Here is a 57671-nt window from a genome sequence, read left to right as displayed (position 1 = left end):
TCTTGCGGGCGAGCAGCACCGATGCGCCCTGGTAGCGCGGCTGGTTCAGCACGAAGTCCGGGTTAAGCGGGCGCTTCGAGTTGTCCTGGCCCGGCTCGCCGTGATCGAGATAGCGCCACTCGTCGAACGCGTTCGGACCGAAGCCCGTGCGCTTGATCGACTTCAGGAACTGCTTCGGGATGATCGCGTCGGTGTCGACGTTCTCGCGATCGAGCGGCGCCACGACGCCGGTATGTACAGTGAATTTTTCCATGATCCGTCTATCCGGTTGAAGGGCCGGCTGTCAGCCGGCGCACATCGACAAATTCTCGGCGGGAAACGTCACTCCGCGGCGCGCTTCAGCGCGCTGCCGGCGGCGTTGACGTCTTCCCCGAAGCCTCGGACGGTATTGCAGCCGGCCAGGCCGAAGCCCAACCCGGCCAGCGCCAGCACGGCAACCAGCCGCGCGATGACCTTCGATGCCGTCACGTGTTACCCCAGCTGGCGAATGTCGACGAAGTGACCTTCGATCGCCGCGGCCGCCGCCATCGCGGGGCTCACGAGGTGCGTGCGACCGCCCGCGCCCTGCCGCCCTTCGAAGTTGCGGTTCGACGTCGACGCGCAGCGCTCGCCCGGCTCGAGCCGGTCGGCGTTCATCGCGAGGCACATCGAGCAGCCCGGCTCGCGCCATTCGAAGCCCGCATCGGTGAACACCTTGTCGAGCCCTTCGCGCTCGGCCTGCGCCTTCACGAGGCCCGAGCCCGGCACGACCATCGCGAGCCGCACGTTCGACGCGATGCGACGGTTCAGCTTCTTCACGACGTACGCGGCCGCGCGAATGTCCTCGATGCGTGCGTTCGTGCACGAGCCGATGAAGATCTTGTCGACCTTGATCGATTCGATCGGCGTGTTCGGCTCGAGCGCCATGTACGCCAGCGCGCGCTCCATCGCGTCGCGCTTGACCGGATCCTTCTCGCGCTCGGGATCGGGCACGCGACCGTCGATCGACGTGACCATTTCCGGCGACGTACCCCACGTGACCTGCGGAACGATCTCGGCGGCGTTCAACTCGACCACGCGGTCGAATTGCGCGCCGTCGTCCGACTTGAACTGGCGCCAGTATTCGACGGCCTGATCCCACTCCGCGCCGGTCGGCACGAACGGACGGCCCTTCAGGTAATCGATCGTCGTGTCGTCCACCGCGACCATGCCTGCGCGCGCGCCGGCCTCGATCGCCATGTTGCACACGGTCATGCGGCCTTCCATCGTCAGCGCACGAATGGTCGAGCCGCCGAATTCGATCGCGTAGCCCGTGCCGCCCGCGGTGCCGATCTTGCCGATGATCGCGAGCACGATGTCCTTCGCGGTACAGCCACGCGGCAGCGCGCCCTCGACCTTCACGAGCATGTTCTTGCTCTTCTTCTGCAGCAGGGTCTGCGTCGCGAGCACGTGCTCGACCTCCGACGTGCCGATGCCATGCGCGAGCGCGCCGAATGCGCCGTGCGTCGACGTATGCGAATCGCCGCACACGATCGTCATGCCCGGCAGCGTCGCACCCTGCTCCGGCCCGATGATGTGGACGATGCCCTGGCGCACGTCGTTCATCTTGAACTGCGTGATGCCGAACGCGTCGCAGTTCGCGTCGAGCGTGTCGACCTGCAGCTTCGAGACGGGATCGGCGATGCCGTGGCTGCGGTCCGTCGTCGGCACGTTGTGGTCCGACACGGCGAGGTTCGCGCTGATGCGCCACACCGGACGCTGCGCGATCTTCAGCCCTTCGAATGCCTGCGGGCTCGTGACTTCATGCAGCAGCTGACGGTCGATGTAGAGCAGGGTCGTGCCGTCTTCCTCGGTGTGGACCACGTGGGTGTTCCACAGTTTGTCGTAGAGAGTCTGTGCCATGGGTATGCGGGGTCGTTGTGACTACAAGCCTTGCGGATGCGGTCGATTATGCCACGCAAAAGCGGCCCACGGAGTACCACGATAACGAAAAAAGTGAATAAAAACAGTGGGTTGGGTGGTACACGCGATACCCGGATAAGCATTACCCGGCAAGCGCGGCAGCCGCACGCGGACCAATCGGGCGCTCGGGATACGCACCTGGCGCAGGTTGTCGCGCGCCATGCGCCCAACCCGGCCAAACGCGCCGGCGCGTGCGACGCACCCATGCGGCTTGCGCGGCGCGGTTTCTCGACCGTCGCGGGCCGCGCCGGGCATTGCAATCGACTTGCGGCGGCGTGTTACCGGAAGAAACTGCGCAGCTCGCGCGCCAGCGCGTGCGGTTGTTCCTCAGGAATGAAATGCCCGCTATACGCGATCGTCGCGGCCGTCACATCTTCCGCGACATGCTCGAGCGGCCCCGCCATGTCGGGTATGGATCCCTGCTCCGCACTGACAGCGAGCACGGGCATCTTCAGCTTCCCCAGCGCCTGCAGCTTGCGGTTCTGCGCCGACGACTCCGACACGGCCCGGTAAAAGGCCAGCCCCGCTCGCAACCCGCCGTCCCGGGTGAACACCCGGAGATACTCGTCGACATCCGCGTCGGAGAACGACTCGGGATTGGCCGCCTTGCGACGCAAGAACCAATCGAGATACGCGCGCTCCTTGCCGGCAATCAACGTCTCCGGCAGATCGGCGACAGCATGAAATGCGAAGTGCCACGTGCGCCATGCTTTACCGGGCTCGATCGGCAGCGCGGCGGGCAGCGTGATGCCGGGGATCCCCGCGTCGAGCAACGCCAATCGCTTCACTGAATCGGGATACATCGCGGCAAACGGATAGGCGACCCACGCCCCGACGTCGTGAGCGGCCAGGTAAAAGCGCGCGATATTTTGCTGCTCCAGCAGGCGCGCAAGCGTTGCCGCGACGGTCTGCGTGTCGTAACCGACGAGTGGACGGTCCGAATCGCCTTGCCCGGGAAGATCCGGCGCCACGATCCTGAATTCGTCCGCGAGAAGCGGCATGATTCTCCGCCACGCGTACCAGCTTTCCGGAAACCCTGCGAGCAGGACAATGGTCTCGCCGTCGGCGCGGCCTCCTTCGACAAAATGAAGGCGCACCCCGTCTACAGTATCGAACCGATGACGAAAGCCGCTGAGCCGCGGGTCTTCCCGAAAATAGGGCGCGGCCTCGAGGTGCGAAGCATCCGCGGTTGATTGATGCTGGTGCATAAGTTCGTCCTCTCTACAGAATCGACTGTCCTGGATGATGCCCCCGTGCAGTGGGAGCCATTTCATTCGGAAATATTCATTTCCAAACTCGGCGAAACCGCCTCACGCGCACGCGCGATTTCGCGCGTCACTTCACATCGAATCACCTGTCGGGTAACGCGGAAACCTTAGTCGAGCAGCCGCATTGCCTCGTCCACCAGCATCGACATGTCGCTCCGGCTCTGGCCGAGCTTCCCCACCACTCGAAGCCCCTGCACCATGGCGAACAGGCAGCTCGACGTAGCTTGCGCGTTCAGCGCGGCATCGACGGATCCATCGGCCTGCCCTTGCTTGATCAAATCGCGAAGGAGACGCTCGATCCTCTGCATCGATTTGTGGACGATGCCGGCGATCTCGCTATCCAACGTACTCAGAACAATGGCGCCGGCGACGACCAGACAGCCCTTTCGACCCTCGTCTCCATGCGAGACGTCCGCGTAAAAGCGCAGGAGCGCTCGCACCTTGTCCCGACCGTTTTTTTCATCGGCAAGGATCATGTTGAGCTCGCTTGCGCGCCGATCGATGTACCGGCTCAACGCGGCAACGAATATGGCGTTCTTGTCGGGAAAGGCCTTGTAAAGACTGCCGGCGGTGAGCCCCGTCTCCCGCGACAGATCGCCGATGGAAGTCGCATGATAGCCACGCTCGCGAAAGACGCGGATGAAGCCGTCCAGCGCTTCATCCATATCGAATTCTCGCGGCCTGCCAACGTTCGATGCCATTTTCGTAGCCATGCGGCATCATAGGAAATGATCGTTTCCAAATCAAGTCCTCCGAGCCGTGCAGGCGCCACTGGCATTTCGCACTCGATCTCATAGACTGTCTATTCGCAACGGGCGGCGCGCGGCCGCCCTCCCAATTTCACGATGCCGGCATCGACCGACGCATCGACGGACAGGAGCATTGCATGCGATACGAACTCTATTACTGGCCCGAGATCCAGGGCCGCGGCGAATACGTACGACTCGCGCTCGAGGCAGCCGAAGCCGACTATGTCGACGTCGCGCGCGAATCGGGGCGCGGGATGGGCGTGTCGGCCATGATGCGCATGATGGACAGCACGAAGGCCGAATACGTGCCGTTCGCGCCGCCGTTCCTGAAGGCGGGCGACGTGGTCGTCGGGCAGACCGCGAACATCCTGCTGTTTCTCGGCGCGCGGCTCGGGCTCGCGCCCGACGACGAAGCCGGCCGGCTGTGGGTCCATCAGATCCAGCTGACCGCCGCCGATTTCATCACCGAGATCCACGACACGCACCATCCGATCGGCAGCGGCCTGTACTACGAGGACCAGCAGGCGGAAGCGGCCGAGCGTGCGGCCGATTTCCTCGAGAACCGGCTGCCGAAATTCCTCGGCTACTTCGATCGCGTGCTCGAACAGAACCCGCACAAGAGCGGCTATATCGCGGGCAGCGCGCTCAGCTACGCGGACCTGACGATGTTCCAGTTGATCGAAGGTCTACGCTATGCGTTCCCGAAAGCGATGAAACGCGCGGAGCGCAAGGTCGCGGCGCTCGTCGCGCTGCACGATCGCGTCGCGCGGCATCCGCCCGTCGCGCGCTACCTCGAGTCGAAACGCCGCATCCCGTTCAACGACATGGGGATCTTCCGGCACTATCCGGAACTGGACAAATGACGGCCCGGCACGTACCGCGGAACGTGCGCGCACGGGCGGATTTCACGCAGGATCAGTGCGGCTGCCCGTGCTGCGCGGCGGCTGCGTCGACGGCTTCCACCGAGCGCGTGAGCCACGGCCCGATGTCCATCTCCTCGTAGCGCACGAGCCGGCTCTTGCGCGCGCGGCGATACGTCCACCAGATCGCGACGAACAGCGGAATCCATACATAGATCGACAGCACTTCCATCCAGTCGATGCGCGCCGCGAAGAACGCCTGGTAATCCTGGCCGAGCGAAATCACGATGCAGACGGCGATCGCGAACACCGGCCCGAACGGAAACCATTTCGCGCGATACGGCAGTTGATCGAGCCGATAACCCTGCTTCAGGAATCCCTTGCGGAACCGGTAATGGCAGACCGCGATGCCGAGCCACGCGATGAAGCCGGTGATGCCGACCGTATTCAGCAGCCACAGATAGATGCGCTGGTTGTTGGTCAACGACGTGAGAAAACACAGCCCGCCGACCGCCATCGTCGCGTACAGCGCGTTGCGCGGCACGCCGCCCGGCGACAGCGTCGCGAATACGGCCGGCGCGCGCCCTTCCGATGCGAGGTTGTACAGCATCCGCGTCGCCGCGTAGGTGCCGGAATTGCCGGCCGACAGCACGGCCGTCAGGATCACCAGATTCATCGCGCCGGCCGCGAGCGGGAACCCTGCGTGGCTGAACACCAGCGTGAACGGGCTCACGCCGATGTCGGTCACGTCGCTCTTCAGCAGGTTCGGATCGGTGTACGGCACGAGCAGGCCGATCACGAAGATCGCGAGCACGTAGAACAGCATGATCCGCCAGAAGATCTGCTTCACCGCGCGCGGAATCGTCTTGCGCGGGTTTTCCGATTCGCCGGCCGTGATGCCGACCAGCTCGGTGCCGAGAAACGAGAAGCCCGCGATCAGTGCGACGCTGATCATCGCGTGCACGCCGCCGACGAACGGCGCGTCGCCGGTCGTGAAGTTGCGCCAGCCGACGGGGTGCCCGGAGCCGGTATGACCGTTGCCCAGCACGCCGGCCGCGATCAGCAGCCCGGCCGCGATGAACGTGATCACGGTGACGACCTTGACCAGCGAGAACCAGTATTCCGATTCGCCGAAGCCGCGCACCGACAGCGTATTGAGCAGGAAGATCAGCACGAGGAAGCCCGCGCCCCACCACACGCCCGGCACCGACGGAAACCAGTAGCGCATCACGATCTGCGCGGCGACCAGCTCGATCGCGATCGTCACCGCCCAGCTGTACCAGTAGGTCCAGCCGAGCGCGACGCCGAAGCCTTCGTCGACGTACTTCTCGCCGTAGATCGCGAACGAGCCCGATACCGGCATCAGCGCGGCCATCTCGCCAAGCCCGGTGACGACGAAGTAGACCATGATCCCGATCGCCAGATACGCGGCGATCGCCCCGCCCGGCCCGGCCTGCGCGACCGACGCGCCCGACGCGACGAACAGCCCCGTGCCGATCGACCCGCCGATCGCGATCATCGCGATGTGGCGGCCCTGCAGACGGCGCTTCAGCGTCGTCCCGGACGGCGCGGCCGTCTGCGCTGCCGCTTGCATGGCATCCATAGTATTCACCCTGATTGTGAGCCGGCCAGCCCGTTTGATTCGGAATGCAAATCGATTGACCCGGTCATTCGCATCGCAACCGGCCCCTGCCGGGCCGGTCGCCTCACACGAGGCTGCGCTTGATCGCCTGCAGTTCGGCCGTCGTCACGATCTTCTCGATCCGGAACCGCGGGCTTTCGAGCCACGCGTTCGCGATCCGCCGGTACTCGTCGAGATCCTCGCACGCGAGCCGCACGAGAAAATCGAACGTGCCGCTCACCAGCCAGCAATCGATCACGGCCGGATTCGCGCGCATTTCCTCTTCGAACGGCGCTTGCGAGCGCCCGTGGTCGGCCAGCACGATCTGCGCGATCACGACGATCGGCTTGGTCGCGCGCGGCGCCTTGATCACCGCGCGGTACCCTTCGATCACGCCGAGCGCCTCGAGCCGCTCCACGCGCGCCTGGCACGGCCGCGGCGTAAGGTTCACGCGCTCCGACAGCTTCCGGTAGGAAATCCGCCCGTCGGTACGCAGGATGTCGAGGATCCGGAGATCGATCTTGTCGAGCTGCATCTTCTTGTCGGTCATCCGCGTTCGCTCCGGTCGGGTCGTGGCTCCGCACGGAACGTCTGCCGTTCCGCGCGCGGCCCACATTATCCGGCCGAAGCCGCCGCGCGCCAATCGGCTAGAACCGTAGCGACAGGCAAGTCAGGCCGCCGTCCATCTTGCGGAACTCGCTCGTGTCGATCACGTGCAGCGGCATGCCGATCGACGCGATCGCGTCATGCACGCGCGGATAGCCTGCCGGCGTGATCAGCGTGCCGTTCACGCGCAGCGTATTGCCCGCGTATTCGTCGGCGGCCGCAATCGCGATCCGGCGATAGTCGGCGAACGCCGGATGCGCGGCCAGCGCGTCGGTCACGAGCAGCGTGTCGTCGCCGAGCGCGTTGACGACCGATTTCAGGTGCAGGCCGGCGCCGACTGGCACCGCGACGACCGAATAGCCATGGCGCGACACCAGCGACTCGAACGCGGCGATGCCTTGCGCGTCGGTGCGGCTCGTCAGGCCGATGAAGAAACGCTTGCCGACCAGCATCACGTCGCCGCCGTCGAGGCGGCCCTGCTGCATCGGCAGCAGTTCGCGATGCACGCGCAGCGCCGCTTCGATGTGCGCGGTCTCGCCGCGCCGCGCGGGCGCGCCGGGGCGCGTGATCACCGCGAATTCCGGCGTGACGACCGCGACGTCCTCGACGAAATGCGAATCGGGAAACGCATCGAGCGGCGGCAGTTCGGTCAGCTCGACGCCGAGCATGCGCAACGCGTCGCAATACGCGTGGAACTGCGCGAGCGTCTTGTCGTAATCGGGTGCGCCGAGTTCGGCGGTGGTCAGGCCCGCACCGCAGGACGGCGCGGGACGGCGAACGATCGCTTGCGTGAATTGCATCGACTCCTCCATGATCTGCGCCGCCTCCGTGCGGTGCACGGGCCGGCGGCGTTGTGTCCGGACCATTATCGGAAGCCAATTTGCGCAATTCGCGTCGATTTCGGCAGCGCCGACAGCCGATTGCGTCGAATTGTGCACACCACGCAGCGGATTCGGCAGACGGGCCGCCCGCCGTCTCGCGAACGGCCATTTCGCCGCCTGCACTCGCGTTACGCGCCGGGCTCGAATCCCATCTGCGCACGGCCGAGCGCCGTGAGATCGCCCTCCCCGGCGCGGCCGTCGAAATCGACTTCGAAATGGTCGGCCGGGAAATCGGGCGGGCTGTCGCCACGCAGGAACGCGAGCCGCTGCCGCTGCAGGTACGCATCGTTCTTCGCGCAGCCGGGCGCGGCCGCGATGTACATCACGTTGCTGTCGCCGCTGCCGCGATGCGCATCCTCGACCGCATGCACGACGTCGCCGTGCCAGAACACCGCGTCGCCCGGTTCCATGTGAGGGATCGGCACCAGCGCGTCGAGCAGCAGCGCGTGCCATTCGGGGCGGATCGACAGCGCACGGCCGGGACGCGCGCCGCACAGGTCGTCGTCGGCGACGTCGTCCTGCAGCGCGCGCAGCACGACATAGGCCATCGCGTTCGCGACCGGGATCAGTTGCAGCGTGCCGTCGCCAGGCCCCTGCGGCGTCAGCGCGGTCCAGCCCTGGAACGTGCGGAACATCGAACACACGGCCGGCGACGGAATCTCCTCGACGTCGGGGCGGAACGCCGCATCGAACGGATCGTAATCGCGCCAGCGGCCGGCCAGCACGTGGCGATAAACCTGGCGGAAATTCGCGCCGAGCCAGCGCTCGACCGAGCCGCCGTCGACGTGCGGCGACAGCCCGAGCGACGTCGAGCCGGGCGGCCGGCGACGAATCCGGTCCGCGTAGGCCGGCACCTGGTCGGGATCGAAATGCGTGCGCGTACCGTCCGCATGCCGCCACAGACGGTTCAGGAACACCCGCGCCTGCGTGAGCGCCGGCGACTGGCGCGCGGCCACCTGCGGCTTCGACCAGTAGACGCCGTAGATCTGCGGCTTGCCCGACGCGAGATTGCCGAAATAGCGATCTTCCGCGCGCGCGTGCAGCCGGTCGGTGAAACGGTTCGCCTCCAGATACGCGCCGATCTCGTCGTTCCAGTCGCATGCCTGCCGCGCGTCGAACACGCCGCGGATCACGACCGCGCCGTGCGTACGGATCGCGGCAATCGCGAGCGGATCGACGGTCCCCGCCGCGACATCCGCGAACGGCACGACCGGAATCACGTCATCGCCGTGCGCGTGCGCGCGGCGGATCGCGTCGACCTGTCGCGCGATGTCGCCTTCCACTTCGCGGAACGTGGCCGCGTAGCCTGGCAGGTCGGCGCGCAGCGCCCGTTTCGCCGCGCGGATCGCGTCCGGCAGATCGTCAATCGTCAGATGCATCGTTTGTCTCCTCGCTGAAGCGCGTTTTGGTGAGCACTGAGCGTACGGCCGCCGCACGGTCGCCATCGACACTATCCAGCCAACAATCGATACAATCCTGACAACCGCGCGTTACTCGGGACGATGACAGACCACGCACAGCTTGTTGCCGTCCGGGTCGCGAAAATACGCGCCATAGTAGTCGCGGTGATAGTGCGGCCGCAGGCCGGGCGGCCCTTCGCAGGCGCCGCCGTGCTGAAGCGCGAGCGCATGGCAGCGATCGACATGCGCGCGGGTCGGCGCATCGAACGCGATCGTGTGGCCGTTCCCCGGTTCGGGCGCGCGTGCGTCGAGCGGCTTGCCGAAGAAGAACAGCGGCCGGTCGGCGTCGGCCGGCATCCAACCCGTCCAGCCGTCCGGTTCGTGGAATTTGACGCGCAGCCCGAGTTCCGCGAACAGCGGCGCGTAGAAATCGTAGGCGCGCGCCGTATCGCCGACGCCCACGCAAACATGTGAAAACATGGCATCGCTCCGTCGTGAAGATTCGCTCACGATCATGCCACGGCGCGCTGCCCGCCCCTTCCGGAGGCCGCGATGAAACCGCAATACGAACATGTGACGTTCGCGTCTGGCTGTTCGATCCGCGTGTATCACCGTCAGCTCGCGCGCATTCCGTTCGAGTGGCATCGCCATCCCGAGTACGAACTGACGCTGACGCTCAACAGCCGCGGCCAGCGCTTCATCGGCGATCACGTCGCGCGCTACGCGGACGACGATCTCGTGCTCGTGCCGCCGAACCTGCCGCATACGTGGTCGTCGAACGCGCGCATCGACCGCGACGCGCCCGAGGTCGCGCTCGTCGTCTGGTTCGACGGAGACTGGGTACGGCGGCTGGCCGACTGCTGCCCCGAATACGCACCGCTGCGCTCGCTGCTGCGGCGTGCGGCGTCCGGCCTGCGCTTCGACGTGGAGACGGCCCGCGCGATGCGCGCGCGGCTGCCGCGGTTGCTCGATCCATCGCCGCGCGTGCGGCTCGCGGCGACGCTCGATACGCTTGCCGACCTCGCGGAAGCCGGCGGCGAACCGCTCGCCACCGCGCAGGCGTACGACCGGCCCGACGGCGCCGCCTCGCCCGCCGACCCGGCCGCCCCCGAAGCCGAACGCCTCGACCGCGTGCTCGACGCGATCGACCGGCAGTTCCACGAACCGCTGCGCATCGACGCGCTCGCGGCCGTCGCACACCTGTCCGAACGCACGCTGCAGCGGCTCTTCGCGCGCCATCTCGGCGAAAGCGTCGGCCGCTACGTGCAACGGCTGCGGCTCGCGCACGCGTGCCGCCATCTCGTCGGCACCGAGTGGCCGATCGCGACGGTGGCCGCGCGCTGCGGCATTCCGAATGCCGCGAACTTCAACCGCCAGTTCCTCGCCGCACGCGGCATGACGCCCGGTGCGTACCGGCAGTTCTTCAAGCAGCACGGCCACGCCCCCGACGACGAAGCGCCCGCGCTCGACACACGGCCGCCGTCGCTGGAGCGCCGCGCCGGATCGCGTATCGCCTGATCGGCACCGCACGCCTGAACGGCCTCGATCCCGACGAGTGCGAGCCAAATGGCGCCCGCACCTTCGATTCGACTTCGCGCGCGATCAGCGCGCATCTGCTGCCAGAGGTTCTGCTCGCGCCGGCCCAGCTCATCGCGCATGCGGAAGAATGCCTTCACAGGCGCAATCTTTAGTTGCACTCCTCCCGGTCAATTACCGCTTCCGGATTGAAGCGTTCTCCGGTTCGCGTTTCATGCTTTTATTGCGCGTGAGTGAGGCTTCCGGGTCGGCGTACATCATTAATATCGGCGCTACACCTTGTGTTAACCGGAGAAACCACATGACGAGCAGCAACAACTTGTCTCGAGTTACGTACGGCAACAGCGCTTACACGACTGATTTTCATGAACCGTACCCAGCGCCCGGCTCGGGGGCAGGGTCGGGGACCGGGCCCGCCTCTCACACGCAGCCTCCTATCCATGGGATGCCTCCGGCATTCAACGGGCGTCCATCTTCCGCGCCAACGACGACTAATCCCGCGTTTGCCGGCACCTATGGCAGCGTAAGGCGACACGGTATCCTTTCTCAAGACCAGATGCGAGATCAGCACATTACATTTAATCAATCACACGACGGTCAAGTGGCGCGGAGCGATATCGATGTTACCCGGATACACGGTAGCCCGGATCCTCAACAGAGGGCGCGCGCCGCGCGCATGGCCGTGGAAAACCCTGCGCATGGGGCGCTGTCCGTCGCGCTCGAGCGCCATGGATACGGCCCGCTGCATACTGAAACACACGCGCCATCAACCGAAGAGGTGCTTCGCTCGTTGAGTCCCCAACAACGTCAAGATTTTGAGGCAGCGAAGGAGTACGCGAAGGAGTCCGGTATGACGCCTGAGGACCTTCTCAAGATGATGGCGACGGATCAACGAACAACAAGTTTGTCGCCGCAGGGGCAATCGCAGGCCTACCATCGGATGCAGAGTACTTTTATGGTAACAGCGCACGCCAGTGCCCCAGCGGCCTACGCATCCCCGTACGAAGACACCCGTCGCAGTATTCCGCCGTCAGAGTTTCGTGGCGTTTACGTCCCGCAATCGCATGCGCACACCGCTCGTCAGGTTGATCGGGAATTAGCCGCGCGTCAGCCGGTATATCCGCCGGCCGTGGCCGTGCCGGATCAACCCGGAATGAACCCATATTATCAGGCGTCAAATGGTAGCCAGCATCAGGTCCATGGTGTTCAAGCTCCTGACTATTACAATGCCCTTAGAACCCAGCTCAGTTCCGAGGCCGACTATGACGCGCACATCGTAAAGACCGGCATTCGGCGCGAATGGTAAGAACGCCTTTAGCGAATCGGCAACGAACGTTGGGAGCGTAAAGCATGGCGTTGACATCCTCCCTGCCCGAAGGCAGCGGAGGATGTCAATTCCATTGCACCTCTGATGGGAATCAGATTGCCCGTGTCGCACGCTCATGAACAGACGGTGTGCATCGAGCGCTTACCTCGCACCAGCGTCGGCCGCACAAATGAAAACACCCCGGCGGGATGACCCGTCGGGGTGTCGTGGCGTGGCGATTGCCGGACGCGAGCGGCCTGACGGCCGTTCGCGCCGCGCACGGTTTAACGTGCGTTGAGCGGCTTCGCTTCGCGCGGCGTGTCGCCGATGAACAGCTGACGCGGACGGCCGATCTTCTGCTCCGGATCCGCAATCATTTCGTTCCACTGCGCGATCCAGCCGACCGTACGCGCCATTGCGAAGATACACGTGAACATCGACGTCGGGATGCCCAGCGCGCGCTGAACGATGCCCGAGTAGAAGTCGACGTTCGGGTACAGCTTGCGCGACACGAAGTATTCGTCTTCCAGCGCGATCTTCTCGAGCTGCATCGCGAGCTTGAACAGCGGGTCGTCGTGCAGGCCGAGTTCGTTCAGCACTTCGTAGCACGTTTCGCGCATCAGCTTCGCACGCGGGTCGTAGTTCTTGTACACGCGGTGACCGAAGCCCATCAGCTTCACGCCCGAATTCTTGTCCTTCACCTGCTTGATGAATTCGGGGATGTTGTCCGGCGAACCGATCTGCTCGAGCATGTTCAGCGCGGCTTCGTTCGCACCGCCGTGCGCCGGGCCCCACAGACACGCGATACCGGCGGCGATACACGCGAACGGGTTCGCGCCCGACGAGCCGGCCAGGCGGACCGTCGACGTCGATGCGTTCTGCTCGTGATCGGCGTGCAGGATCAGGATACGGTCGAGCGCGCGGACGAGCACGTCGTTGACCTTGTACTCTTCGCACGGGTTCGAGAACATCATGTGCATGAAGTTCGCGCTGTACGACAGTTCGTTCTTCGGATAGACGAACGGCTGGCCGATGCTGAACTTGTATGCCATCGCGACGAGCGTCGGCAGCTTCGCGATCATGCGGATCGCCGACACTTCGCGGTGACGCGGGTCGTTGATGTCGAGCGAGTCGTGATAGAACGCCGACAGCGCGCCGACGGCCGCGACCAGCACCGCCATCGGGTGCGCGTCGCGACGGAAGCCGCGGAAGAAGAAGTGCATCTGCTCGTGCACCATCGTGTGCTTGGTGACGGTGTCGACGAACTCCTTCTTCTGCGCCGCGTTCGGCAGTTCGCCCTTCAGCAGCAGGTAGCAGCTTTCGAGGAAGTCGGCGTTTTGCGCGAGGTTGTCGATCGGGTAACCGCGGTACAGCAGCTCGCCCTTGTCGCCGTCGATGTACGTGATCGCCGAATTACAAGCTGCCGTCGACATGAAGCCCGGGTCGTACGTGAACTTGCCGGTCTGGCCGTACAGCTTGCGGATGTCGATTACGTCCGGGCCCATCGTGCCCTTGTAGATCGGCAGTTCGACGCTCGGCGAGTTGTCGCTGAACGATAGCGTGGCTTTAACATCAGACGGAGTCATGGCACATCCTCAATCGAAATAAAGAAACGGGATTCGATAACGGGCACAGCGTGTTACACCTTGGCGTTACACGTTGCGCAGCATCTCCAACAGCCGGTGAATCTCCGGGCTGTCTAGGTCGCCCTCTGGTTCCTTGCGCGCGAGGAGCAAGTCCATCAGGTCGTTGTCGCTCAGATCGAGCAGGCGCGACAACGCGCCTACGTCTGCATCGGTGAGGTCATGCTCGTATCGGCTGAAGAAACGCTCGAATACGATGTCGTTCTCCAGCAGACCCCGCCGCGCGCGCCAGCGAAGGCGCGCGCGGCGGTGCGGGTCGGATTGATGCGAATCGTCGCTCATCGAGCTTTATACCGCGCGGCGAACCATCAGTTCCTTGATCTTGCCGATCGCCTTCGTCGGGTTCAGGCCCTTCGGGCAAACGTCGACGCAGTTCATGATCGTGTGGCAACGGAACAGACGGTACGGGTCTTCCAGGTTGTCGAGACGCTCGCCGGTAGCCGTGTCGCGGCTGTCCGCGATGAAGCGGTAAGCCTGCAGCAGGCCGGCCGGGCCGACGAACTTGTCCGGGTTCCACCAGAAGCTCGGGCACGACGTCGAGCAGCTCGCGCACAGAATGCACTCGTACACGCCGTCGAGCTCGTCGCGCTCTTCCGGCGACTGGAGGCGTTCCTTCTCCGGCGGCGGCGCGTCGTTGATCAGGTACGGCTTGATCGAGTGGTACTGGTTGAAGAAGTGCGTCATGTCGACGATCAGGTCACGCACGACGGGCAGGCCCGGCAGCGGACGCAGCACGATCTTCTGCGGCAGGTCGTTCAGGTTCGTCAGGCATGCGAGACCGTTCTTGCCGTTGATGTTCATCGCGTCCGAACCGCACACGCCTTCGCGGCACGAACGGCGGAACGACAGCGTCTCGTCCAGTGCCTTCAGCTTGACCAGCGCGTCGAGCAGCATGCGCTCATGCTGGATCTCGAGCTCGTACGTCTGCATGCGCGGCGCTGCGTCCTTGTCCGGATCGTAGCGGTAGACTTCAAAAATGCGTTTTGCCATTTCGGATTCCTTTGACTCGGCTTAGAACGTGCGCGGCTTCGGCGGCACGGATTCGACCGTCAGCGGCTTCATTTGAACCGGCTTGTAGTCGAGGCGATCGCCTTCGCTGTACCACAGCGTGTGGCGCAGCCAGTTGTCGTCGTCGCGGTGTTCGTAGTCGCTGTGCGCGTGCGCGCCACGGCTTTCCTTGCGCGCTTCCGCCGACACCATCGTCGCGCGGGCCACTTCGATCAGGTTCTCCAGCTCGAGCGCTTCGACGCGCGCGGTGTTGAACACCTTCGACTTGTCCTTCAGGTGGATGTTGTCCACGCGCGCCTTCAGGCCGGCCATCTGGTCGACGCCTTCCTTCAGCAGCGCCGACGTGCGGAACACGCCTGCGTGCTTCTGCATCGTCGCGCGGATGTCGTTCGCGACGTCCTGCGTGTACTCGCCCGAGCTCGACTTGTCGAGCTTGTTCAGGCGCGCCAGCGAGAACTCGCCCGCATCGGCCGGCAGCGGCTTGTGTTCCTTCTGGTTCTTCACGTGCTGAACGATGTGGTTGCCGGCCGCACGGCCGAACACCACGAGGTCCAGCAGCGAGTTCGTGCCGAGACGGTTCGCACCGTGCACCGACACGCACGAGCATTCGCCCACTGCGTAGAAACCGTTGATCGGTTCCTTGTGATCGCGCGACGTGCCGACGACCTGACCGTGGATGTTGGTCGGGATGCCGCCCATCTGGTAGTGGATCGTCGGGACGACCGGGATCGGTTCCTTGATCGCGTCGACGTTCGCGAACTTCAGCGCGATTTCGCGGATCGACGGCAGACGCTTCATGATCGTCTCGGCACCGATGTGCGACAGGTCGAGCAGCACGTGATCCTTGTTCGGACCGACGCCGCGACCTTCCTTGATTTCCTGGTCCATCGAACGCGACACGAAATCGCGCGGCGCCAGATCCTTCAGCGTCGGCGCGTAGCGCTCCATGAAGCGCTCGCCGTTCGCGTTGCGCAGGATACCGCCTTCGCCGCGCACGCCTTCGGTGATCAGCACGCCCGCGCCGGCCACGCCGGTCGGGTGGAACTGCCAGAACTCCATGTCCTGCAGCGCGACGCCCGAGCGGGCCGCCATGCCGAGGCCGTCGCCGGTGTTGATGAACGCGTTCGTCGACGCCGCGAAGATCCGGCCAGCGCCGCCCGTCGCGAACAGCGTCGTCTTGCCTTCCATGATGTAGACGTCGCCCGTCTCCATCTCGAGGGCCGTCACGCCGAGCACGTCGCCGTCCGCGTCGCGGATCAGGTCGAGCGCCATCCATTCGACGAAGAACTGCGTCTTCGCCTCGACGTTCTGCTGGTACAGCGTGTGCAGCAGCGCGTGACCGGTACGGTCGGCGGCCGCGCAAGCGCGCTGGACCGGCTTCTCGCCGTAGTTCGCGGTGTGGCCGCCGAACGGGCGCTGGTAGATCGTGCCGTCCGCGTTGCGGTCGAACGGCATGCCGAAGTGCTCGAGTTCGTACACGACGTTCGGCGCTTCACGGCACATGAACTCGATCGCGTCCTGGTCGCCGAGCCAGTCGGAGCCCTTGATCGTGTCGTAGAAGTGGAAGTGCCAGTTGTCTTCGCTCATGTTGCCGAGCGACGCGCCGATACCGCCTTGCGCGGCCACCGTGTGCGAACGCGTCGGAAACACCTTCGACAGCACGCCGACCGACAGGCCCGCGCGCGACAGTTGCAGCGCTGCGCGCAAGCCGGAGCCGCCTGCGCCGACGATCACGACGTCAAACTTGCGGCGCGGGAGGGAAGTTTTGATTGCAGCCATTCTTTACACTCTCCAGAGAATCTGCGCGGCGTAGCCCGCACATGCGAGCAGCCAGACGATGGTCAGCGATTGCAGCAGCAGGCGCACACCGACGGGCTTCACGTAGTCCATCCAGATGTCGCGCACGCCGACCCATGCGTGGTAGAAGAGGGAAAGCAGCATCACGAAGGTCGCGAGCTTCATCCATTGCGCGGCGAAGATCGATGCCCAGCCTTCGTACGAAAAATCGTGCGCGCCGAAGAACAGGACGAGCAGAATGACCGTGTAGACCGCCATGATCGTGGCGGTGACGCGCTGCGCGAGCCAGTCGCGCAGGCCGTAGTGAGCGCCGACGACGAGGCGCTTCGAGCCGATTCGGTTGTTGGCTGCCATTTTCTTAGAATGCTCCGAACAGTTTGAGTGCCATGGCGATCGTCAGCGCGATCGAGACGACAAAGACGACGACGGCCGTCCGCTTGCCGCCTTCCTTCGAGACGGCGTCGTGGTTGACGTCCATCAGCAGGTGGCGAATGCCGGCGCAGAAATGGTGAAAGAAGGCCCACGACAACGCGAGGACGATCAGCTTGACGACGATGTTGGAGAGGAAAGCCTTGAAGACTTCGAAGCTGAGCTCGGAGGTGAGGCTCTGGTCGAAGAGGAACAGCAGGAACGGCAGGAACAGGAACAGCAGCGCGCCGCTGACTCGGTGGAGAATCGACAATATCGCCGCCAAGGGCATGCGATATTTCAACGTGATGTCGCCGATTCCGATGTTCCGGTATTCCGGCCTCGGCTTTCTTACTGCGTCAGTCATGCTAGACCCCTACTATGTTGTCACACTAATCCGCGATTTTAGCGCCTTTTTATATCGCGCTGCAGCGAAAGTCTGCTCTGGATAATTGCGCGAACACGAACAAAGGCGGCCCGAAACGTGCTTCGCGAGCGTGGGAAACGCGAATGCACGCGGCTGAGCCGAACGTCGTCAGCTCAAGTCATTCTGATAGTAGTACCCGGTTGTGACATACCAGCCGCGACGCACTTCCACCGGCCGGTCCCCATATGTATAGGACACGCGCTCGACCGACAGCAGCGGGAAGCCCGCCGGCACGTGCAGCAGGTCGGCCACCGCCGGATCCGCCGCGACCGCGCGGATCTTCTCCGTCGCGCGGATCATCCGCGTCCCGAACTCCGTCTCGAACATCGCGTAGAGCGGCCCCTTGTACTCGCTCAGCCGCTCGAACGTCAGCCCGCGGAACATCGCGCCCGGCAGCCAGATCTCGTCGAGCACCGTCACCTCGCTGTCGAATTCCAGCAGGCGGCGCACCTGCACGACGGGATCGGCCGGCTTCAGGTCGAGCTGCCGCGCGATCTCGGCCGGCGCGCGCAGGCGCCGGCATTCGAGCAGCCGGCTCACGTGCGGGTGCTCGGCGCCGTCGTCGGCCAGCAGGCGCAGAAAGCGGAATTGCGCGCGATCTTCGTTGTGCGTTGCAACAAAAGTGCCCTTGCCCTGCCGCCGGACCACGAGGTTTTCGGCGGCCAGCTCGTCGATCGCCTTGCGCACGGTGCCCTGGCTGACCTTGTAACGGGCCGCGAGCTCCACTTCGCTGGGGATGATCTCGCCGGGCTTCCATTCGCCGGATTCGAGACTTTGCGTGATCAACGACTTGATCTGCTGGTATAACGGGCTGAACGTCGGCGACGCGGAGGCCGCGGGCGAGGCTGCGGGATCGCCCGCGCCCGGCTGCCCTGGGCCGCCTGCGCCGGTCTGATTCGCGGTGTTCGCCTGGTTCGATGTCATGGCGCGCATTTCATCACAAACCGCACTTTTTCGTCCACTCAATTTCCGCAAAACATCTGTCTTATATAAGACATATGATACCGTTTGACTTTGCGCGTGACGGCTCCTACACTCCCGGTCGAGCAAGGGTTCGCGGGTGCAACAGCGCGTCCCCGGCTACGTGCCACGGCCGTCTCCAGGTTCACCGCGTCTGCCATCGCGAGTCCTCCGCCCTGCTTCAATGCAACGCTACGCACAACGCGCATAGAATGGCGTTTTCGCTCGCGTCCAACGCTTCACCCGTCCTGGAGATTTTCAATGGCTAAGCCCGCAAAGCGCGTTGCCGTCACCGGCGCCGCAGGTCAAATCGCTTACTCCCTGCTGTTCCGCATCGCGAACGGCGACCTGCTCGGCAAGGACCAGCCGGTCATCCTGCAACTGCTCGACCTCCCGCAAGCCCAAGGCGCCGTCAAGGGCGTCGTGATGGAACTCGACGATTGCGCGTTCCCGCTGCTCGCAGGCGTCGTGATCACCGACGATCCGAAGGTTGCATTCAAGGATGCAGACGTCGCGCTGCTGGTCGGTGCGCGTCCGCGCTCGAAGGGCATGGAGCGCAAGGACCTGCTGTCGGCGAACGCCGAAATCTTCACGGTTCAGGGCGCCGCGCTGAACGAAGTCGCGAGCCGCGACGTGAAGGTGCTGGTCGTCGGCAACCCGGCGAACACGAACGCGTACATCGCGATGAAGTCGGCGCCGGATCTGCCGAAGAAGAACTTCACGGCCATGCTGCGCCTCGACCACAACCGCGCGCTGTCGCAGCTCGCCGCCAAGTCGGGCAAGCCGGTCGCGTCGATCGAGAAGCTCGCCGTGTGGGGCAACCACTCGCCGACGATGTACCCGGACTTCCGCTTCGCGACCGCCGAAGGCGAATCGCTGCTGAAGCTGATCAACGACGACGTGTGGAACCGCGACACGTTCATCCCGACCGTCGGCAAGCGCGGCGCGGCGATCATCGAAGCGCGCGGCCTGTCGTCGGCCGCATCGGCAGCCAACGCGGCGATCGACCACGTGCGTGACTGGGTGCTCGGCACGAACGGCAAGTGGGTCACGATGGGCATCCCGTCGGACGGCTCGTACGGCATCCCCGAAGACATCATCTACGGCGTGCCGGTCACCTGCGAAAACGGTGAATACAAGCGCGTCGAAGGCCTGGAAATCGACGCGTTCTCGCGCGAGAAGATGGACGGCACGCTGGCCGAGCTGCTCGAAGAGCGCGACGGCGTCGCCCACCTGCTGAAGAACTAAGCATCACGCATCGAGCCGGGCAGCCTTCGGGCGCCGGCTTCGGCAGGGCCGGCATGCTGCCGGCCCTGCCGACCGATCCGATTCGCGCACGTTTTGCCGCCGCGCACCGGCCCAGAGCCTGCCCGAATCCGATTTCCGCCACGTTGACCCGCTTCCCTGACGTAGAAGAGATGGCCGCGCTCACTCCTGCACAAGTGCTGTACGACGGGGCGTCCCCGCCCGCGATCCTGCCCTGCTGCGATCACTACGCGGGCAGCGAGAAGCTGATGCGCAAGTCGCTCGCGCTGCAGGCCGAGCTGGGTCCCGTGTTCGACCTCACGCTCGACTGCGAGGACGGCGCGGCCGTCGGCCAGGAAGCCGCGCACGCGGCGCTCGTCGCCGACCTGCTCGGCAGCGTCGAGAACCGCTTCGGCCGCGTCGGCGTCCGCATCCACGACTTTTCCCACCCGCACTGGCGCGACGACGTGCGCATCGTGCTGCGTGCATCGCGCGCCCCCGCCTACATCACGCTGCCGAAGATCGCGAGCGCCGCCGACGCGGCCGAAATGACCGCGTTCATCGAAGGCACGCGCCGCGAGCTCGGCATCGCGCAGCCGATCCCGGTCGACGTGCTGATCGAGACGCACGGCGCGCTCGCGCAGGCGGCCGCCCTCGCCGCGCTGCCGACGGTCGGCACGCTGAGCTTCGGGCTGATGGATTTCGTCTCCGCGCACCACGGCGCGATTCCCGATTCCGCGATGCGCTCGCCCGGTCAGTTCGATCACCCGCTCGTGCGCCGCGCGAAGCTCGAAATCGCCGCCGCCTGTCACGCGCACGGCAAGACGCCGTCGCACAACGTGACCACGGAAGTACGCGACATGGCCGTCGTCGCCGGCGACGCCCGCCGCGCGCGCGACGAATTCGCGTTCACGCGGATGTGGAGCATCCACCCGGCGCAGATCCGCCCGATCGTCGACGCGTTCGCGCCGCGCATCGACGAAGTCACGCTGGCCGCCGAGATCCTGCTGGCCGCGCAGGCCGCCGACTGGGGCCCGACGCGCCACGGTGATACGCTGCACGATCGCGCGAGTTATCGTTATTACTGGTCGGTGCTGCGCCGTGCGCGGGCCACCGGCCAGCCCGTACCGGACGAGGCCGCACCGCTGTTCGACCGGGCCGCCGCGGGCGTCGCGCCGTAAGCACGCACCGCCCGTCGATACACGCGGTCCATGCATTCGACGTTTCGCAAACCGGACAGACGTTTGCGAAACGACAAAAAACGTAACGGAGCCCGAAAACCTGATATATGCGCGGCCAAATAGGTGAAAATAGCGGCCGCTGCGCGCTTTCGGGGCGCGTGCAGTTTCAAACCGGCCGGCAGTTTCGATTGCCGGCCCTTGTCAACTGATTATCGAAAGGTTCTGACTCCATGAAGAAACTCCTGATCGCTACCGCCATCGGCGCCTTGTCCGCCACGATGCTGGTGTCGGCTCCGAGCGCGTTTGCCCAGGGTACGGCCACCACGACCGCGAAGAAGGCCACGGCCAAGCGCCCGGCGCCGGCCAAGCGCATCATCCCGCGCAGCAAGAAGGCGCAGGCACGCGCGGCCGCCAAGGTCGATCCGGTACCGGACGGCGCGGTCAAGTGGTCCTGTAAGGAAGGTCTGTCGTTCGACCTCGCCGGCGACATGAAGCGCGACCAGGTCGTCACGGTTCACTGGGCGAAGAAGAACTACAAGCTGCCGCGTCAAGCCACGACGACGGGCGCCGACACGTTCTACGATCCGGCCGCAGGCTTCAAGCTGGTCGTGATCCCGACCAAGGCGATGCTGTTCTCCGACGCCAACGGCGGCGAGCGCCTCGCGGACGAATGCGTGACGCCGGAAATGGCGCAAGGCACGGCAGCACCGACGCAGTCGAACGAGCTGAAGCCGGCAACGAACTAAGCGCGTTCCCCCCGGCCCCTCGATGTCCGCCCCGGTCTCCAACGTCCGCCCCGCGCCGGATTCGGTACTCGTCGACATCGTCGACTACGTGCTGAACACCGGCATCGACAGCGCGCTCGCGCTGGAGACGGCGCGTCATTGCCTGATCGACACGCTCGGATGCGGACTCGAGGCGCTGTCCTACCCTGCCTGCACCAAGCTGCTCGGCCCCGTCGTGCCCGGCACGATCGTGCCGAACGGCGCGAAGGTGCCCGGCACGTCCTTCCAGCTCGATCCCGTCCAGGCCGCTTTCGACATCGGCGCGATGATCCGCTGGCTGGACTTCAACGACACCTGGCTCGCCGCCGAATGGGGTCATCCGTCCGACAACCTCGGCGGAATCCTGGCGACAGCCGACTGGCTCTCCCGCACGGCCCGCGCGGCCGGCCGCAAGCCGCTCGCGATGCGCGACGTGCTGGTCGGGATGATCCAGGCCCACGAGATCCAGGGCTGCCTCGCCCTCGAGAATGCGTTCAACGCGGTCGGGCTCGACCACGTGCTGCTCGTGAAGGTCGCGTCGACGGCCGTCGTCGGGCGCCTGCTCGGGCTCACGCGCGACGAGCTGATCAACGCGGTGTCCAACGCGTTCGTCGACGGCCACGCACTGCGGACCTACCGCCATGCGCCGAACACCGGTTCGCGCAAATCCTGGGCGGCCGGCGACGCGACGTCCCGCGCGGTGCGCCTCGCGCTGATCGCGAAGACGGGTGAAATGGGCTATCCGTCGGCGCTCACCGCCAGGACCTGGGGCTTCTACGACGTGCTGTTCGACGGCAAGCCGTTCCGCTTCCAGCGCCCGTACGGCACGTACGTGATGGAAAACGTGCTGTTCAAGATCGCGTTCCCCGCCGAATTCCATGCGCAGACGGCCGCCGAGGCCGCGCTGCAACTGCACGCGCAGCTCGCCGCGGCGGGCCGCACGACCGACGACGTCGGCCGGATCACGATCCGCACGCACGCGGCCGCGCTCCGCATCATCGACAAGCAGGGCCCGCTCGCCAATCCGGCCGACCGCGACCACTGCATCCAGTACATGGTCGCCGTGCCGCTGCTGTTCGGCCGGCTGACCGCGGCCGACTACGAAGACGCGGCCGCCGCGGACCCGCGCATCGACGCGCTGCGCGCGAGAACCGTGTGCGTCGAGGATCCGCAGTTCACGAAGGATTACCACGATCCGGACAAGCGATCGATCGCGAATGCGCTGACGATCGAGTTCAAGGACGGATCGAAGCTTGCCGAAGTGGCGGTCGAGTATCCGCTCGGCCATCGGCGGCGCCGGGCCGAAGGCGTCCCGCTCCTGGTCGAGAAGTTCAGGACCAACCTCGCCCGCCGCTTCCCGGCCAAGCAGCAACAAGCGATTCTCGACGTGTCGCTGGACCAGGCAAAGCTCGAAGCGATGCCGGTCGATGAGTACGTCGACTTGTATGTGATATAGCCGTCAGATACAGGACACGTAGTTTCCTAGCCTTAAACCCAGGAAAATCACCATGGCCCACAATCTCCACAAGACCCTCAAGGAATTCGACAGCGGTTCCGGCAAAGGCAAGTTCTACTCGCTGCCGCAGCTCGGCAAGGAACTGAAGACGAAGATCGAACGCCTGCCGGTGTCGATCCGCATCGTGCTCGAGTCCGTGCTGCGCAACTACGACGGCAAGAAGATCACCGAGGAGCACATCGAGCAGCTCGCGAACTGGAAGCCGACCGCGAAGCGCGTCGACGAGATCCCGTTCGTCGTGTCGCGCGTCGTGCTGCAGGATTTCACGGGCGTGCCGCTGCTCGCCGACATCGCGGCCATGCGCGGCGTCGCGGAGCGCACGGGCAAGAACCCGAAGAAGATCGAACCGCTGGTCCCGGTCGATCTCGTCGTCGACCACTCGGTCCAGATCGACTACTTCCGCCAGAAGGACGCGCTCGACCTGAACATGAAGCTGGAATTCCAGCGCAACAACGAGCGCTACCAGTTCATGAAGTGGGGCATGCAGGCGTTCGACACGTTCAAGGTCGTGCCGCCGGGCGTGGGCATCGTCCACCAGGTGAACCTCGAGTATCTGGCGCGCGGCGTCCACAAGAAGACCGACGGCGCCGACACCGTGTACTACCCGGACACCCTCGTGGGTACGGACAGCCACACGACGATGATCAACGGCATCGGCGTGGTCGGCTGGGGCGTGGGCGGCATCGAGGCCGAAGCCGGCATGCTCGGCCAGCCGGTGTACTTCCTGACGCCGGACGTCGTCGGCGTCGAGCTGAAAGGCAAGCTGCGCGAAGGCGTGACGGCCACCGACCTGGTGCTGACGATCACCGAAATGCTGCGCAAGGAGAAGGTCGTCGGCAAGTTCGTCGAATTCTTCGGCGAAGGCACGCGCTCGCTGTCGCTGCCGGACCGCGCGACGATCGGCAACATGGCGCCGGAATACGGCGCGACGATGGGCTTCTTCCCCGTCGACGAAAAGACGATCGACTACTTCGAAGGCACGGGCCGCACGAAGGCCGAAATCGCCGCGTTCGAAAACTACTTCAAGGCGCAGAACCTGTTCGGCATCCCGAAGGCCGGCGACATCGACTACACGAAGGTCGTGACGCTGGATCTGACGACGGTCGCGCCGTCGCTGGCCGGCCCGAAGCGCCCGCAGGACCGGATCGAGATCGGCAACGTCAAGTCGACGTTCACCGACCTGTTCTCGAAGCCGGTCGCGGAAAACGGCTTCGCGAAGAAGGCGGAAGACCTGACCGTGCAATACACGACGAGCAACGGCGTCGACGTGAAGAACGGCGACATCCTGATCGCCGCGATCACGTCGTGCACGAACACGTCGAACCCGAGCGTGCTGCTGGCCGCCGGCCTGCTCGCGAAGAAGGCGGTCGAGGCCGGCCTCACGGTCGATCCGAAGATCAAGACCTCGCTCGCGCCGGGATCGCGCATCGTCACCGAGTACCTGACGAAGACGGGCCTGCTGCCCTACCTGTCGAAGCTCGGCTTCGAAGTCGCGGCGTACGGCTGCACGACCTGTATCGGCAACGCGGGCGACCTGACGCCGGAGCTGAACGAAGCGATCACGAAGAACGACATCGTCGCGGCGGCCGTGCTGTCGGGCAACCGTAACTTCGAAGCGCGTATCCACCCGAACATCCGCGCGAACTTCCTCGCGTCGCCGCCGCTCGTCGTCGCGTACGCGATCGCCGGCAACATCACGCGCGACCTGATGACCGAACCGGTCGGCAAGGGCAAGGGCGGCCGCGACATCTACCTCGGCGACATCTGGCCGACCAGCGAAGAGATCCACGCGCTGCTCAAGTTCGCGCTCGATCCGAAGAAGTTCGAGGACAACTACTCGAAGCTGACCAAGAAGGGCGACCTCTGGAGCAAGATCGAAGGCGAGACGGGCGAGGTCTACGACTGGCCGAAGTCGACGTACATCGCCGAGCCGCCGTTCTTCGGCAACGACTTCTCGATGGAACCGGCCGCGTCGATCCCGACGGTCAAGGGCGCGCGCGCACTGGGCATCTTCGGCGATTCGGTCACGACCGACCACATCAGCCCGGCAGGCTCGATCAAGGAAGACTCGCCGGCAGGCAAGTGGCTGAAGGAAAACGGCGTGCAGAAGGCCGACTTCAACAGCTACGGCTCGCGCCGCGGCAACCACGACGTGATGATGCGCGGCACGTTCGCGAACGTCCGGATCAAGAACCTGATGATCCCGGCGAAGGCGGACGGCACGCGCGTCGAAGGCGGCCTGACGATCCACCAGCCGAGCGGCGAACAGCAGTCGATCTATGATGCAGCGATGCAGTACGTGGCCGCCGGCACGCCGACCGTCGTGTTCGCGGGCGAAGAATACGGCACGGGCTCGTCGCGCGACTGGGCCGCGAAGGGCACGCAGCTGCTCGGCGTGAAGGCCGTGATCGCACGCAGCTTCGAGCGGATCCACCGCTCGAACCTGGTCGGCATGGGCGTGCTGCCGCTGCAGTTCAAGGGCTCGGACAGCGTCCAGTCGCTCGGCATCACCGGTGAAGAGACGTACGACATCGAAGGCCTCGGCGACGACTTCAAGCCGCAGCAGGACGTCACGCTCGTGATTCACCGCAAGAACGGCGAAACGCAACGCGTGCCGGTGCTGCTGCGCATCGATACGCCGATCGAAGTCGACTACTACAAGCACGGCGGGATCCTGCCGTTCGTGCTGCGCTCGCTGCTCGCAGCGTAAGCGCGCGGCTTTTGCAGGTGCCGCAGCCGCCTCGCGGGCGGTTGCGGCCGATTTGGATGCCCGACCTCGTGTCGGGCTTTTTTTCGCCTGTGCTTGATGCGGCCTTACGCCGCCTTGTCGCCGCGCGCCTTCGCGGCGGCCCCTCGTGCGTTCTTCTTCAGATGCGTGCGGTTGTATTCGATCGCCGCGCGCACGAGGTGCTTCAACGCCCGCTTGTCGATCTTGTCGCCTTCGAAGAAATCGATCGCGCGCCGCGCATTGCCTTCGAGACCATCGTTGAACAACTGGTCGGGATCGGGCAGTTTCGCACCGTGCATGAACGTCAGCTTCACCTTGCCCTTGTGCGCATTCGCAACCGCGATCATCCCGTCGCACGACCACACGGGGCTGCCCATCCACTTCCATTCCTCGACGATGCCTTCGTCGGCCGCGAGGATCGTCTGGCGAAGCTCGGCGAACGTCTTGCGGCGCCAGTCGGTGATGCCGGCGATCAGTGCGTCGATGCGCTCGGACGGTTGCAGCTCCGTTGCACTCATGCGCGGGCCTCCGTTTGCGTGTCAGGACGCGACAACACCTGTTCGAGCGACTCGAAAAACCGTACCCAGCCATACTGCGCGCCGCGGTACGCCTGCTCCTGGTCGGGGCGGAAGCCGACCTGCTCCATGCGCAGGTGCGTGCCGGCCGGCGTCGGCGTGAGCGTCCACGTGACGACGCTTTCGAGGCCGTGGGCCGCCCACGAATAGGACAGCGTACGGTGCGGCTCGATCGCGAGGACCGTGCAGTCGACCGAGCCCCAGTCCGCGCGAAAGGTGAATGCACGGCCCGCGACGGGCTCGAAGTCGCTCTTCATCAGCCACGCCTCGATCAGGTGCGGTTGCGTGAGCGCACGCCAGATCTTCTCCGGCGGATGCGGCAGCTCGCGGTCGACGACGACGGAGCGCGTTTCGGTAGTGGCTTGGTTCATTACTGATCCATCCTTTTGAGCAGATCTTCGAGGGCATCGAACCGGTTCTGCCAGAAGCCTGCCATCTGGCTCGTCCAGTCGATCAGCGGGGCCAGCGCCTGCGGCTGTGCGCTGTAGTGCGTCTGCCGGCCTTCGTGACGGTCGTTCACGAGCCCGGCTTGCTTCAGTACGCCCAAATGCTTCGATACCGCCGGCTGCGACACGCCCGCATGGGCGGTCAGCGCGGCAACCGTCAGCTCGCCCTCCGCGCAGAGCCGCTCGAAAAGCGCGCGGCGCGTGGGGTCGGCGAGTGTCCGGAAAAGCGTGTCCTGAGCGTTTTGCATATCCTTCAATCCATAACCTTATGGTTATGGATTGAAGGATATGCGCTGATCGGCACGCGTCAAGGCGGGATTTCATGAATGACGTGGCCCGATCCCGAGCGACCGGCGCGTGCGTCGCACCGGCTCTCGTCGACGCCCGATTCGAGCATTTCCTCTAATCCGCGATGCCGCCGCGCGATCCGAAAGCGGCCTGCAAGACTGGCCGATGCGCTGTTCCACAGTTCGGGAAACGTCCGAGCTCCCCCGGCCCCGTTGTTGTGCATGCGCGCAACCGTTCCTGACGAGTCGCTTCCAATGACCACATAGTGCGATACGGCGTGTCGCCATTGACACGCAAACGCCATGCATCCACGCGCCCCTTCCTTCCACGACCGCGCACATTCCGCTGCCGCAACGAACGAGTCGTGCGTGTGAGCGACGCGCGTTGTCGCGCCGTCGTACCGCGAACCGGTTCCGCGCATCGGCTCCGCCATTGCCGGCGCGTCCGACGCCGTGCATGCAGTCATGCCTTCCGTTGTCAGAACTGACAGCTATGGAAAATGGCAGCTACCCGAACGGCACCGACGCCCTACGCTCGTCACCGCTCGCGGCCCCACAAGGGCCGGGGGTTCCAGTAACGTCGCCTCTCCTAAAAAGGACTCCCGATGAAAAGGAACGCCTGGTTTGCCCTTCCCCTTCCGTCGCCCCGCCGCCTCGCGTGCGTGGCACCGCTCGTGTTCGCCGCCGCAGCGGCGCACGCGGCGACGGATTGGGTCGATACTCATACGAAGGCCTTTCTGACCGGCCCGCAGTTGATGGCGCGCAGTGCGGCGCCGTCGCTCGAACTGGCAGCCGGTGAAACGACCAACGTCGTCGTCAGCCTGAAGCTGCGCAACGCCGCGCAGCTCAAGCAACTGGCGCGCGACGTGAACCGGCCCGGCAGCGCGCATTACCGCCAGTACCTGACGCACGAGCAGTTCCTCGCGAACTACGCGCCGACCGACGCGCAGGTGAAGTCGGTCGTCGATTATCTGCACAAGAGCGGCTTCACGAATGTCGAGGTCGCGCCGAACCGGCTGCTGGTCTCCGCCAGCGGCACGGCCGGCACGGTGAAGGCCGCGTTCAACACGTCGCTCGTGCACTTCGAGTACGCGGGCCGTTCGGGCTTCGCCAATACGTCGACCGCGCAAGTGCCGCGCGCGCTCGGCGACGTGGTCGGCTCGGTGCTCGGGCTGCAAAGTGTCGCGCGGGCGCGGCCGATGCTGCGCATCGGCAACGTGGCGAAGCCGCAGGCGCTCGCGGCCGGTACGGCGACGGGCCACTATCCGAAGGAATTTCCGGGCCTCTACAACGCGACCGGCGTGCCGACCGCGGCCGGCGTGACCGTCGGCATCATCACGATCGGCGGCGTATCGCAAACGCTGCAGGACCTGAAGCAGTTCACGTCGAGCAACGGCTACGGCACGGTCACCACTCAGACCGTCAAGACCAACGGCACGGGCGGCAGCTACAGCGACGATCAGGACGGCCAGGGCGAATGGGATCTCGACAGCCAGTCGATCGTGGGCTCGGCCGGCGGCCAGGTCGGCAAGCTCGTGTTCTACATGGCGGATCTCAACGCCGCCGGCAACACGGGCCTCACGCAGGCGTTCAACCGCGCGGTGTCGGACAACACCGCGAAGGTGATCAACGTGTCGCTCGGCTGGTGCGAAACCGATGCGGACGCGGACGGCACGCTCGACGCCGAGGAGCAGATCTTCACGACGGCAGCCGCGCAAGGCCAGACGTTCTCGGTATCGTCGGGCGACGAAGGCGTGTACGAGTGCAACAACCGCGGCTATCCGGACGGCTCGAACTACACGGTATCGTGGCCGGCTTCGTCGCCGCACGTGCTCGCGATCGGCGGCACGACGCTCTACACGACGTCGGCCGGCGCGTTCTCGAACGAGACGGTGTGGAACGAAGGGCTCGATTCGAACGGCAAGCTGTGGGCGACGGGCGGCGGCGTCAGCACGATCCTGCCCGCGCCGTCGTGGCAGTCGGGCAGCAATCGCCAGTTGCCGGACGTCGCGTTCGATGCCGCGCAAAGCACGGGCGCGTACATCTACAACTACGGCCAGTTGCAACAGATCGGCGGCACGAGCCTCGCCGCGCCGATCTTCACGGGCTTCTGGGCACGCCTGCTCGCGGCGAACGGCACGGGTCTCGGCTTCCCGGCCGCCAACTTCTATGCGGACATTCCGTCGCATCCGTCGCTCGTGCGCTATGACGTCGTGTCGGGTAACAACGGCTACCAGGGGTATGGCTACAAGGCCGGCACCGGCTGGGATCTGACGACCGGCTTCGGCAGCCTGAACATCGCGAACCTCAACCAGTTGATCAAGTCGGGCGGGTTCTGAGCGATGCATGAAGACCGGCGCGCGGCGATGGCTTGCCGCGCACCGGTTGTGATCGTCCCGCACGCTACTCCGTCGCCGGTTCCTCCACGCGTTCCGACACGACCGGCGCGCCGGCCCGATGCGACGGCGCGAACAGCCGCAGCCCGCTCGCGACGCTCGCCGCGCCCGCGAAACCCGCACCGAGCATCAACGCAAGCGTCGGCCCGTGGCGGCCCGCGATCCCGAACGACAGCGCCACCAGCGCCGCGCCCGTCGCCTGACCGATCAGCCGCGCGGTCGCGATGATCCCGCTCGCGCCGCCGCTGCGCTCGGGCGGCGCGCTCGACATCAGCGCCTTCAGGTTCGGCGACTGGAAGAAGCCGAAGCCCGCGCCGCACAGCATCATCCGCCAGCCGATGTCGACGACGCCCGGCGACGCCGGCAGCGCGGCAAGCGACACCATGCCCGCACTCAGCAACGCCAGGCCGATCGCGCCGAGCAATCCGGGCGGGTAACGATCCGACAGCCGCCCCGCGATCGGCGCGGCGAGCGCGACGATCGCCGACCACGGCGTCATCAGGAATCCCGTCTCGACCGCGTTGCGATGCAGGACGGTTTCGAAATAGAACGGCAGCGACACGAACGCGAGTCCCTGCGCGGCGAACGCGCACACGGCAGTCAGCGCGGACAGCGTGAACACGGGCCGGCGGAACAGGTCGACCGGCAGCATCGGCGCCGGATGCCCGGCCTGGCGGCGGATCAGCAGCCAGCCGAATGCGAATGCCACCGCGGCCGCCGCGAACACGACCGACAGCGGCCCGCGCTGCGCGAATTCGCCGAGCGCGAAAATCAGCGACGCGAACGTGATCACGTTGAACAGCGCGGCCACCGGATCGAACGCATGCTTGCCGCGCGCCGTCTGCGGCAGCGACGGAATCGCCACCGCGAGCGCGAACACGCCGAGCGGCACGTTCACCGCGAACAGCCACGGCCACGCGGCCACCGACAGGATCAGCGACGCGATCGTCGGCCCCACCGCGAACGACACACCGACGACGAGCGCGTTGAAGCCGACGCCGCGCCCGAGCCGGTGCGCGGGAAACAGGCCGCGGATCAGCGCGACGTTGACGCTCATGATCGCGCTCGCGCCGAAGCCCTGCACGATGCGCGCGGCCGTCAGCATCGGCAGCGTCGCCGCGAGCGAACATCCGAGCGACGCCAGCGTGAACACCGCCAGCCCGGCGACATACACGCGCTTGTGGCCGACGATGTCGCCGAGCGACGCGAACGGCAGCAGCGTCGCGACCATCGCGAGCTGGTACGCGTTGATGATCCACACGGACGCGGCCGGCGACGCATGCAGGTCGGTCGCGATGGCGGGCAGCGCGGTGTTCGCGATCGCGGTGTCGAGCGTCGCGAGCGCGACGGCCAGCAGCACGGCGGCCATCGCGCGCCAGTTGACGGCCGGCTCGCGCGCGCCGGCGGGGGAAGCGAATTCGGACAAGATGGGCTCGGCTGACGAGCGACGCGTGGCGCCGCGGATTGAGCGGCGCGGCACCGGATGCTCCGTGCAGCAGCGATGGAGTGCGCGGCACCGCGACCCGTATTGTTGCAGAGCCGTATCGAACGTGCAGGCGAGCGCTTCGTCAGTCAGCGAAACGAAAGCTTCGGCACGCCGCGCCGCGCACGCGGCATCATCGAAGAAGCAACGATCGGCGGGCTCGCGGCCTGCCGGACGGCGTTCGGCGGGCCGCCGCTATTTACGACACCGCACGCCGCGCATTGCGGCCGCGCAGCCATTCGAGCGCGAGCAGCAGGCTCGTCGAGAAGATGATCAGGATCGTTGCGAGCGCAGCGATCGTCGGACTGATGTTTTCGCGGATGCCCGTGAACATCTGGCGCGGCAGCGTCGTCTGGTCGGCGCCCGCGAGGAACAGCGTGACGACCACTTCGTCGAACGACGTCGCGAACGCGAACAGCGCGCCCGACATCACGCCCGGCGCGATCACCGGCAGCGTCACGCGGAAGAAGGTCGTGACCGGATTCGCGCCGAGCGACAGGCTCGCGCGCACGAGGTTATGGTTGAAGCCCTGCAGCGTCGCGGCCACCGTCGTCACGACGAACGGCACGCCAAGCGCCGCGTGCGCGGCGATCAGCCCCGTGTAGGTATTCGCGAGCCCGAGCGGTGCGAAGAACAGGTACATGCCGACGCCGACCACGACGACGGGCACGATCATCGGCGACAACAGTACGGCCATCAGCAGCCCCTTGCCGCGGAAGTCGGCTTTCGTCAGGCCGATGGCCGCGAGCGTGCCGAGCACGGTCGCGACGACGGTCGCCGACGGCGCGACGATGAAGCTGTTCTTCGCGGCCATCCGCCACTCGTCCGAGGCGAGCAGGTTCTCGTACCAGCGCATCGAGAAGCCCGGGATCGGATAGACGAGGAACGTGCTCGACGAGAACGACAGCGGCACGATCGCGAGCACCGGCAGGATCAGGTACAGCAGCGTCAGCACGACGAGCACGCGCAGCGCGACGTACCACGCGCGCTCGACGAACGACATGTGCGGCGCGAACAGCGGCCTGGCGAGTTTCATGATCGGCATCCCCTTCCCGTTTCCCTGTGCCCGGCGCTCAGCCGAGGCTCACGTTGGTGCGCGTGAAGCGCCCGTACACCGCATACAGCACGAGCGTCGCCGCGAGCAGCAGCCCGCCGAGCGCACACGCCATGCCCCAGTTGATCGTCACGTTCGTGAAGTACGCGACGTAGTAGCTGACCATCTGGTCGTTCGGCCCGCCGAGCAGCGCGGGCGTGATGTAGTAGCCGATCGCGAGGATGAACACGAGCAGCGCGCCCGCGCCGACGCCCGGATAGGTCTGCGGCACGTACACGCGCCAGAACGCGGCGAACGGATGGCTGCCGAGCGACACCGCCGCGCGCTGATAGGTCGGCGGGATCGACTTCATCACGCTGTAGAGCGGCAGGATCATGAACGGCAGCAGGATGTGCGTCATCGAGATGTACACGCCGACGCGGTTGAACAGCAGCGTCAGCGGATGCGAGATCAGCCCGCTGCCGAGCAGCGCCGTGTTGATGAGCCCTTCGCTTTGAAGCAGCACGATCCATGCGGCGACGCGCACGAGCACCGATGTCCAGAACGGAATCAGCACGAGGATCATCACGAGGTTCGCGCGCCGTTCCGACAGCGTCGAGATCCAGTACGCGAGCGGATAGCCGAGCAGCAGCGCGAACAGCGTGACGGCCACGCCGATCACGAACGTGCGCCCGAAGATCGCGAGGTAGATCGACTGGTCGGGATCGGCCTGCACGATATGGCCGAAGCCGTCCTGCTTGTGATCGAGCGCGGCGAGCAGGTAGAACGGCGACACCTGGCTGCCGTTCTTCGCGATCGACTGCCAGTATGCGACGTCGCCCCAGCGCGCATCGAGATCGATGAATTTCGCGCGGGTCTGCGCGGGCGTCAGCGCCGCGTCGCCCGCGTTACCGTCGCCCTTCAGCGGCATCGCACGCGCCGTCTTCGCGACGAGCGAGCGATAGCCGGGAATCTCGGTGTTCAGGCGCCGCGCGAGCGCGCCCATCGCCTCGCTGTCGGCCACCTTCGTCATGTCGGCCGCGAGCGCGACATAGGCCGCATCCGCCGGCGGCGTCTTGCGGTCCCAGCCCGACAACGCGGCGACCGTGTTCGGCAACGCGGTCGCGATCTCCGGGTTCTGCACCGCGCGCGTGAGCAGCGTGCCGATCGGCACGACGAAAATCAGCAGCAGGAAAATCGCGAGCGGCGCGATCAGCAGCAGCGCCATCGTGCGCTTGCGGGACTCGGCGGCCTTCAGCTCGCGCTTGAGCGCGGCGGTCGACGGCGAGGAAGGCGCGATCGTCATCGTATCCAACGGTTTTCTCCGGCCGGGCACGTTCCGGCGGAATGCCGCGCGACGCGATCGACGCGTCGCGCGGCCGGTTGCATCACGACACCCGTGAGGATGCCTGACCGGTTACTTCGTTGCCCACGCGGCGAAGCGCTGTTCGAGCTCGTCGCTGTGGTCGGTCCAGAAGCCGATGTCCTCCAGTACCGCGTTCTTGCCGTTGGCCGGCGAGTTCGGCAAGTTGGCGAGCGTCTTCGCGTCGAGCGACTTGATCGCGGCGACGTTCGTCGGGCCGTACGCGATGTGCTGCGCATACGCCTGCTGCGGCTTCGGCGTCAGCGAGTAAGCGATGTACTGCTCGGCCAGCGCCTTGTTCGGCGAGCCCTTCGGAATCGCCCAGTAGTCGAGGTCGTAGATGCTGCCGTTCCACACGACCTTCAGGTTCTTGCCTTCCTTCTGCGCGGCGTCGATGCGGCCGTTGTACGCGGTCGACATCACGACGTCGCCGGCCACCAGGAACTGCGGCGGCTGCGCGCCCGCTTCCCACCACTGGATGTACGGCTTCAGCTCGTCGAGCTTCTTGAACGCGCGATCCTGGCCGGCCTTCGTGCCGAGCACCTTGTAGACGTCCTTCGTCGCGACGCCGTCGGCCATCAGCGCGAATTCGAGGTTGTACCGCGCGCCCTTGCGCATCCCGCGCTTGCCGGGGAATTTCTTCACGTTCCAGAAATCGGCCCAGCCGGTCGGCGCCGACTTCAGCTTGTCCGCGTTGTACGACAGTGCGGTCGACCACACGAAGAAGCCCACGCCGCACACCTGCGGCGCTTCCGGAATCAGGTCGGATTTCTTCGCGATCTTCGACCAGTCGAGCTTCTCGTACAGCCCTTCGTCGCAGCCGCGGTTCAGGTCGCCCGATTCGACTTCGACCACGTCCCAGTTGACGTGCTTCGCCTCGACCATCGCCTTCACCTTCGCCTGCTCGCCGTTGTACTCGACGGCCGTGACCTTGTTGCCGGTCGCCTTCTCGAACGGCTGGTTGAACGCGACCTTCTGCGCGTCGCCGTTCGCGCCGCCGAAGTTGACGACCGTGAGCTCGGCAGCGGTGGCCGATGCACCGAACGCGACCAGTGCCAGCGCGAGCGCCGTGCGGCGGGCGGTAAAGCTTGCTCGTTTCATGATGGTTCCTCTCCTCTCGTGGTGGAAGTAGGCTTTGTTGTTGACGACGTGCTGCGGAAAACCGGGTAAACCATGCTCACGCGAACACGCGCAGGTGTTCGGGCGAGAACGCAAGCGAGACCGGTGCGCCGGGCGAGAACGCGTCGAGCGCGCCGGTGCCGAGCGGCACCTTCACGAAGCATTCGTCCTGGCCCGGCAGTGCGCAGCGCATGCGCACGTGATCGCCGAAATAGATGAGGCTGCGCGCCTCTCCGCTCACGCAATTGGCGGCGGCGCCATTCGCGCCGTTCGCGCCGTGTGTGGCAAGACTCATGCGCTCGGGGCGGATGCACGCGACGGCCGATGCGCCTTCGGCGGCTTCGCCGATATGGCGGCCGACGAGCTTTGTGCCGTCGTCGAGCCGGAATTCGCAGAATTCGCCGTCGACGCGCGCGATGGTGCCGCGCAGCCGGTTGCTGTCGCCGATGAAGTTCGCGACGAATTCGTTGCATGGCGATTCGTACAGGCGGTCGACGGTGTCGAGCTGCTGCACGATGCCCTTGTCGAACACGGCGACGCGATCGGACATCGTCAACGCCTCGCCCTGGTCGTGGGTCACGTACACGAAGGTCACGCCGAGCTTTTCGTGCAGCGCCTTCAGTTCGTACTGCATGTGTTCGCGCAGCTGCTTGTCGAGCGCGCCGAGCGGCTCGTCCATCAGCACCAGCTTCGGCTCGAACACGAGCGCGCGGGCCAGCGCGATGCGCTGCTGCTGGCCGCCCGACAGTTGCGCCGGATAGCGTTTCGCGAAGCGTTCCATCTGCACCATCTTCAGCGCATGCGCGACGCGCTCCGCGCGCTCGGCGGGCGGCAGCTTGCGCACCGTCAGCGGATACGCGACGTTCTGCTCGACCGTCAGGTGCGGAAACAGCGCGTAGTTCTGGAACACCATGCCGATGTTGCGCTTGTGCGGCGGCACGTTGTTCAGCAGCTCGCCGTCGAGGCGGATCTCGCCGCCGGTCGGGAATTCGAAGCCGGCGAGCATCATCAGGCAGGTCGTCTTGCCCGAGCCGGACGGCCCGAGCAGCGTCAGGAATTCCCCTCGGTGGATGTCGAGGTCGAGCGATTTGACGACCAGCGTCTCGCCGTCGTAGGTCTTCCGCACGCCGCGAAAGCTGACGATCACATCATCGGACTTCATCGTGGCTGTCCCCTTGCTGCGCAACAAAACGTTTATGAACGCCCCAACCTGTCGCTGCGCGCCAGGCCCCCCGAGGGGTCAAGAAAACTTGGGGCGGCCCGGCGTTTTCTTGTGAGATGGACCGACTATACGGCCCGCACGGTTCTATACTAGGGAACCATTTCAATATTCCTAGTAGGACCACTTTGGATACCGTGATCCTCGCCGACTGGCTGTCCGCCCGTCTGGACCGCAACTCGCCCGAACCGATGTACCGGCAACTGCTGCAACTGATGCAGCAGGCCATCCTGACCGGGGAATTGGGGCCCGGCACAAAGCTGCCGAGTTCGCGCACGCTCGCGGGCGACCTGTCGATCGCGCGCAATACGGTGCTGCACGTGTACGACCAGTTGACGGCCGAAGGCTACGTGCTGACGACGACCGGCAGCGGCACCTACGTGGCCGACACGCGGCCGGACGCCGCGGCGATCCGTGTGCCGGGCGCCGCGCCGCCGCCGTCGGCCGCCGACGAACTGCCGCCGCCCGACGCACAGGGCAGCCTGTCGATGCGCGGGCGGCAACTGGTCGAGCATGCGGGCGTGTCGCGGCGCCAGTGGGGGGCGTTCATGCCGGGCGTGCCGGACGTGGCGGAATTCCCGAGCCGCACGTGGAGCCGGCTGCAGGCGCGGCTGTGGAAGGAGGCCAATCCGGAACTGCTGACCTATGCGCCGGGCGGCGGCTACCGACCGCTGCGGCGCGCGCTCGCCGACTACCTGCGCGTCGCGCGCTCGGTCAAATGCTCGCCGGACCAGGTGATCATCACGACCGGTATTCATCAGTCGATCGATCTCGCGGTGCGGCTGCTGTCCGACATCGGCGATCGCGCGTGGGTCGAGGAACCGTGCTACTGGGGCGTGCGCAGCGTGCTGCAGGCGGCCGGCCTCACGCTCGCGCCGGTGCCGGTCGACCAGGAAGGGCTCGACCCGCGCGCGAGCGACATGCAGCATCCGCCGCGGCTCGTGCTCGTCACGCCGTCGCATCAGTACCCGCTCGGGATGGTGATGAGCCTCGCGCGGCGCCGCATGCTGCTCGAATATGCGCGCCAGCACCGCTGCTGGATCATCGAGGACGACTACGACAGCGAATTCCGTTACGGCAGCCGCCCGCTCGCGTCGCTGCAGGGGCTCGACGAGGGTGGCCGCGTGATCTATGTCGGCAGTCTCGGCAAGATGCTGTTCCCGGGGTTGCGGATGGGCTACATGGTCGTACCCGAGCATCTGGTCGACACCTTCCGCACCGGGCTGTCGGAGCTGTATCGGGAAGGCCAGCTGATGCAGCAGGCCGTGCTCGCCGAATTCATCATGGACGGCCACCTCACTTCGCACGTCAGACGAATGCGCACGCTGTACGGCGAGCGCCGGCAACTGATGATCGACGCGATCCGCGCGCGCTTCGGCGACGCGCTGCCGGTGATGGGCGACGAGGCCGGCCTGCATCTGGTGCTCGGCCTGCCCGACGCGTGCGACGATCGCGCGGTCACGCAGAGCGCATTCGACGCGGGCGTGATCGTGCGCCCGCTCACCAGCTACTACAGCAACCTCGATACCGCGCGGCAGGGTTTGTTGCTCGGCTATGCATGCGTCGCGCACGAAGGCATCCGCCCCGCGTTCGACACGCTCGCCGATACCATCGAGCAACATCTGCCGCGGAACGTCACACGCGCCGCGTGAAGCCTGCCGCACACGGCGGCGCCCGGTTCGTCAATGCGCGCTGCCCGCTCCGCGATCGAGCGACGCCGCGCGCACGGCTTCGCCGGGCTTCGTGAACACACGCTGCCGCAGTGCGGCGATCTGCGCGTCGCGATCCTGCGGCGACAGGCCGGCCGACTCGATCTGCACACGCTGCGCCGCGTAGTCCGAGTAACGGCTCTGCCACGATGCATCGTCCTGCTGCATCTGCGCGACGCGCGCGGCGGCTTCGGGGCCGAGCGTCTGCGTCAATTGCGCGCGCATCGCGTCGGGCGTCGCGCCGCGCTTCTGCAATTGCGCGATCTGGTCGATCGCGGCGCGCTGCCGGTCCACCTGCTGCCGCGCCGCGCGTTCGTCGGCCGGCATCTGCTGCTCGAGCGCCGCGAGCCGCTCGGCCTTCTGCGCGTCGGTCAATGAGCGATCCTGGGCAATCTTCAATCGCGCGAGGTCATAGCGCTGACGCCACTGCTCCGCGCCGAAGAACGGCTGGCTCCAGTCGCCGAGCGTGCGATACGCGATCGACGCGCGCTGGTCGAGCGCGAGCTGCAACGCGCCCAGGTCAGCCTTGTCGACCGCACCGGCATCGCTCAATTTGGCGAGCGCATCGAGATACGCGCGGTACCGGCGCCACACGTCGAGCGCCTCGGCCTGCGCGACCGAACCGTCGAGCTGCGCGGCGATTTCGCGTACGACGAACGCATCGAGCGCGGCCGCGCTCAGATCGCTCTGCGCGGTCAAGCAATAGTCGAAGAAATCGCGCACTGCGCGCGATTTCGCGAGATGGCCGCCCGCATCGAGCGGCAGGCGCGGCGCGCTGGAACCGGCGAGCGACGTCGGCAACCCCGCACTGGCCGGTACGGCCGGCTGCGGCGCAGCGGCGGCCACGCCGCCCGTCGCGGCCGCATCCGGCACGTCAGCCGCGGCGCCCGTGCCGCGATGCGATCCCGCAGCGCTCCACATCGCGACGCCGGCAATCGCCACCAGTCCCACCACACCGTAGATCGCCGCGCGCCGCGCCAGCGGCGCGCGCCCTTCACGTGCCGCCATCGATCACACGCCCGCGAGTTTCAACCGGTTCGCATGCGTGCGGATCACCGCGACCGGATCTTCCGCATACGCGCCGCGCACGCCGAGCAGCTGGTTGATCTCGTCGATGTGGTTCCACTTGTAGCTCGTGCTCAGCACCTTGCCGTACAGCGCGCTGCACTTCGATACGAGCCCGTCGTTCTGGCCCGAGCCTCGGTTGATCATCACCGTGCCCGTGCCAAGCAGCGCGAGTGTCGACAGGTCGAGCGCGTTCGCCGGATCGACGACCGGAATCGTGCTCGTGTCCGTCGCGCCCGTCACGCCGAGCACGGAAAGCGTCGGCTGGATCGCCGTGCCGGCCCACGAATACAGCAGATGCGTGTTGCCGCCGACGGTTTCGGTCGGTGCGCCGGTCTGGCAGCTTCCGGGCGCGCCGAGGCCCGCGCTCGGATAGTTCTGGTTGTAGATGGCGGCCTGCGCGCTCGTCAGCGTCTTCAGTGACGCGAGCGCGTCCTGATTCGTGTTGTGGCTGCTGCTCGTCAGGATCCCGAACACATTGACGAACGCGGCGATCACCGTCGACGACAACCCGGTCGGATCGTATGCGAGCACGCCCTGCACGAAGTCGGCGAACTCGGAGCCGCGATGCGGCGTGCCGATCGTCGTCACCGACGCGACGAGATCGGGTGCGACGGCCGCGACATAGCGCGACGTCAGCCCGCCCTGGCTGTGCCCGACGAGATTGACCTTGGTCGCGCCGGTCGCGGCGAGCACCGTCTTCACGTAAGCGAGCAGCTGTTCGCCGCGCCCGTTCGGGCCGTCGTCGCTCTGGAAGCCCGACAGGTTCGCGACGTAGACGGTCGCGCCATGCTGCTGCAAGTCTTCCTGGATGCCGTACCAGTAGTCGAGTACGCCCGCATACTTGTCGGTGCCGGTCAGCCCGTGCACGAGAATGATCGGATAGCGCGTCGTCGCATAGTCGTCGGCGGGCGCGGTTGCCGCCATCGCCGTGTGCGTCGTCGCGAGCGTCGTCAGCGCGGTCGTCGCCGCGAACGGCGCGACGCTCATCGCGCATGCCACTGCCCCTGCCATTACCCTTGAACGCATCGATCTGGCCATGCATGTTCTCCTGATTATTGTGCTGCCGGTGCGGATGACACCGGATCGACACGCACGCCGCATTGCGCGCACCGCGTGGGTCGAATGCGGGAGTGAAGCACGACTCGCGAACGTTTGCGCCCCGACTAGATACGGCTCTCTAATCGGTTGACGCGCGCCGCCCGTTCGGGCGGTGCGGCGTTCAGGCACGCGCATGCTGCGACGCACACGCGCGATCCGGGCTACAGCTTCGCGCTCACGCGCACCCATGCGGTACGCCCCGGCTCCATGACCGGCGCGTTCGCCGGATAGCCGAATCCGGCATTGCCGGCGAGGTTCAAATGCTCGGTGTAGGCCTTGTTCAGCACGTTATCGACGCCGACCGAGATCTGTACGGTCTTGCTGACGTTGTACTGCGTATGCAGCGACAACACGCCGAATCCGGCGCTCGGGCCGAAGTCCTTGCCGACCACGTTGCCCTCGTTCGGCGCGTAGCGATGCTGCGGCGCAACGACGCGCCACAGCCCGCCCGCCGACCATGCGCCGCGCGTGTATTCGAGCCCGATGCGCGCTTCGAGCGGCGGCATCTGCGGCAGCGGATCGCCGTTCGCCACGTTGCGCCCCCACGCATACGCGAGCGACGTCTCGACGCGCAGCGGCGCGACCGGCCGCCACGACACGCCGGCTTCGCCGCCCATGATCTGCGCGTTGACGTTGGTGGCCTGCGTGCTCGGGCCCATCATGCCGGCCGCATAGTTGAACAGGATGAAGTCCTGGACGTAGCCCGCGTACGCGGACACCCACGCATCGAACCGGTCGCTCTTGTATTGCGCGCCGACGTCGAGCTGGGTGGTCTTCTCCGGCTGCACCGCCGAGAATGCGTTGACCGAACCGGCCGGCCCGCGCGTCGCGGAAAACAGTTCCCAGTAGTCCGGATAACGCTCCGCGTGGCCGATCCCCGCGTACCACGTGACGGGCAGCGACGCGAGATCGCGCTCGTAGCGCACGAAGCCGCTCGGCAGCACCTTCGTCCGATCGTCGTCGAAAGTCGGATTCGGCTTGCTCGTCATCATCCCGCGCTTCATCGCGCGCTTGTCGCGTGCGCTCGCATAGTCGACGCGCGCGCCGCCGATCACGCGCGCGACGTCGCTCGCATACCACGTCAGCTCGCCGAACACGCCCGCGTTCCACATCGTCGCCTGCGCATCCCACGGCTGGTCGCGGTAGTTCTGCCACCCCATCGACGAACGCGAATCGAGCCGGTTCGACTGCGCATCGACACCCGTGACGAGCTTGACGTCGTCGCCGAAGCGCAACGTCGCGGACGCACGCGCGCCGACCGTGCGGCGCCGCACGTCCGCGGCCATGCGCATCGGCATGCTGCTCGTCGGGTCGGGCTGCCGCAACGTGTAGTTGTCCATCACGTGATCGGCTTCGTTGTAGTACACGCGCGCCTCGATCCGGTCGAGCACGTCGCCCAGATGCCGCTTGTCGAACGACAGCCCGAACGTCTCGCGGCGAAAATGCGCGCCGTCCATTCCGCGGCCCGCATAGCGCGCATAGCCGTCGCCGGTGCCGGCGGTCAGCTCGACGCGCGTATGGTCGTCGGGCGTCCAGCCGAGCGCTGCATCGGCGTTCCATTTGTCCCACTGCGACGGCACGGTGTTGCCGTTGCCGTCCTGGTAGTCCTGCGAATGCGCGTGGTTCGCGGTGACGCGGCCATAGACGTCCGGCGTGCCGGCGGTCAGGTCGACGTTCTGGTCGTTGCGGCCGAACGATCCGCCGACGAGGCCGCCGTCGACGCGCATGCCGGGTCGCTCGAAACGCGGCGTCACGCGTTCGAACAGCACGGTGCCCGCCGACGCGCCCGGACCGTACAGCACGGTCTGCGGCCCCTTCACGACGGTGACCTTGTCATAGCTTTCCGGCGCGATGTACGACGTCGGCGCATCCATCCGGTTCGGGCACGCGCCAAGCGTCGGCATCCCGTTCGCGAGGATGTTCAGCCGCGATCCGAACATCCCGCGCAGCACGGGGTCGCCGTTCGTGCCGCCGCTGCGGATCGACGTGAAGCCCGGAATCGTCTTCAGGTAATCGGCGCCGTCGCTGGCGGGCAGCGGCTGGCGCGGCGCCTTCGGATCCGTGACGACGACGAGCGGCGTCGACAGCGGCGACGCGACGACTTCGACGGGCGGCAACAGCATGGCCGCATCGCCCGTCGGCGCACCTTCAGCACGCGTGGTGTCGGCAGCGGCAGCGCTCGCGGCCAGCGCGCCGACGGCGAGCGCGGGAACGGTGAGTTTCAGCATGCGCGGCAGAGGCCGCACACCGGCATTGCGTAGCGCCCGCGGCGCACGCAACTGGGAATTGGTCATGATCGAAAGCCCGAGTGACACCCTCCACGCGGCCTCGACGGGCCGCACGGATAGTGGCGGTGATAAGAACGGAAGAAACGCGTCAGGCGCGCTCGGGCGGTGCGCGCGGATAGGCGCGCGGATAGTGGTCGCCGCGTGCCGCGACGGCAGGCGACGCGGCGGCGGAAACGGAAACGACGGGAATGGAGCCGACCGACACGGCGGCAGGCGCGCCGATGGCCAGGCTATGCGCGAAGAAGCCGCAGTAGCCGCATGCGTCGAGATGCAGCGCATGATCTTGCATGCCGCGCGCATCGGACGAACGATGCGCAGCATGCTCCGTACTGCAGACGATCGCCTCGGGCGTGGCCGTCTGTGCGATACGCCACTGCGACACCAGCGGCGCCGCGATCGCGATCCAGATCGCGAGCAGGCCAAGCCAGGCAGTCAGGTGACGATGTCGGTGCAGCATGTACGGCAACGAGTCAGCGGAATGTAAAAAAACAGCCGCGATGTTACAGAATGTTCAACGTGATGACCAGTGCGGACGCACGGTAAACGAACCGGGGGCGCATGGTTGTCGACACAACCATGCGCCCCCGCGTGCTGCACGTGCCGGCAGCCGGACGATCAGGGAACCATGCGCCGCAGCACGTCGTCGCGCCGGATGAAATGATGGTAGAGCGCGGCCAGCGCATGCAGGCCGATCACGAAGTAGAACGCATTGCCGATCAGCTCGTGCACCTCCTTGATCGTGGGCCGCAGCGCCTTGTCGGGGCCGAACAGCGTGAACGACACGCCGAGCCAGTCGAGCGACACCGGCTTGCCGCCCATGTTGATCGTCATGATGCCGAGCAGCGGCTGCGCGATGATGAACGCGTAAAGCGCAAAATGCGCGAGCTTCGACAGCCAGCGCAGCAGCGTCGTCTGCGGAATCGGTTCCGGCACGCGGCTGACGACGCGCCACAGCACGCGCAGCACCGACAGCACGAGGACGAACGTACCGGCCGTCAGGTGCACGTTCATCCAGAACGCCCGGCTGTCGCTGCCCTTCGGTCCGCGGATCTCGATGGCCAGGTAGGCCAGCGCGACCAACAGGAAGATGGCCCAGTGGAAGAAGATCGCGGGCGAGCTGTAGCGCGTCTGTTTTGCGAGGATGTTTTTCATGCTTCGTCTCGTGTCGTATTCGGGAAGGGGCGCCTACTGCAAACGATCGGCGCCCGGCAAAGCTGTGGCGATTGTAGCCGCACGGGCGTCCGGTCTTGCACGGCGCGGTCAAATATCCGATGAATCGTCGGCGCGCGCCGCGCGTCGGCGCGTCCTATGGAAAATCCGCATCGCGCGCCCGGGCGGCTGTGGCACGATGAAGCTTTGGTGCGACGGCGCGCGGGCATCATGAGCAAAGCGTTCTTCGTTGCGGCCTACCGGCTGATCGCCGCATTGCTCGCGGTGTCCACCACGCTGCACAGCGTCGCCGACTACTGGCGCCTGCCAAGCTTCCATCTCGGCAACTACCTCAGCTACTTCACGCAACTGAGCAGCCTCTACGCGGCCGCGATACTGGCCGCGGGGCTGTGGCGCATCGCGCGCCCCGGCTCTGCCCGCTACGAATCGATGCGCGGCGCGGCCGTGCTGTACGTGCTGATCACCGCGATCGTCTACGAGTTGCTGCTTGCGCGGCTCGATGCGCTGCTCCACGTCACGCCGGCGTTCAACAACTGGGTATTGCACCGGATCGTGCCGGTCGTGATGCTGTGCGACTGGCTGTATGTCGAACCGCGCTCGCCGATTCCGCGCCGCAGTGCGTTCGCGTGGCTCGGCTTTCCGGTCGTCTATCTCGGCTATACGCTCGTGCGCGGCGCGGTGGAGAACTGGTACCCCTACCCGTTCGTCGATCCGCGGCCGCACGGCTACCTGCCCGTCGCGATCCAGTGTTCGCTGATCGCGCTCGGCGCGGCGGCGCTCGCGTTGTGCATTTGCTGGCTCGGTAATCATGCGAGACAGTCTGGCAGCGCGACGCTTAAGGAAGGATGAAGGCGGGAAGGTGAAAGAGGCGGGAACGTGTGCGCCGGCCGGCGCACACGTGGCGATACCGACGATCAGCCGCCGTTGCGCGGCAGGAAGTTCATCGGATCGACGACCTTGCCGTTCTGGCGGACTTCGAACTCGAACGTCGAGCGACCGCTCGCGTCGATGCCCATTTCGGCGACCGGCTGGCCCTGACGCACCGCGTCGCCTTCGTTGACGAGCAGCTTGCCGTTGTGCCCGTAGGCCGTGATGAGCCCGTTGTCGTGCTTCAGGATCACGAGCGGACCGTATGCCTTGACGCCGGAGCCGGCGTACACGACGCGCCCGTTTGCCGCGGCCCGCACCGAATGGTCGGGCCCGGATGCGGCGATCACGACGCCGCGCGTCTTGCCGGCCGAGAACGGCGCCGCGACGACGCCCGTGGCCGGCCATGCGAGCGAGCCCGGCTGGGCGGCGGCCGCGGGCGGTTGCCCGTACGAGGTCGCGGCCTGCGGCGGCGCGACCCGCAGAACCTGGCCCGGCGACACGGCGTCCGTGGGCGCCATGCGGTTCCAGTTGGCGACGTCCTGCACGCGCTGCCCGTAGGCGTTCGCGATGCCCGCCAGCGTATCGCCCGGGTTCACGCGGTAATAACCGGCAATCACGCCCGGCGTCGCCGCCGACGTGGGCGCCGGCTGGCGCGTGGGCTGCCAGCTGTCGGTCCACGGCGTCATCGTGCAGCCCGCCAGCGCAATGGCCGCGGCGACGAGCGCCGCCTGCGGCAGCCAGCGCGTGAGCGCGTCGTGGATGGGAATAGTTTCTCTCAAGGGTCCTCCCGGATTTGCGTCGTTGCGCCGCCCACCGCCCCCCGGCGCGCGACGCACGATGTCCGGCCGAACGGCCGGATCAATCAGTATCCGACCGCTTTCGCGGCCGTCAGTTTCCACAGCGGAACGTGGGTGCGAAGCGCTCACCGGCCCTTTTTCGCATCGTCCCGATCGGCAAAGATACCATTTGTCGCGGTCAGGGCCCCGACAGTTGCCCGATCCGGAAACAATCTTGCGGCGTCGCGCGGGCCCCCGGCGGCCTGTGAGCCGTGCCGGGCGGGCCGCCCGGTGGCCGCTTGCGGTTTTTCGCGGAGGCGCCCCCGGCGGCGGCCGGATCGGCGGCGTCATATTGTCCGCTTCGATCGCCGCCTATACTCGGTGATGCGCAGCGCGATCCAACGACAACGAGGAGCATGACAATGAATAACGCGACGTTTCTTTCCGTGCAGCTCGACGCCGACGATTTCGCCGGTTCCAGCGGTCTGGTCGAATTGCTCAACCGGCACCTGCTGTTCGCGACCGACGTCGCCGAAGCGGCCGATGCCCTCGTCCAGCTGGCGAGCGTCACGCACCTGACCGGCGCCACGCGCCACAGCGTCGAGCTGCCGGTCCTCGCGATCGAACGGCTGCGCGACGCGCTCGACACGCTGAGCGGTTACGACGAAACGTGGCTGCAGGTGCTGGAACCGGCGGAAGCACTGTTCCGCGATATCGGGCGCGGCAGACGCCCGCTACACTGAATGCTGGCGCATTGCGCGCCGCCAATGAAAACAGCCCGTCGTTCCGTTATGCGGAACGACGGGCTGTTGTACTACAGGGGGTCGGATCGGGTCGCCAGCGCGGCCGTACCATTAACGACCCTTGTAGACCGGTGCGCCGTCAGCGATACGCTTGACTTGCCAGCCGGTCTTGGCGGCAGCCGGTACGCCCGATTCCTGGCCGGCGGCCGGTTGTGCGCCGTAGCCGGTCGTGTCGGCGGCGGCGACGTTCTGTTGCGGGTTCACACGTGCTTCAGCAGCCTGGATGCCTTCCGGGTAGTTGGTCCGGTCGCTGCCCAGCTTGTAGCCGGCCTGTTGGAGCTGGACCAGTTCGGCCTTCACCTGGGCACGGGTGACGGGCGCGTTCTGTTGGGCGAACGAGACGGCGGGGACGGCGAGGACAGCAGCAGCAGCGAACGTTGCGATCAGCGATTTCATGATTACCTCCGGGATTTTTTTGCTCCGCCGCACACACCATGTCTGCAGCGATGGAACAGAGTTTAGTCCCGGCAGCACCTAGGGAAAACCATGAAAGAACGAAAACACTGTTTCCCCGGAGCCAACAATGCTGGCATCCGGGATAGAAAAACCCTATTCAGAGAATAGATTTTCGCAACAATGCTGTCCTCGCCAGCCGGTCAGGACCAGTTCGCGTGGAAACTGCCCGGCTTGTCGGTGCGCTCGAACGTATGCGCGCCGAAGAAGTCGCGCTGCGCCTGCACAAGATTCGCCGGCAGCCGCTCGGAACGATAGCTGTCGAAGTACGCGACCGCCGATGCGAACGCCGGAACCGGCACGCCGGCCTTCACCGCGGCCACCACGACGTCGCGCAGCGCGGTCTGGTAGTTCGCGGCGATGTCCTTGAAGTACGGGTCGAGCAGCAGGTTCGCGAGCGCCGGATCCTTCGCGTATGCGTCGGTGATCTTCTGCAGGAAGCGCGCGCGGATGATGCAGCCCGCGCGGAAGATCTTCGCGATCGTCCCGAGATCGAGGTTCCAGCCGTATTCTTCCGACGCCGTGCGCAGTTGCGCGAAGCCCTGCGCGTACGAGATCACCTTGCTCAGGTACAGCGCGCGGCGCACCGCTTCGACGAACGCGGCGCGATCGCCGTCGAACGGCGCGGCGGCCGGGCCCGACAGGATCTTGCTCGCCGCGACGCGCTCGGTCTTCAGCGACGACAGCACGCGCGCGAACACCGACTCCGTGATGAGCGGCAGCGGCACGCCGAGATCCAGCGCGTTCTGGCTCGTCCATTTGCCGGTGCCCTTCTGCGCGGCGCGATCGAGGATCACGTCGACGAGGTGCTTGCCGGTCTCTTCGTCCTTCTTGCCGAAGATCTTCGACGTGATCTCGATCAGGTAGCTGTCGAGCTCGCCCTGGTTCCATTCGGTGTACACCGCGCCGAGTTCGTCGTTGGTCAGGCCCGCGACGTCCTTCAGCACCGAGTAGCTTTCGGCGATCAGCTGCATGTCGCCGTATTCGATGCCGTTGTGGACCATCTTCACGTAGTGGCCCGCTCCGTCCGGACCCATGTACGCGACGCACGGCTCGCCGTCCGACGGCGCCTTCGCGGCGATCTGCTTGAGGATCGGCTCGACGAGATCGTACGCGTCGCGCTGGCCGCCCGGCATGATCGACGGGCCGCGCAGCGCGCCCTCTTCGCCGCCCGACACGCCGGTGCCGATGAAATGCAGGCCCGACTGCGCGAGTTCCTGGTTGCGGCGGATCGTGTCGGTAAAGTGCGTATTGCCGCCGTCGATCAGCACGTCGCCCTTTTCGAGCAGCGGCTTCAGCGATGCGATCGTCGCATCGGTGGCTTCCCCGGCCTTCACCATCATCAGGATCCGGCGCGGCGTTTCGAGCGACGCGACGAATTCCTCGAGCGTATAGGTCGGCACCAGATTGCGGCCGGGGAATTCGGCGATCAGTTCGTCGGTTTTCTCGCGACTGCGGTTGAACACCGACACCGCGTAACCGCGGCTCTCGATATTGAGTGCGAGATTGCGGCCCATCACCGCGAGCCCGATCACACCGATTGCTTGTTTGCCCATTAGTCAATTCTCCGGAAAAAACGGGGCGCGACCCGAGCCGGACCGCGCGCACAGGCGAAAGGATAGTGGAAACCCGGCGGCGCTGCCCGCTCGCGTGTCATTGCTCCGCGTGCGGCAGGCGCCGGAACGCGACGCTCAGGTTGTTCGCCGGCATCTCGACGACCTCGATGCAGTCGAGCCCGCAATCGAGCCCGAGCGCGACGACGGTCTCGAGATCGCGCACGCCCCACGACGGGTCGCGGCTGCGCAACTGCCGGTCGAAGGCTTCGTTCGACGGCGCCGTATGCCGGCCTTCGCGACGGTACGGGCCGTACAGGAACAGCACGCCGCCCGGCCGCAGCACGCGCGACGCGCCTGCGAACAGCGCTTCCGTACAGGCCCACGGCGAGATGTGGATCATGTTGATGCAGACGATCGCGTCGAGCGCCGCGACCGGCCACGGCGTGTCGCGCACGTCGAACGCCAGCGGCCCCGCGACGTTCGCGAGGCCCGCATGCGCGACCCACGCGGCGATCGAACGCCGCGCCTGCGCGTCGGGATCGCTCGGCTGCCAGTGCAGGCCCGGCAACGCCTGCGCGAAGTGAACGACGTGCTGCCCGGTGCCGCTCGCGATTTCGAGCACGCTGCCGGTCGCCGGCAGCACGCGGCGGAGCACGTCGAGGATCGGCCCGCGATTACGTTCGGCCGCCGGCGCCGACAGCCGCGCGGACGGATCGTGAGAAGAAGCGTCGCCGGTCACGATGCACGCTCCGCCGTGTCGCTGTCGATGTTGCTTCCGAGCCCCAGCCGCGTCACGAGTGCGTCGAGCGCGGATGCACAGCGCGCCTCGACCTTCAGCGTCAGCATCGGGTCGGCGCGCGTATGGCCGAGATTGAGTGCGGCAATCGGCTTGTGCTGCGCCTGCGCCCACACGCAGAAGCGGTAGCCGGAATACACCATCAGCGACGAGCCGACGACGAGCAGCGCGTCGGCCGCTTCAAGCGCCTGCGACGCCAGCGCCACGCGCTCGCGCGGCACGTTTTCACCGAAGAACACCACCGCCGGCTTCAGCAGGCCGCCGCACGCGGGGCACGCCGGGATGCGGAACGTATCGAGCGCGGCCCATTCGAGATGCGCGTCGCCGTCCGCGGCCGGCTCGGCCTGCGCGCCCAGCAGTTCGGGATTGTCGGCTTCGAGCACGGTCTGGATCGTCGCCCGCGCATGATGCGCGCCGCAGTCGAGGCAGGTCACGCCGTTGATGCCGCCGTGCAGTTCGATCACGTCGTCGCTGCCCGCGCGCTGATGCAGGCCGTCGACGTTCTGCGTGACGAGACGCTCGATCCGGCCCGCGCCGCCGAGCCGCGCCAGCGCGACATGCGACCCGTTCGGCCGCGCGCGGCCAACCACGGGCCAGCCGATCATGCTGCGTGCCCAGTAGCGGCGCCGCGCGGCATCGGAGCCGAGGAATTCGTTGAGCTGGATCGGCGGCGAGCGCATCCATTGGCCGTTGCGGTCGCGGTAGCCGGGAATGCCGGAATCGGTGCTGATGCCCGCGCCGGTCAGCACGAGCAGGCGCGGATGACGCTCGACGAACGTCTGCAGCGCATCGAGCGCGGCCGGATCGACGTCGGCGAGGGAGGGGTCGGGCAAGGCTTTGTCGTTCATGTTGGCAACGTGATCGGGCGCGCCGGCAGGCCGTGCGCCCGCACGGGCGGCCACGCGCGCCAGCACATGATACAGAACGCCGTGCGATCGGGCGGGCTGCCGCCGCGGCACGCAACAGGACGCAAAAAGACGCCCATCGCCGCTCGGCGACGGGCGCTCCAACAATTGATCCATCGGGGTAGTGGATCAACTGACAGCACAATGTTGCGACGCCCGTCGTACCGCGATCGACGGACGCTCCCCCGGACTTCACGTGTTCCGCACTGCCGCGCACATCGGCGCGTCATCGGCTTTCCAGACCCGGTCCTGTTCGTCGCGCTCGTCACGCCGCCGTCATGCGCGGCGTGCAAGCGCATTCGCCGCGCGACGGTGTGCGTTGCGCCATGGCATGACGATTCGGGATCCGGGCCGCGGCCATCCGCCCGCGTTCGCGGTTCATCCCGGACGGCCGACCGGCGTTGGTCGGACGCGTGCGTCACGCTTGCACGCCGTCGTTCAGAACGAACCCGATTGTTCAGATGGGACGGAAAGCCGCTCGCTCACGTCGCCGCGATCAACGGCGAAGCGAATACCCTGGCAGGTCGGCGATTCATGCTTGCAACACGGCATGTTGCGTTTCGGTCTTTTTTCATTCTCTTGTCCCCGTCTTCGATACATCCGACCCACTGAAGCGATTGCCGGGCTGACTGCACCTGCGATCGCGCTCACGGCCCATACAACCATGCAAGGAGCGCACCATGCTTCATGCCGCAAGGCCGCGCGGGCATATCCGGGGCCGCGGGCAGGCATCGCGCCCCGTCAGAAAGCGCGAATGTTTCGAAACTGAAACGCACCGCCGGCGTCGCCGGTATCGTCCGGTCGCGGCCTTGCCGCGCGGGCAGCCGCCTTGCAATCCCCCCACGATTGGCGTCGCACGCGCACGGACTTGCCCTTTCCCGCGGCGCGCCACCGCCCGACCGGTACCCGCACTCGCCGCATGTCCGACACGAGGCACGGGCTGGATATCGACTACCGCACGCTGTTCCACGGCACCGATCGCGACAACCGCGCGTCGCAATGCGCGGCGTTCCGCCCTGGGGCGCGCGTTGCGGAGCGGATAGCGCGGAGTTTGCGCCGTCCCGCTCGCGCATCGAACAAACACGCTAGCATTCGGACACGGAGCGCCGCACGCTTGCGCTGCCTCGCCGCCAAGGATCCACCATGACCCCACCCGCTTCCGCCCATCCCGACGTCGCGCATCGCGTCTTCTCGGCCGGGCGGCTGTCGATCGGCCTCACGCTTCCGCTGCTTCGCGGCGGCCACGTCGTCGCGGACTTCAACGAGCAGCTCGAACTCGCCGCGCTGGCCGATTCGCTCGGCTTTCGCGCGCTGTGGATTCGCGACGTGCCGCTGAACAGCGCCGATTATCCGGACCCGGTCGGCCACCTCGACCCGTGGGTACTGCTCGGCGCACTCGCGTCGCGCACCCGCCGGATCGCGCTCGCCAGCGGCGCGATCGTGCTGCCGCTGCGTCATCCGCTGCATATCGCGAAAGGCGCGCTGTCGGTCGCGACGCTGTCGGGCGGGCGCTTCATCCTCGGGCTCGGCTCCGGCGACCGGCCGCCCGAATATGCGGCGTTCGGCGTCGACGCGGAAACGCGGCGCGACCGCTATCGCGCGCACTGGGACGTCGTCGCGGCCGCGCTCGGCGTGCCGTCGCGCGTGCTGCCCGACCAGACGCCACCCGATGCGCCCGCATTCACGCTGCTGCCGCGCGACGGCGACGCGGTGCCGATGCTGGCGGTCGGCTCGGGCGGACAGAGCGTCGACTGGATCGCCCGTCATTCGATCGGCTGGATGACGTATCACCGCGATCCGGATACGCAGCGCGCCCGCTATTCGATGTGGCGCGCGGCGGTCGACCGGCTCGCATCGCCGGCATTTCGCGCGTTCGGCGTAGCGATGCGGCTCGATCTCGCCGCGCATCCGGATACGCCCGCCACCGCGCTGCCGCTCGGTTATGCAACCGGGCGCCGCGCGTTGGTCGACATTCTGCAGGACATGCAGGCGGCCGGGACGCACCATGTCACGCTGAACCCGGGATCGGACCGGCCGGTGCGCGACGTCATCGAGGAAATCGCCGAACATGTGTTGCCGGTCTTTCACGACGAGCAAGCGTGATTCGTCAGGAATCCCGATCCATACGATGCGATTCAAGCACTGATCGGGGCCGGACGAACACTCACGCAGCGGCGCATCGCTGACCGGAACCGGCAAACGCGTGTTACAGACGCCTTACGACCGGACAAACAGGACGTTCCCGCGATGTCGGACGGCCGACGACCTGTATCCGGCGCCTTCATGCCCGATTCAAATCGTCGGCGACGGAACTATTCGGTTTCGATCGCGATCATGTTAACTTCCGTCCATCGTTCAGCCTGGCGGGCCGCGTGACGAGACGCACCCGCATGCCCACTCCATGCGACATATCCTCCTCGGCTGGCTGCTCGCCGCCGTCGTCTCGGCCGCCCACGCGGCCGCTCCCGCACCGGCCGCCGCGTCGGCCGCCTCCGGCGCCGCGCCCGCGCTGACGCCACAAGAGGCGCGGCAGGCACTGAATGTGCTCGAAAACCCGCGCGAGCGTGCGCAGGTCGAAACGACGCTGCGCGCGATCGCGGCCGTCGGCGCGTTGAGCGCGCCCGCCGTGCCGGCAAGCGCAGCGCCCGCGGCCAGCGGCGCATCGGCTGCCGCGGCGCCGGCCGCGCTCACGTCGAACGGGCTTGCATCGATGCTCGTCCGCCAGGGATCGCGCTGGGCCGCGCAGATCGGCCACGCGCTGCAGGAATCGCTGCGCTCGCTGCTCGATATCGGTTCGGTGGGAAGCTGGTGGCACGACACGCTCGTGCGCGCCGACGAGCGTGCGAATCTGACTCGCACGCTCGGCATCCTCTTCGCGGTGCTGCTGCCTGCGCTCGTCGTCGAATGGCTCGCGAAGCGGCTGCTGCGACGCGCACTGGCCGCGGTGGCCGCGCGCCGCGCCGTGCCCGACTCCGCCGCATCGGACGGGGACCACGCGCCGCCGCCCGATGCTTCCCCTCCGCCCGACGCCGCAGCCGCGGACACGGCCCCGTCGCCCTCGCAAAGCCAAGGCCACGCACGCCGGCACACCACGCTGCTGCACCGGATGCCGCGCGCACTCGTCAGTCTCGCGCTGCGCGCGGTGCCGCTGCTCGTGTTCGTCGGCGTTGCGAGCCTGACGATGTCGTTGCTCGTCGAAGCCGACACGCCGATCGAGTCCGCGCTCGAAGCGTTGATCGACACCTACGTGATCTGCCGGCTCGTCACGATCGTCAGCCGGCTGTTCTTCCAGCCCGACGCGCGGCAGCTGCGGCTGCTGCATATCAGCGACGCATGGGCCGCGTTCGCGCAACGCTCGATCGCGCGGATCGTGATCGTGGTCGGCGCATGCACGGCGGCCGTCGAGATCGCCGCGAACTTCGGCCTGACCGAAGCCGGCCATGTCGCGCTGCTGAAGGCCGTCGCGCTCGTCGGGCACGTGATGATCTCGGTGTTGATCCTGCAGTGCCGCCGACCGGTCGCGGCACGCATCCGTGCCGCCGGCGCGGATCGTCCGACCTTCACCGTCGTCGGCAACGCGCTCGCGGACGCGTGGGCGCCCGTGTCGGTCTTCATCGTGATGGCGCTGTGGTTCGTGTGGGCGCTCGACGTCCACAACGGCTACCGCGTGCTGATCGCGCTCGGCGGCCGCTCGATCGCCGTGATGATCGCGATGCGGATGGTGTCGATCGTCGTGTTCGGCGCGCTCGCGCGGCTGTTCCAGCGCCGCGAGGACGACCGCACGCTCGTTCATCTGCACGCGTACCGCTACTACCCGCTGCTGCGCCAGATCGTGTCTGGCGCGATCGGCGTCGTGACCGTCGTGCTGCTGCTGCAGATCTGGGGCGTGCCGATCTTCCGCGCATTCGGGACGGGCACGATCGGCCATCGGCTCGCGTCCGCGCTGGTGACGATCGCGATCGCGGCGATCGTCGCGCTCGTCGTGTGGGAAGCAGCCAACATCGCGATCGAGCGCCGGCTGCAACGCTGGACGCGCGAAGGCAACCTGGTGCGCGCCGCGCGGCTGCGCACGCTGCTGCCGATGCTGCGCTCGCTGCTGTTCGTGATGATCGCGCTCGTCGTCGTGCTGACGGGCCTCAGCGAACTCGGCGTGAACGTCGGCCCGCTGCTGGCCGGCGCCAGCATCTTCGGCGTCGCGCTCGGTTTCGGCTCGCAGAAGCTCGTGCAGGACTTCATCACCGGGATCTTCCTGCTGATGGAAAACGCGATGCAGGTCGGCGACTGGGTCACGCTCGCCGGCGTGTCGGGGACGGTCGAATACCTGTCGATCCGCACCGTTCGGCTGCGAGCGGGCGACGGGTCGCTGTACACGATCCCGTTCAGCTCGGTGACGACCGTCAACAACACGAATCGCGGGCTCGGCAATGCGGCCGTCAAGGTCAGCATCGCGTATGGCGAGGACATCGAGCGCGCGATCGCGACGCTGAAGGAAATCGGCGCCGCGTTGCGCGACGATCCGAAGTACCACGACGGCATCCTGTCGGACTTCAGCTACTGGGGCATCGATCAGGTCGACGGCGCGGCGCTCGCACTGGCCGGACAGATCCAGTGCACGGATTCGGCGCGCTGGAGCGTGCAGCGGGAATTCAACCGGCGGATCGCGGAGACGTTCCGCGAACGCGGGATCCGGATCGCCAATCCGCAGCGCAGCGTCGTCGCCTATGCGGACGGATCGCGGCCGGTCGACAACGATGAAGACGGCCCGCGCCCCGACCCGCGGAATACCGCCGAGATGGCAGCCCGGCCGCCGTCGCCCGACGCAGCGGAGCGCAAGCCGGGTTGATCGCGATCGCCCGGGGCCGGTGACCGGCGGCGCTCAACGCGCGGCGGGCTTCTTCACGCGCGCCGTGCTTTTCGCGGCGGGCGGTGCGGCCCCCGGCTTCGCCGCACGTCGTTTCGTCGCGGCACCTTGCCCGCGCTTCGCAGCGGTTTCCGGACCGGCGGCACCCGCATCGCGCTGCGCATGCCATTGTTCGAGCAGCACGCGCGTCTGGTCCGCAATCGTATCGGTCACCAGCGCCGCGCGTTCGCCCTCGAACGCGTCCCATTCGAGCAACTGCAGCGCCGAACGCTGCGCGATGTGGAACACCGTGATCTGCCCGAACAGGCTCAGCGCGCGCAACCGCGTGACGGGGTCGTCGGCCGGCCGCCCGGAAATGCGGCCAATCAACTCGGCGCTCACGTCGTTCAGCGGCTTGCGCATGCGCTTCATCAGGATTTCGCTCGCGCTCGCCGGTTCCTGGCCGCCCTGCTCGCGCGCGAAGAACATCCGCTGGTTCATCGTCTTCGGCGCAGTGAACATCCGGTCCGACAGCGCCCGCAGCAGCCCGATGAACGCATCGATCAGCGCATCCACGCTCGCATGGGCGTCAAGCATCGCCCGCGCATGGCCGACCGCCGGCGCGAACACCTGCCAGCCGTGCTCGGCGATCGTCTCGACGCACGCGCGGTACACGCCTTCCTTGTTCTCGAAGTAGTACTGGAGCGCCGGCGCGTTCACGCCCGCCATCGCGGCGATCTCGCGCGTCGACGCGCCCGCGAACCCGCGTTCGCCGAACAGTTCGATCGCCGCCTCGATGATCCGCTGGCGCGTTTCGTCGCCGCGCGCGTAGCCGCCCGCCGACGTGCGGCGCAGCTTCTTCGCTTCGTTCATGGCTTCCTCGTCATTCGCTCGGTCGACATTCTACTTGACACAATTTTATCAACTGGAATAATTCTTCCACTTGGAATAAATTGGATCCCGCATGTCGACGCCACAAGACCCGCCACAGAAAGCAGATCGTCAGGAAAACGGAACAATGCCGCGCAACGGCGGAACGAGGCGGCGCATCCTGCTCGCGGTCGCCGTGCTCGCGGCCGTCGGCGGCGCGGTGTGGCTCGGCCGCTGGTGGACGGTCGGCCGCTTCATCGAAAGCACCAACGATGCGTATCTGCAGGCGGACAGCATGACCGCCGCGCCGAAGGTCGCCGGCTACGTGACCGACGTCTACGTGCGCGACAACCAGCCCGTCAAGGCCGGCGATCCGCTCGTTCGGCTCGATGTCCGCCAGTACCAGGTGGCGCTCGCGCAAGCGCAGGCGACCGTCGACGCCCGTCGCGCCGATATCGCGCGCGCCGAAGCCGACATCAGCCAGCAGCGCGCGAATCTCGAACAAGCCGACGCGCAGGCGAAGGTATCGCGCATCAACGCCCAGCACGCGAGCGACGAGTACGCGCGCTATGCGCCGCTCGCGGCGACCGGCGCCGAAACGCACGAACGCGTGGCCGACCTGAAGAGCACGCGCGACCAGGCGGCGGCGACGCTCGCCGCGAACAACGCGTCGATCGCCGCCGCCCGCACGCAGATCGCGTCGTTCACCGCGCAACTCCAGCAGGCGCGCGCGCAGCTCGAGGCCGCGCAGGCCAGCGCCGCGCAGGCGCAGCTCGACCTCGACAACACGATCGTGCGCAGCACGCTCGCGGGCCGCGTCGGCGATCGCACGGTGCGCGTCGGGCAATACGTGCAGCCCGGCACGCGCCTGCTGACCGTCGTGCCGGTCGATTCGATCTATCTCGTCGCGAATTTCAAGGAAACGCAGATCGGCAACATGCGCATCGGCCAACCCGTCGAGCTGCATGTCGACGCGCTGCCGGACGGCCCGCTGTCCGGCGTCGTCGACAGCTTCGCGCCCGGCACCGGCGCGCAGTTCGCGCTGCTGCCGCCCGAGAACGCGACCGGCAACTTCACGAAGATCGTCCAGCGCGTGCCGGTGCGCATTCGCCTGGCCGCGAACGCCCGCGCGCAACGCATGCTGTTGCCCGGGCTGTCGGTGACGGTCGACGTCGATACGCGCTCGGCGCGCGACGAGCAGCATCATGGCTGATACGCCCGCCACGATCCCCATGCCACCGCACGAAGGCCGCGCGAGCGTGACTGACTGGATCGCGGTCGCGGCCGGCGCGCTCGGCGCACTGATGGCGACGCTCGACATCTCGATCACGAATTCCGCGCTGCCGCAGATCCAGGGCGAAATCGGCGCGACCGGCACCGAAGGCACGTGGATCTCGACCGGCTACCTGATGTCGGAAATCGTGATGATCCCGCTTGCGGCCTGGCTCACACGCGTGTTCGGGCTACGCAATTTCCTGCTGACGAACTCCGCGCTGTTCATCGCGTTCTCGATGATGTGCGGCTGGTCGCATTCGCTGCCGATGATGATCGCCGGCCGGATCGGCCAGGGCTTCACCGGCGGCGCGCTGATCCCGACCGCGCAGACGATCATCCGCACGCGCCTGCCGCTGTCGCAGTTGCCGGTCGGGATGACGCTGTTCGGCCTGATCGTGCTGCTCGGGCCGCTGTTCGGCCCGGTGCTCGGCGGCTGGCTCGCGGAAAACGTGAACTGGAGCTGGTGCTTCTTCCTGAACCTGCCCGTGTGCCTGCTGCTGATGGCGCTGCTCGTGTTCGGCCTGCCGTCGGACCGCCCGCAATGGAGTGCGTTCTTCAACGCGGACTGGCTCGGCATCCTCGGCCTCGCGATCGGCCTGAGCTCGCTGACCGTCGTGCTCGAGGAGGGCCAGCGCGAACGCTGGTTCGAATCGCAGATGATCGTCACGCTGAGCGTCGTGTCGTTCATCGGGATGGTCCTGATCGCGCTGTCGCAGCGCTTCGCCAAGCGGCCGATCATGCGGCTGTCGCTGATGCGCAACCCGCGCTACGCGAGCGTGATCGTGATCGTGTCCGCGGTCGGCGCCGGGCTGTACGGCGTGTCCTACCTGCTGCCGCAGTTCCTCGCGATCGTCGCCGGCTACAACGCGGAACAGGCCGGCGCGATCATGCTGCTGTCGGGGCTGCCGGCCTTTCTCGTGATGCCGATCCTGCCGCGCCTGCTCGGCAAGGTCGATTTCCGCATCCTCGTGATCACGGGGCTGCTGCTGTTCTGCCTGAGTTGCATGCTCGACATCAGCCTGACCGCGCAGAGCGTGGGTCACGATTTCGTGTGGTCGCAACTGATTCGCGGCCTCGCGCAGATGCTCGCGATGATGCCGCTCAACCAGGCGTCGATGGCGGCCGTCGCGCGCGAAGACTCGGGCGATGCGGCCGGGCTCTACAACATGGCGCGCAATCTCGGCGGCTCGATCGGGCTTGCGATCATCGGCACCGTGATCGACCGGCGCACGACCTTCCATACGGCCGCGCTGCGCGAATCGGTGACCGCGAACTCGCTGATCGGCCAGGATCGACTGTCGGCCTATGCGGCCAACTGGTTCGCGCACACCGGCGATCTCGCGTATTCGAACATGCGCGCGCTCGGCCAGCTCGCGCGGCAGATCCAGATCCAGGCCGTCGTCATGACCTACTCCGAAACCTTCTATC

General features: G+C 66.6%; 52 protein-coding genes (2 of these 52 cut by a window edge). 16 read left to right on the top strand and 36 right to left on the bottom strand.

Going from position 1 to position 57671, the window contains the following annotated elements:
- From leuD to CFB81_RS19310, 5 genes are all read right to left on the bottom strand, one after another.
- Window positions 1–253, bottom strand: partial view of a 3-isopropylmalate dehydratase small subunit gene (gene leuD / locus CFB81_RS19330; RefSeq protein WP_011548097.1) — the start only. 398 nt of this gene lie to the left of the window's left edge; 253 of the gene's 651 nt are visible here — the first part of the coding sequence; the start codon lies at window positions 251–253; the stop codon falls past the left edge of the window.
- A 68-nt stretch (window positions 254–321) separates the two neighbouring features.
- Window positions 322–468, bottom strand: a complete 147-nt coding sequence (locus CFB81_RS19325; RefSeq protein ID WP_027810579.1) for an entericidin A/B family lipoprotein — start codon at window positions 466–468, stop codon at window positions 322–324.
- A 3-nt stretch (window positions 469–471) separates the two neighbouring features.
- Window positions 472–1881, bottom strand: a complete 1410-nt coding sequence (gene leuC, locus CFB81_RS19320; protein ID WP_059582772.1) for a 3-isopropylmalate dehydratase large subunit — start codon at window positions 1879–1881, stop codon at window positions 472–474.
- Window positions 1882–2219: 338 nt separating this feature from the next.
- Complete coding sequence (locus CFB81_RS19315) at window positions 2220–3149, bottom strand: alpha/beta fold hydrolase (protein ID WP_089437065.1); 930 nt, start codon at window positions 3147–3149, stop codon at window positions 2220–2222.
- 167 nt (window positions 3150–3316) lie between these two features.
- Entirely contained in the window at window positions 3317–3922 is a 606-nt protein-coding gene (locus tag CFB81_RS19310; RefSeq protein WP_084044229.1) for a TetR/AcrR family transcriptional regulator, read from the bottom strand.
- 173 nt (window positions 3923–4095) lie between these two features.
- Here CFB81_RS19310 and CFB81_RS19305 point away from each other — a divergent pair, with 173 nt between their 5' ends.
- A complete protein-coding gene (locus CFB81_RS19305; protein WP_089436200.1) occupies window positions 4096–4821 on the top strand; it encodes a glutathione S-transferase in 726 nt (241 codons plus the stop codon).
- 52 nt (window positions 4822–4873) lie between these two features.
- On the opposite strand, the gene CFB81_RS19300 is transcribed toward CFB81_RS19305, so the two are convergent.
- The 5 genes from CFB81_RS19300 to CFB81_RS19280 form a co-directional block, all read right to left on the bottom strand.
- On the bottom strand, window positions 4874–6421 hold the full coding sequence (locus CFB81_RS19300) for an amino acid permease (protein WP_089436199.1): 1548 nt from the start codon (window positions 6419–6421) through the stop codon (window positions 4874–4876).
- A 103-nt stretch (window positions 6422–6524) separates the two neighbouring features.
- Window positions 6525–6989, bottom strand: a complete 465-nt coding sequence (locus CFB81_RS19295) for an Lrp/AsnC family transcriptional regulator (protein ID WP_089436198.1) — start codon at window positions 6987–6989, stop codon at window positions 6525–6527.
- Window positions 6990–7086: 97 nt separating this feature from the next.
- The gene (locus tag CFB81_RS19290; protein ID WP_089437064.1) at window positions 7087–7845 is read right to left on the bottom strand and encodes a dimethylarginine dimethylaminohydrolase family protein; all 759 of its coding nucleotides are present in this window, start codon (window positions 7843–7845) and stop codon (window positions 7087–7089) included.
- Window positions 7846–8054: 209 nt separating this feature from the next.
- On the bottom strand, window positions 8055–9305 hold the full coding sequence (locus tag CFB81_RS19285; protein WP_089436197.1) for a DUF1479 domain-containing protein: 1251 nt from the start codon (window positions 9303–9305) through the stop codon (window positions 8055–8057).
- Window positions 9306–9416: 111 nt separating this feature from the next.
- Window positions 9417–9806, bottom strand: coding sequence for a VOC family protein (locus tag CFB81_RS19280; protein WP_089436196.1), 390 nt, complete (start codon window positions 9804–9806; stop codon window positions 9417–9419).
- 72 nt (window positions 9807–9878) lie between these two features.
- On the opposite strand from CFB81_RS19280, the gene CFB81_RS19275 reads away from it, so the two are divergent.
- Together CFB81_RS19275 and CFB81_RS35610 are read left to right on the top strand one after the other, a co-directional pair.
- Window positions 9879–10844 carry an AraC family transcriptional regulator gene (locus CFB81_RS19275; protein ID WP_089436195.1) on the top strand — a complete coding sequence of 322 codons (966 nt, stop codon included), beginning with the start codon at window positions 9879–9881 and terminating at the stop codon, window positions 10842–10844.
- Between the two features lie 574 nt (window positions 10845–11418).
- The gene (locus tag CFB81_RS35610) at window positions 11419–12168 is read left to right on the top strand and encodes a hypothetical protein (RefSeq protein WP_143328614.1); all 750 of its coding nucleotides are present in this window, start codon (window positions 11419–11421) and stop codon (window positions 12166–12168) included.
- 284 nt (window positions 12169–12452) lie between these two features.
- Here CFB81_RS35610 and gltA read toward each other — a convergent pair whose 3' ends face one another.
- The 7 genes from gltA to CFB81_RS19240 form a co-directional block, all read right to left on the bottom strand.
- Complete coding sequence (gene gltA, locus CFB81_RS19270; protein ID WP_027782607.1) at window positions 12453–13754, bottom strand: citrate synthase; 1302 nt, start codon at window positions 13752–13754, stop codon at window positions 12453–12455.
- A gap of 66 nt (window positions 13755–13820) precedes the next feature.
- On the bottom strand, window positions 13821–14093 hold the full coding sequence (locus CFB81_RS19265) for a succinate dehydrogenase assembly factor 2 (RefSeq protein ID WP_050011290.1): 273 nt from the start codon (window positions 14091–14093) through the stop codon (window positions 13821–13823).
- A 6-nt stretch (window positions 14094–14099) separates the two neighbouring features.
- Window positions 14100–14801 (bottom strand): succinate dehydrogenase iron-sulfur subunit, encoded by a 702-nt coding sequence (locus CFB81_RS19260; RefSeq protein WP_006479352.1) that lies wholly within the window; start codon window positions 14799–14801, stop codon window positions 14100–14102.
- A gap of 21 nt (window positions 14802–14822) precedes the next feature.
- On the bottom strand, window positions 14823–16598 hold the full coding sequence (gene sdhA / locus CFB81_RS19255) for a succinate dehydrogenase flavoprotein subunit (protein WP_069618471.1): 1776 nt from the start codon (window positions 16596–16598) through the stop codon (window positions 14823–14825).
- Between the two features lie 3 nt (window positions 16599–16601).
- Complete coding sequence (sdhD, locus tag CFB81_RS19250) at window positions 16602–16970, bottom strand: succinate dehydrogenase, hydrophobic membrane anchor protein (RefSeq protein ID WP_006487767.1); 369 nt, start codon at window positions 16968–16970, stop codon at window positions 16602–16604.
- A gap of 4 nt (window positions 16971–16974) precedes the next feature.
- Window positions 16975–17391 (bottom strand): succinate dehydrogenase, cytochrome b556 subunit, encoded by a 417-nt coding sequence (gene sdhC / locus CFB81_RS19245; RefSeq protein WP_059582807.1) that lies wholly within the window; start codon window positions 17389–17391, stop codon window positions 16975–16977.
- A 168-nt stretch (window positions 17392–17559) separates the two neighbouring features.
- Window positions 17560–18384, bottom strand: coding sequence for a GntR family transcriptional regulator (locus tag CFB81_RS19240; protein ID WP_006479356.1), 825 nt, complete (start codon window positions 18382–18384; stop codon window positions 17560–17562).
- Between the two features lie 288 nt (window positions 18385–18672).
- Between CFB81_RS19240 and CFB81_RS19235 the strand changes: the two genes are divergently transcribed.
- The 5 genes from CFB81_RS19235 to acnA all read left to right on the top strand — a co-directional run bounded on the left by CFB81_RS19235 (window position 18673) and on the right by acnA (window position 25827).
- A complete protein-coding gene (locus tag CFB81_RS19235) occupies window positions 18673–19659 on the top strand; it encodes a malate dehydrogenase (protein WP_006479357.1) in 987 nt (328 codons plus the stop codon).
- Between the two features lie 170 nt (window positions 19660–19829).
- Window positions 19830–20837: a CoA ester lyase gene (locus CFB81_RS19230; protein ID WP_089436194.1), complete on the top strand. Its 1008-nt coding sequence runs from the start codon at window positions 19830–19832 to the stop codon at window positions 20835–20837.
- A 230-nt stretch (window positions 20838–21067) separates the two neighbouring features.
- Window positions 21068–21583: a hypothetical protein gene (locus CFB81_RS19225; RefSeq protein WP_050011294.1), complete on the top strand. Its 516-nt coding sequence runs from the start codon at window positions 21068–21070 to the stop codon at window positions 21581–21583.
- A gap of 22 nt (window positions 21584–21605) precedes the next feature.
- Window positions 21606–23057, top strand: a complete 1452-nt coding sequence (locus CFB81_RS19220; RefSeq protein ID WP_089436193.1) for a bifunctional 2-methylcitrate dehydratase/aconitate hydratase — start codon at window positions 21606–21608, stop codon at window positions 23055–23057.
- Between the two features lie 52 nt (window positions 23058–23109).
- On the top strand, window positions 23110–25827 hold the full coding sequence (acnA, locus tag CFB81_RS19215) for an aconitate hydratase AcnA (RefSeq protein ID WP_089436192.1): 2718 nt from the start codon (window positions 23110–23112) through the stop codon (window positions 25825–25827).
- Window positions 25828–25931: 104 nt separating this feature from the next.
- On the opposite strand, the gene CFB81_RS19210 is transcribed toward acnA, so the two are convergent.
- The 3 genes from CFB81_RS19210 to CFB81_RS19200 are packed head-to-tail and all read right to left on the bottom strand — an operon-like array spanning window position 25932 to window position 27114.
- Window positions 25932–26363, bottom strand: coding sequence for a DUF1801 domain-containing protein (locus CFB81_RS19210; protein ID WP_089436191.1), 432 nt, complete (start codon window positions 26361–26363; stop codon window positions 25932–25934).
- Complete coding sequence (locus tag CFB81_RS19205) at window positions 26360–26791, bottom strand: SRPBCC domain-containing protein (protein WP_089436190.1); 432 nt, start codon at window positions 26789–26791, stop codon at window positions 26360–26362. The genes CFB81_RS19210 and CFB81_RS19205 overlap by 4 nt, the downstream gene beginning before the upstream one ends.
- Window positions 26791–27114 carry a helix-turn-helix transcriptional regulator gene (locus tag CFB81_RS19200; RefSeq protein ID WP_059837851.1) on the bottom strand — a complete coding sequence of 108 codons (324 nt, stop codon included), beginning with the start codon at window positions 27112–27114 and terminating at the stop codon, window positions 26791–26793. Before CFB81_RS19200 ends, CFB81_RS19205 begins: the two co-directional genes overlap by 1 nt.
- Before the next feature lie 644 nt (window positions 27115–27758).
- Between CFB81_RS19200 and CFB81_RS19190 the strand changes: the two genes are divergently transcribed.
- Window positions 27759–29492 carry a protease pro-enzyme activation domain-containing protein gene (locus CFB81_RS19190; RefSeq protein WP_089436189.1) on the top strand — a complete coding sequence of 578 codons (1734 nt, stop codon included), beginning with the start codon at window positions 27759–27761 and terminating at the stop codon, window positions 29490–29492.
- 64 nt (window positions 29493–29556) lie between these two features.
- Here the strand turns inward: CFB81_RS19190 and CFB81_RS19185 are convergent, their stop codons facing one another.
- The 5 genes from CFB81_RS19185 to CFB81_RS19165 form a co-directional block, all read right to left on the bottom strand.
- The gene (locus tag CFB81_RS19185) at window positions 29557–30975 is read right to left on the bottom strand and encodes an MFS transporter (protein WP_089436188.1); all 1419 of its coding nucleotides are present in this window, start codon (window positions 30973–30975) and stop codon (window positions 29557–29559) included.
- 256 nt (window positions 30976–31231) lie between these two features.
- Window positions 31232–32068, bottom strand: a complete 837-nt coding sequence (locus CFB81_RS19180; RefSeq protein ID WP_089437063.1) for an ABC transporter permease — start codon at window positions 32066–32068, stop codon at window positions 31232–31234.
- 37 nt (window positions 32069–32105) lie between these two features.
- Window positions 32106–33371: an ABC transporter permease gene (locus CFB81_RS19175; protein WP_069618665.1), complete on the bottom strand. Its 1266-nt coding sequence runs from the start codon at window positions 33369–33371 to the stop codon at window positions 32106–32108.
- A gap of 111 nt (window positions 33372–33482) precedes the next feature.
- Complete coding sequence (locus CFB81_RS19170; protein WP_089436186.1) at window positions 33483–34529, bottom strand: ABC transporter substrate-binding protein; 1047 nt, start codon at window positions 34527–34529, stop codon at window positions 33483–33485.
- A gap of 76 nt (window positions 34530–34605) precedes the next feature.
- Window positions 34606–35709: an ABC transporter ATP-binding protein gene (locus CFB81_RS19165; protein WP_089436185.1), complete on the bottom strand. Its 1104-nt coding sequence runs from the start codon at window positions 35707–35709 to the stop codon at window positions 34606–34608.
- Between the two features lie 185 nt (window positions 35710–35894).
- On the opposite strand from CFB81_RS19165, the gene CFB81_RS19160 reads away from it, so the two are divergent.
- Entirely contained in the window at window positions 35895–37418 is a 1524-nt protein-coding gene (locus CFB81_RS19160) for a PLP-dependent aminotransferase family protein (RefSeq protein WP_089436184.1), read from the top strand.
- Window positions 37419–37448: 30 nt separating this feature from the next.
- Here the strand turns inward: CFB81_RS19160 and CFB81_RS19155 are convergent, their stop codons facing one another.
- The 5 genes from CFB81_RS19155 to CFB81_RS19130 all read right to left on the bottom strand — a co-directional run bounded on the left by CFB81_RS19155 (window position 37449) and on the right by CFB81_RS19130 (window position 43081).
- Window positions 37449–38483 (bottom strand): lipase secretion chaperone, encoded by a 1035-nt coding sequence (locus tag CFB81_RS19155; RefSeq protein WP_089436183.1) that lies wholly within the window; start codon window positions 38481–38483, stop codon window positions 37449–37451.
- Between the two features lie 3 nt (window positions 38484–38486).
- On the bottom strand, window positions 38487–39581 hold the full coding sequence (locus CFB81_RS19150) for a triacylglycerol lipase (protein ID WP_089436182.1): 1095 nt from the start codon (window positions 39579–39581) through the stop codon (window positions 38487–38489).
- Window positions 39582–39802: 221 nt separating this feature from the next.
- A complete protein-coding gene (locus tag CFB81_RS19145; protein WP_089436181.1) occupies window positions 39803–41935 on the bottom strand; it encodes a TonB-dependent copper receptor in 2133 nt (710 codons plus the stop codon).
- Window positions 41936–42017: 82 nt separating this feature from the next.
- On the bottom strand, window positions 42018–42386 hold the full coding sequence (locus CFB81_RS19135) for a DUF2946 domain-containing protein (RefSeq protein WP_089436180.1): 369 nt from the start codon (window positions 42384–42386) through the stop codon (window positions 42018–42020).
- A 158-nt stretch (window positions 42387–42544) separates the two neighbouring features.
- The gene (locus CFB81_RS19130) at window positions 42545–43081 is read right to left on the bottom strand and encodes a cytochrome b (protein WP_089436179.1); all 537 of its coding nucleotides are present in this window, start codon (window positions 43079–43081) and stop codon (window positions 42545–42547) included.
- Window positions 43082–43309: 228 nt separating this feature from the next.
- Here CFB81_RS19130 and CFB81_RS19125 point away from each other — a divergent pair, with 228 nt between their 5' ends.
- A complete protein-coding gene (locus CFB81_RS19125; RefSeq protein WP_089437062.1) occupies window positions 43310–43948 on the top strand; it encodes a Pr6Pr family membrane protein in 639 nt (212 codons plus the stop codon).
- A gap of 65 nt (window positions 43949–44013) precedes the next feature.
- Here CFB81_RS19125 and CFB81_RS19120 read toward each other — a convergent pair whose 3' ends face one another.
- Window positions 44014–44748: a M23 family metallopeptidase gene (locus CFB81_RS19120; RefSeq protein WP_069618485.1), complete on the bottom strand. Its 735-nt coding sequence runs from the start codon at window positions 44746–44748 to the stop codon at window positions 44014–44016.
- A gap of 419 nt (window positions 44749–45167) precedes the next feature.
- Between CFB81_RS19120 and CFB81_RS19115 the strand changes: the two genes are divergently transcribed.
- Window positions 45168–45488: a hypothetical protein gene (locus CFB81_RS19115; RefSeq protein ID WP_011694691.1), complete on the top strand. Its 321-nt coding sequence runs from the start codon at window positions 45168–45170 to the stop codon at window positions 45486–45488.
- Window positions 45489–45599: 111 nt separating this feature from the next.
- On the opposite strand, the gene CFB81_RS19110 is transcribed toward CFB81_RS19115, so the two are convergent.
- From CFB81_RS19110 to CFB81_RS19095, 4 genes are all read right to left on the bottom strand, one after another.
- Complete coding sequence (locus tag CFB81_RS19110; protein ID WP_069618486.1) at window positions 45600–45944, bottom strand: DUF4148 domain-containing protein; 345 nt, start codon at window positions 45942–45944, stop codon at window positions 45600–45602.
- Window positions 45945–46144: 200 nt separating this feature from the next.
- A complete protein-coding gene (gndA, locus tag CFB81_RS19105) occupies window positions 46145–47557 on the bottom strand; it encodes an NADP-dependent phosphogluconate dehydrogenase (protein WP_006479382.1) in 1413 nt (470 codons plus the stop codon).
- A gap of 97 nt (window positions 47558–47654) precedes the next feature.
- A complete protein-coding gene (locus CFB81_RS19100) occupies window positions 47655–48296 on the bottom strand; it encodes a DUF938 domain-containing protein (protein WP_089436178.1) in 642 nt (213 codons plus the stop codon).
- The gene (locus CFB81_RS19095; protein WP_069618489.1) at window positions 48293–49201 is read right to left on the bottom strand and encodes an NAD-dependent protein deacetylase; all 909 of its coding nucleotides are present in this window, start codon (window positions 49199–49201) and stop codon (window positions 48293–48295) included. Before CFB81_RS19095 ends, CFB81_RS19100 begins: the two co-directional genes overlap by 4 nt.
- 1200 nt (window positions 49202–50401) lie before the next feature.
- Between CFB81_RS19095 and CFB81_RS19085 the strand changes: the two genes are divergently transcribed.
- Both CFB81_RS19085 and CFB81_RS19080 read left to right on the top strand, forming a co-directional pair.
- On the top strand, window positions 50402–51361 hold the full coding sequence (locus CFB81_RS19085; RefSeq protein ID WP_089436177.1) for an LLM class oxidoreductase: 960 nt from the start codon (window positions 50402–50404) through the stop codon (window positions 51359–51361).
- Window positions 51362–51659: 298 nt separating this feature from the next.
- The gene (locus CFB81_RS19080; protein ID WP_089436176.1) at window positions 51660–54101 is read left to right on the top strand and encodes a mechanosensitive ion channel family protein; all 2442 of its coding nucleotides are present in this window, start codon (window positions 51660–51662) and stop codon (window positions 54099–54101) included.
- A 33-nt stretch (window positions 54102–54134) separates the two neighbouring features.
- On the opposite strand, the gene CFB81_RS19075 is transcribed toward CFB81_RS19080, so the two are convergent.
- On the bottom strand, window positions 54135–54971 hold the full coding sequence (locus CFB81_RS19075; protein ID WP_069618492.1) for a CerR family C-terminal domain-containing protein: 837 nt from the start codon (window positions 54969–54971) through the stop codon (window positions 54135–54137).
- Between the two features lie 91 nt (window positions 54972–55062).
- On the opposite strand from CFB81_RS19075, the gene CFB81_RS19070 reads away from it, so the two are divergent.
- Together CFB81_RS19070 and CFB81_RS19065 are read left to right on the top strand one after the other, a co-directional pair.
- Window positions 55063–56181: an HlyD family secretion protein gene (locus CFB81_RS19070; RefSeq protein ID WP_089436175.1), complete on the top strand. Its 1119-nt coding sequence runs from the start codon at window positions 55063–55065 to the stop codon at window positions 56179–56181.
- Window positions 56174–57671, top strand: partial view of an MDR family MFS transporter gene (locus tag CFB81_RS19065; RefSeq protein WP_089436174.1) — the 5' portion only. Its footprint extends 92 nt past the window's final position; only the first 1498 of its 1590 coding nucleotides appear in the window; it begins with the start codon at window positions 56174–56176; the stop codon falls past the right edge of the window. Before CFB81_RS19070 ends, CFB81_RS19065 begins: the two co-directional genes overlap by 8 nt.

Origin of the sequence: Burkholderia sp. AU28863 (assembly GCF_002223195.1) — a bacterium.
GTDB lineage: Bacteria > Pseudomonadota > Gammaproteobacteria > Burkholderiales > Burkholderiaceae > Burkholderia > Burkholderia sola.
The sequence above is the reverse complement of the archived record's forward strand: the minus strand, read 5'-3'. Positions and strand labels throughout refer to the sequence as shown.

Coding starts and splice junctions, on each gene's coding strand:
- leuC (WP_059582772.1), bottom strand. CDS start 1,881: ATGGCACAGACTCTCTACGACAAACTGTGGAACACCCACGTGGTCCAC.
- CFB81_RS19315 (WP_089437065.1), bottom strand. CDS start 3,149: ATGCACCAGCATCAATCAACCGCGGATGCTTCGCACCTCGAGGCCGCG.
- CFB81_RS19310 (WP_084044229.1), bottom strand. CDS start 3,922: ATGGCTACGAAAATGGCATCGAACGTTGGCAGGCCGCGAGAATTCGAT.
- CFB81_RS19305 (WP_089436200.1), top strand. CDS start 4,096: ATGCGATACGAACTCTATTACTGGCCCGAGATCCAGGGCCGCGGCGAA.
- CFB81_RS19300 (WP_089436199.1), bottom strand. CDS start 6,421: ATGGATGCCATGCAAGCGGCAGCGCAGACGGCCGCGCCGTCCGGGACG.
- CFB81_RS19295 (WP_089436198.1), bottom strand. CDS start 6,989: ATGACCGACAAGAAGATGCAGCTCGACAAGATCGATCTCCGGATCCTC.
- CFB81_RS19290 (WP_089437064.1), bottom strand. CDS start 7,845: ATGCAATTCACGCAAGCGATCGTTCGCCGTCCCGCGCCGTCCTGCGGT.
- CFB81_RS19285 (WP_089436197.1), bottom strand. CDS start 9,305: ATGCATCTGACGATTGACGATCTGCCGGACGCGATCCGCGCGGCGAAA.
- CFB81_RS19280 (WP_089436196.1), bottom strand. CDS start 9,806: ATGTTTTCACATGTTTGCGTGGGCGTCGGCGATACGGCGCGCGCCTAC.
- CFB81_RS19275 (WP_089436195.1), top strand. CDS start 9,879: ATGAAACCGCAATACGAACATGTGACGTTCGCGTCTGGCTGTTCGATC.
- CFB81_RS35610 (WP_143328614.1), top strand. CDS start 11,419: ATGCGAGATCAGCACATTACATTTAATCAATCACACGACGGTCAAGTG.
- gltA (WP_027782607.1), bottom strand. CDS start 13,754: ATGACTCCGTCTGATGTTAAAGCCACGCTATCGTTCAGCGACAACTCG.
- CFB81_RS19265 (WP_050011290.1), bottom strand. CDS start 14,093: ATGAGCGACGATTCGCATCAATCCGACCCGCACCGCCGCGCGCGCCTT.
- CFB81_RS19260 (WP_006479352.1), bottom strand. CDS start 14,801: ATGGCAAAACGCATTTTTGAAGTCTACCGCTACGATCCGGACAAGGAC.
- sdhA (WP_069618471.1), bottom strand. CDS start 16,598: ATGGCTGCAATCAAAACTTCCCTCCCGCGCCGCAAGTTTGACGTCGTG.
- sdhD (WP_006487767.1), bottom strand. CDS start 16,970: ATGGCAGCCAACAACCGAATCGGCTCGAAGCGCCTCGTCGTCGGCGCT.
- sdhC (WP_059582807.1), bottom strand. CDS start 17,391: ATGACTGACGCAGTAAGAAAGCCGAGGCCGGAATACCGGAACATCGGA.
- CFB81_RS19240 (WP_006479356.1), bottom strand. CDS start 18,384: ATGCGCGCCATGACATCGAACCAGGCGAACACCGCGAATCAGACCGGC.
- CFB81_RS19235 (WP_006479357.1), top strand. CDS start 18,673: ATGGCTAAGCCCGCAAAGCGCGTTGCCGTCACCGGCGCCGCAGGTCAA.
- CFB81_RS19230 (WP_089436194.1), top strand. CDS start 19,830: ATGGCCGCGCTCACTCCTGCACAAGTGCTGTACGACGGGGCGTCCCCG.
- CFB81_RS19225 (WP_050011294.1), top strand. CDS start 21,068: ATGAAGAAACTCCTGATCGCTACCGCCATCGGCGCCTTGTCCGCCACG.
- CFB81_RS19220 (WP_089436193.1), top strand. CDS start 21,606: ATGTCCGCCCCGGTCTCCAACGTCCGCCCCGCGCCGGATTCGGTACTC.
- acnA (WP_089436192.1), top strand. CDS start 23,110: ATGGCCCACAATCTCCACAAGACCCTCAAGGAATTCGACAGCGGTTCC.
- CFB81_RS19210 (WP_089436191.1), bottom strand. CDS start 26,363: ATGAGTGCAACGGAGCTGCAACCGTCCGAGCGCATCGACGCACTGATC.
- CFB81_RS19205 (WP_089436190.1), bottom strand. CDS start 26,791: ATGAACCAAGCCACTACCGAAACGCGCTCCGTCGTCGTCGACCGCGAG.
- CFB81_RS19200 (WP_059837851.1), bottom strand. CDS start 27,114: ATGCAAAACGCTCAGGACACGCTTTTCCGGACACTCGCCGACCCCACG.
- CFB81_RS19190 (WP_089436189.1), top strand. CDS start 27,759: ATGAAAAGGAACGCCTGGTTTGCCCTTCCCCTTCCGTCGCCCCGCCGC.
- CFB81_RS19180 (WP_089437063.1), bottom strand. CDS start 32,068: ATGAAACTCGCCAGGCCGCTGTTCGCGCCGCACATGTCGTTCGTCGAG.
- CFB81_RS19175 (WP_069618665.1), bottom strand. CDS start 33,371: ATGACGATCGCGCCTTCCTCGCCGTCGACCGCCGCGCTCAAGCGCGAG.
- CFB81_RS19170 (WP_089436186.1), bottom strand. CDS start 34,529: ATGAAACGAGCAAGCTTTACCGCCCGCCGCACGGCGCTCGCGCTGGCA.
- CFB81_RS19165 (WP_089436185.1), bottom strand. CDS start 35,709: ATGAAGTCCGATGATGTGATCGTCAGCTTTCGCGGCGTGCGGAAGACC.
- CFB81_RS19155 (WP_089436183.1), bottom strand. CDS start 38,483: ATGGCGGCACGTGAAGGGCGCGCGCCGCTGGCGCGGCGCGCGGCGATC.
- CFB81_RS19150 (WP_089436182.1), bottom strand. CDS start 39,581: ATGGCCAGATCGATGCGTTCAAGGGTAATGGCAGGGGCAGTGGCATGC.
- CFB81_RS19145 (WP_089436181.1), bottom strand. CDS start 41,935: ATGACCAATTCCCAGTTGCGTGCGCCGCGGGCGCTACGCAATGCCGGT.
- CFB81_RS19135 (WP_089436180.1), bottom strand. CDS start 42,386: ATGCTGCACCGACATCGTCACCTGACTGCCTGGCTTGGCCTGCTCGCG.
- CFB81_RS19130 (WP_089436179.1), bottom strand. CDS start 43,081: ATGAAAAACATCCTCGCAAAACAGACGCGCTACAGCTCGCCCGCGATC.
- CFB81_RS19125 (WP_089437062.1), top strand. CDS start 43,310: ATGAGCAAAGCGTTCTTCGTTGCGGCCTACCGGCTGATCGCCGCATTG.
- CFB81_RS19115 (WP_011694691.1), top strand. CDS start 45,168: ATGAATAACGCGACGTTTCTTTCCGTGCAGCTCGACGCCGACGATTTC.
- CFB81_RS19110 (WP_069618486.1), bottom strand. CDS start 45,944: ATGAAATCGCTGATCGCAACGTTCGCTGCTGCTGCTGTCCTCGCCGTC.
- gndA (WP_006479382.1), bottom strand. CDS start 47,557: ATGGGCAAACAAGCAATCGGTGTGATCGGGCTCGCGGTGATGGGCCGC.
- CFB81_RS19095 (WP_069618489.1), bottom strand. CDS start 49,201: ATGAACGACAAAGCCTTGCCCGACCCCTCCCTCGCCGACGTCGATCCG.
- CFB81_RS19085 (WP_089436177.1), top strand. CDS start 50,402: ATGACCCCACCCGCTTCCGCCCATCCCGACGTCGCGCATCGCGTCTTC.
- CFB81_RS19080 (WP_089436176.1), top strand. CDS start 51,660: ATGCGACATATCCTCCTCGGCTGGCTGCTCGCCGCCGTCGTCTCGGCC.
- CFB81_RS19075 (WP_069618492.1), bottom strand. CDS start 54,971: ATGAACGAAGCGAAGAAGCTGCGCCGCACGTCGGCGGGCGGCTACGCG.
- CFB81_RS19070 (WP_089436175.1), top strand. CDS start 55,063: ATGTCGACGCCACAAGACCCGCCACAGAAAGCAGATCGTCAGGAAAAC.